This is a genomic window from Prosthecobacter fluviatilis, assembly GCF_042655725.1.
Classification (GTDB): Bacteria; Verrucomicrobiota; Verrucomicrobiia; order Verrucomicrobiales; family Verrucomicrobiaceae; genus Prosthecobacter; species Prosthecobacter fluviatilis.
In genome coordinates, this window is the sequence record NZ_JBHSMQ010000014.1 from 1 (window position 1) to 55349 (window position 55349).

Here is a 55349-nt window from a genome sequence, read left to right on the forward strand (position 1 = left end):
CGTCTACGTCAACGCGGCAAACCTGCGAAGGTCGCCATCACAGCTCTCATGCGCAAAATCCTCTGCGTGCTCAACAAACTCCTCACCCAACCCAACTTCACACTTGCGTCGTAACACAGTTGCTGCCTGTCGGCGAGCGCCCCCACAATCTCCCAGGCTCACCCAACTCCTGCAAACCGAGCGTCGCATGCATCATGCCTGCCGGAGAGCGACACGAAAAGCCAGCTGCAAGTTGCGCGTGTTGGCGCAGCACTGATCGACGGGCCGGAGTGCCCGTCGTATTTCAAGCCAACCCGCACGCCTTCAGCACGGCCTGCGCCACCTCCTCCTGCGAGACCTTCGTCATGCAGTTGTAGTGGCCAAAGGGGCACTCGCGCTCAAAGCAGGGGCTGCATGGGACCTTGTGCTGGATGACGGTGTGGCGCTCGCCAAGAGGGCCGGTCTCGATGGGGCAGGTGGAGCCGAAGATGCTGACGGTGGGGATGCCGAGCGCTGCGGCCAGATGCATGGTGCCGGTGTCATTGGTGAGCAGGAGCTGGCACTGGCGCAGGCGGGCGATGAGCTCGGAGAGGCGCGTTTTTCCCACGAGGTTTTCATGCGGAGCCTGGAGCATGGCGGAGAGCTTTTCGCCCATCTCCTTCTCTCCCGGCGCGCCAAAGAGCTCCCAGCGGAACTGCGGGTGCTGCGCGGAGATCTGGTTCACCACGGCGGCAAAGCGCTCGAGCGGCCAGCGTTTGGCAGGGCCGTACTCGGCCCCGGCGCACACGCCCACGCGGAGGGTACCGTCTGCGGAGGCGGGCGGCGCACCGGCGTCCCACAGGCCGGGCTGGCTGATGTCTGCGCCGATGCCTTGGGCGATGCGCAGGTAGCGGTGCGCATGGTGCTCCTTGCTGCCTTTGGCCGGGCCGCCCTTGATGATCTGATTGAGCAGCTTGGAGCGCAGCGAGCCTTTCACCCCCACGCGGCGCGGGATGCCGGCAAGCCAGATCTCCAGCGTGCTGCGGGTGGAGTTGGTGCAAAAGACAGCGGCGTCAAACTTCACGCCGGTGGCCTTGATGCGCTTTGCCACGGCAAAGAGCCCTTCTTTCGCGGGCTTGCCGATGTAGCGGGAGACCTCGGGCATGGAGAGCCAGAGCTCCTCCAGCTTGTCCGGGCCGAGCACGGTGATCTTGAGGTCCGGCCGGCCGCGCTTGATGGCACGCACCATGGGGAAGGCCATGCAGGCATCGCCGAGCCAGTTGGGGCTGCGGATGAGCAGCTCAAAGGGCTGGAGGCGGTCCATGTCGTAGCCAGCGGGGAAGGCCACGCCACGACGGCTGTCGGCGAGGAGAAAGTGCGGCTTGGGCGTCTTCCAGCGGTTGTGCACCCAGAACCAGGCCTCCGGCTGCGCGCGGATGAGGCCCTCCACGGCGGCATTGATGGCCAGCGTCAGGCTGTCGGCGTCGGTCTTGCCGTCGGCGGCTTTCACCTCCGGTGCGCAGACGAGCCGCCAGCGTGCGGGACCGTCGTTGTACACCATCATGGGCAGCACCATGGCCCCGGTGCGCTTGGCCATGAGGGCGGCGATGGTGGTGGTGGAGGCCAGGCGGTCAAAGAAAGGGCACCACAGGCCGTGGTCTCCCGCATGCTGGTCCACCAGCACGCCAATCTGCCCGCCCTCGCGCATGAACTTCATGGGTCCGGTGAATCCGGCCTGCCGGTCAAAGAGCTCGTAGCCCAGCTTTTTGCGGCGGCGCAGCACCAGGGCGTTGAGCCAGGGATTACGCAGCGGCTGGTAGATTGCGCCTGCCTTGTGCCCGCGCACAAACATAGCCGGCACCTGGGTGAGGATCTCCCAGCAGCTGGCGTGCAGCACCAGGTTCATGAGCGGGCGTTCGTTGTCGTCAAAGGCGTCCTGGGCGCGCTGGGTGCCCTCGGAGCGCACACGTTTGCAGATCTCCGCCTCGGTCATGAGCGGCAGCTTGAAGCCGCAGAGCATGTTGGCAAAGAGGCTCTTGAAGTGCTCGTAAGACAGGCGGCGCAGCTCGGCGCAGCTCTTCTCGCGGCCAAAGGCGATGTGCAGATTGTGCTGCGCCAGACGGCGGTACTTTCCGGCCAGGCAATACGTCACCGCCCCCAGCGCACGGCCCACATACCACACGGCGGTGATGGGCAGCACCCACAGCATGCACTCGATGCACCGGAACAGCGCGTAAACCAGCCACTGCACGGTGCGCTTTGACAAACTGGCGGAATCTTTGGCGCGGCCCATGCGGCTCCTTATGCCTCAGCGCTTCCGGGCACGCAACCGTTCATGCTAGATGCGCGGGCACTGCATCGTTTGGCGCTGGATGCACCGCTTTTTTCTCCTGCTTCTGACCTGCTGCCCGCTGCTGCAGGCCGCCGCTGCTGCCAAGCCGAACATCGTCTTCATCATGGCCGACGATCTTGGCTGGGCGGATGTGGCCTTTCATGGTGGCAATGCACCCACGCCGGTGCTGGACAGGCTGGCCAAGGAGGGCCTGGAGCTGACGCACCACTACTCCGCCCCGGTGTGCAGCCCCACACGCACGGGACTGATGACGGGCCGCTGCTGGAGCCGCTTTGGCGTGACCACGCCGCAGAGCGAACGGGCGCTGCCGTGGGATACGGTGACGCTGCCGCACGCGCTGAAGTCTGCAGGCTATGAAACCTGCCTCACGGGCAAGTGGCACCTCGGCTCCAAGCCCGCGTGGGGGCCGAATCATTTTGGCTTTGACCACAGCTACGGCTCGCTGGGCGGCGGCGTGGGGCCGTGGGATCACCATTACAAGAAGGGCGAATTCACCGAGACGTGGCACCGCGATGAAAAGCTGCTCCAGGAGCCCGGTCATGTGACGGACCTGATCGCGGACGAAGCCTGCGCCTGGCTGGCGGTGCGGAAGCAGGACGCGCCGTTTTTCCTCTACGTGCCGCTGACGGCGGTGCATCTGCCGGTGAAGGAGCCGGCGGAGTGGCTGGCCAAGGTGCCCGCGGGCATCACCGGAGCGGTGGCGCGTGAGTATGCCGCGTGCATCATGCACATGGATGCGGCGGTGGGCCGGATCGTGCAAGCACTGGAAAAGAACGGCCAGCGCGGCAGCACGCTGCTCGTCTTTACCAGCGACAACGGCGGCAGCACCGCCGAAAACAACGGCCAGGCCTACCCGCCGGATGGCTATGCCACCGGCCCGCTGCCGGGAAACAACCTCCCCCTGCGCAATGAAAAGGGGAGCGTCTATGAAGGCGGCACACGCGTGCCCTGCCTGCTGAACTGGCCCGGCACACTCAAACCCGGCACGCATGATGCGCCGGTGCAGATCATCGACTGGATGCCCACCTTCTGCGCCCTGGCGGGCTTCAAGCAGGAGAAGGACCTGAAGTGGGACGGCGTGAACCTCTGGCCGCAGCTGGCCGAGGGCGCGCCACCACCGCCACGCACGTTCTACACCGCCGGGCCGAATTTTAAGTCACGCGCCCTGCGCTGCGACCCTTGGAAGCTCGTGGTGCATGACTCTGCGGGGAAAGAGAAATGCGAGCTCTATGACATCCTCGCTGATCCGAATGAAACCAAGGATGTGGCCGCGCAGCAGCCGGACGCACTGGCGACGATGAAGGAGCGGCTGAGAGTCATGGCGCGGGCGGACCGCGATGCGGTGGCGAAGGACTGAGCGTGTTTTCTGAAAGTAGGCTGGGTGTGTTTGGCGGATGATGATTTCTCCATCACCCAGACGCTGCTTCGCCAAACCGCCCGACTCTGGGAGCGTTCGCAGGCTGCAATGCGTTGCCACACGCTGAGGGACGGGCGGGCTGTCGCCACACCCATCCTACGTCAGAGTATAAAAAAACGGGCGGTGTTTGCACATCGCCCGTTGGCAAGATTGTTGTTGTGAAAAATCCTATTTCTCGACCCAGCGGACAGCTTCCATGAGCAGTTCACGAGCGGAGGCAAGGCCGAGCTTCTGACGGATGTTCGCCTTGTGGGCGTCCACGGTCTTGGCGCTGAGGGCCAGCTTTTCGGCGATGCTGTGGGAGTCGAAGCCACGGCCCACCATCTCGAAGATTTCGAGCTGGCGGTCGCTGAGCATGCGGGCGGGCTCGCCACGGGAGCCGCCACGAGGGCCGCCGCCGGAGACGATGCTGCCAAGCAGCGAGGCGCTGAAGAAGAAGGAACCTGCAGCCACCTGACGCAGGCCCTGCAGCACGCGGGTGCTCGGCTCGCCCTTCATCACGTAGCCCATGGCTCCGGCACGCAGGCAGCGCTCCGCGTACACGTTTTCGTCGTGCATGGAGTACACGAGGATCTGCATGGTCGGATGGCTGGCGCGCAGCTTTTTGATGAGGTCCACACCGCTGCGGTCCTTCAGGGTGATGTCGAGAACGACAACGTCGGGTTTGAGTTTGGCGATTTGCTGCAGCGCGGTGTTTGCATCTTCTGCGCTGCCAATGACCTGCATGTCTTCCTGCTGGTCGATCAGTTTCTTAAGCCCTTCGATAACGATGGGATGGTCGTCGAGTATATAGATTTTGCTTTTCACGGTGAGACTAGAAGACTCATTTTCAAAAGAATGTCAAGCCTACGTTCTTAAGAAAGCTTTAGCAGGCCACGCACTGCATTGCCTTTCAATGGGTGAGAGCATGGTGATTTACCCCAAAAACACCCCGCCAAGCCCCCCTAAAAAGCTTGTTCCTTCATCCTAGCGGCCCACCCCAAGATTCCCCGGTGACAAACGTCATGCCCTCACACGCCATGAAAAATCGCATTCACTCCGACGATGCCACGATGGGTTTTCAGATCGCTCCCATGATCGATGTGGTCTTCGTCATCATGCTGTTCTTCATGGTGATGACGGGCAGTGTGAAGGTGGAGCGCGAGCTTCGCAGCCGGCTGCCCAATCCGGGCGACGCTGCGCAGAGCGTGGCGTTTCCCGCCGAGGAGATCACCCTGGGCATCTTCGAAGACGGCAGCGTGACGATGAACGAGGAGTTTTTTGACACCGCCAAAGACAAAGACCTGCCGCTGCTCACGCGCACGCTGCGCCGGGCCTCTGAGTCTTCCGCAAGGCAGAAGCAGCAGGTGCTGGTGACGATCCAGGCCGAAGAACAGGCGAGCTATGAGCGCATCATGGATCTGCTCAATTCGCTGAACAAAGCGGGGATCCAGAACGTGACCTTCACCGTGGGTGGCGGGCCGTTTTGATCTCCAGCAGACAGGCTGCCGCCGCGGCGTGCGTTCTTTGCGCATGTCACGCTGCTTTCTCTTTCTGCTGCTCGCCGTCACATGCCATGCCCAGATGGCCAACCGCCCGCCGGTGCCGCAGTGGCTGGCGGCACCTGAGGGCGGCACGACCTTTACCCACGCGGTGAAGCACGAGGGCAAGCTGCTCAAGGCCGTGCTGCTGACTGCGAGCGATGCCGCTGTGGAGATCGTGCTCGATGGCAAAACCATCGCCGCTCTGAAAGCCGCCGAGACGGCCACCGGCACGGACCTCACCCAGCAGCTCAGCGATGGGAAGGCGCACGAGCTGGGCCTGCGCGTGCCGGGCAGGGCCAAGGCCGCCGCGCTGCTGGAGCTCAATGGCGATCTCGCGGCGGTGCGCTGGATCGTGAGCGATGACTCCTGGCAAAACGCGGTGGTGGCCGGTGCCACGGATGCGGATGCCACGAAGAACCCCTTCGACTTGAAGAAGACCTTTGATGCCTACAACTCCTGGCAGCTCGCCAAACCGGGCGCGCAGAATCAGGCCACCGATCCCGCCACGCTGACACTGCCGCCGGGTTTCAAGGCGGAGCTGATCCGCTCCGCACAGCCGGGGGAAGACTCATGGGTTTCGATGGCCTTCGATCCGCAGGGACGCATCACGCTGGGCAAAGAGAAGAAGGGTCTGCTGCGCCTGACGCTGAGCGGCAGCGGCGATCAGAAAATGGAAGTGATCGACGACGAGCTGCTGGAGTGTCGCGGCCTGCTGTATGCGCACGGCTCGCTCTTCGCAAATGCCAACAACACCAAGGCACTCTTCCGCCTGACCGACGCGGATGGAGATGGCACCTTTGAAAAACGCCAGGAACTCATTCGCACCGAAGGCGGCGTGGGTCATGGCCGCAATCACATCAAGCTCGGCCCGGATGGCGACATCTACGTGGCCCATGGCAACAACGTGCTGCTGCCGAAGAACCTCGACCCCGACTCACCGCTGCGAAACTACGCGCCTGATCAGCTCATCCCGAACCCGTGGGACGGCAGCATGTTCGACGGCAACGTGGAGCTCCCCGCCGGCCACATCCTGCGCGTGAAGCCGGACGGCAGCAAGATCACGCTGATAGCCGGAGGTTTGCGCAACCCGCTCGACATCGCTTTCAATTCACGCGGCGATCTCTTCACCTTCGATGCGGACATGGAGCGTGACGTGGGCACGCCGTGGTACATGCCGACGCGGGTGCTGCAGATTGTTCCCGGAGGTGATTATGGATGGCGACGCGGCACAGGACGTTATCCTGCGTGGTATGCGGACACGCTGCCGAGTGTGATCGACATTGGTCTGTCTTCGCCCACGGGGATTTATTTTGGGTATGGATCTGACTTTCCGCAGAAGTATCGTGAGGCGCTCTACATTCTCGACTGGAGCTATGGGCGGATCATCGCGGTGCATTTGAAACAGGGCGTGGCCACCTACGCCGCCGAGCAGGAGACTTTCATCTCCGGAAGGCCCCTCAACGTCACAGACGGCTGCATCGGACCCGATGGCGCGATGTGGTTCATCACCGGAGGGCGTGGCACGCAGAGCGGGCTGTATCGTGTGTACTGGGCTGGCACGAAACCATCTCTTGTAGGAATGCGCGACCGCATTTTCCGCCACTCTTCCGGCCCTGAGCAATATGCGGACGCCATACGCGAAAGAAACGTGGATGGGGGATGGACACCAGACCTCTCCTTTACTTTTCGCTGCATGGAGTCACCTGATCGTTTTGTGACCAACGCCGCACGTCTGGACCTGGAAAGGTCCGATCCTGTCCTTTGGAGAGAGCGTGCCTTGGCTGGGAAGAGCATGCATGCCCTTTTGGCTCTCGCACGGACAGGAGATAAAAACGATCTGCCCTCCATTCTCGATGCGGTGATGAAAGCCGCGCCTTCGCCCACGCTGGATGCGCTGCGTGTCATCGCTGTTGCCATCGCGCGGCACGGCGCACCGGATGAAGCGCATCATCAGAAGCTCATGGAATGGGCGGTGTATCCGCGTGATGACGTTTTTCTCAACCGCGAACTCTGCCGCCTGCTTGTTTACCTTCACTCTCCGAAGGTCATCGAGAAAACGATGCCTCTCCTCCAAGCGGCTACCACCTCCGAAGACCTGCTCTACTACCCCTTCATGCTGCGCTATCTCAAAGACGGCTGGACGCTGGAGCAGCGGAAGATCGCGTTTGAGGCGCTGAACAAGGCGGAGAAAATGAACGGGGCCTCCACCTTCTTCAAAGCGATCAGCGACACGCGCAGCGAGCTGGCCGCCGCGCTGAAGCCGGAGGAGGCCACGCAGCTCGCGGCGGTGATCTCGCCGGCGAAGCCTGCGGTGCTTTCCGCGCATGCGCTGCCCGGACACTCCTTCAAGAACTGGACGCTGGAGGACCTGACGCCGCTGCTGGCGAAGATGGATGCCAAGACGCGCAGCCGCGAGAGCGCGAAGGATGCGCTCATCCGTGCGCAGTGCGTGTTCTGCCACAAGGTGAGCAATGACCCCGCACTGCCCGCAGGCGTCTTCGGCCCGGACCTGGTGCAGGTGTCCGCACGCTTCAACCGCCGCGACCTGCTGGACCACATCTTGAACCCTTCCAAGTTCATCGACGAAAAATTCCGCTACGTGACGGTGAAGACCAGCGATGGCAAAACGATCACCGGCAGCCTGGAGAGCGAGGACGATGAGCGCGTGGTGCTGAGGCCCAATCCGCTCGCGCCCGAGAAGAGCGAGATCGCGAAGGCCATGATCAAGGAGCGCAGCGTGTCGGAGATTTCGCCGATGCCGCAGGGACTGCTCAATGCGCTGAAGGCGGAGCAGATCCTGGACCTGCTGGCGTGGTTTGAGACGCTGCGGTGAGCGAAGAGGGCAGGGGGGCCTCCGTAAAACGGAACGCGGCGGACCGGCCCTGAAGCCACGGGCTTACAGCCCCAGCTCCTCGCGCACCTGGGCGTCATTGATCAGCTTGTCATACGCGGCCTTGGTGGCGGCAGCGGCCTTGTTGGCCTTGCTGACGAGGTCCACGTAGCGGGCGCCGGAGCGCACGGGATTGAGCAGCGCTCCGCGGATGACCTCGCCGTAGGCCACCATGCCGTCCACGTAGGGCCACACGCGTGCATCCAGGCTGGGGCGGAGCTGGCGAAGCTTGTTGAGGCTGCTGCCCAGCTCGTCTCCCTTGAGGCTGGAGACATTGGAGTCCACGTCATGGTCGATGGAGGAGACGAGCGAGTCGGCGCTGCTCTGCGCGGCCTCGATGGAGCCACCGATGGAGAGCGTGCGCGGCGCACGACCCTGCAGGTAGAGCAGCAGGTACTTGGCGGAGTAGCAGTTCGGTGCGGCCGTCAGCAGCGCCTGCAGCCGCTGGGCGGCATGCGGGGTGCGCAGCAGCGGCAGGATCTGGCGCGGATCCCGCATCATCACCGCGCGCATGTTGTCAAAGTCCGTCAGCGCATTTTGCAGCGCCTGCGGCCGCTCCGTGCCGGCCAGCAGCATGGCGTCGTCAAAGGTCTTGATGCCAAAGACGGTGATGCCCACCAGTGGGGCGGGCCCTTCCAGCACCAGGATGTCCGCCACCGACTTTTCATTCTTCACCGGCACGCCCACGATCTTGCACGCGCCCTTGGTGGCGCCGCGGATCTTGGCCTGCACACCGCCGATGGGCTGCACACTGCCGTCCGCGTTCATGTCTCCCGTCACAGCAAAGGCAGGGTCCCATTTCCTGCCGGTGATGGCAGCCTCCAGCAGCAGGGCGCAGGCCACGGCGGCGGAGGGGCCGTCCTTGCCGATGTATTTGTCCTCAAAGCCGATCTCCAGCGAATGCCCCAGCGGCCAGCCACCATGGCGGAGCTGGGAGAATTTGCTCACCTCGTTGAGCGCCTTGCCCATGCTGTCTCCCACTTCCTGGTTGAACTTGAGCGTGGAGGGGGACTCTCCCAGCGAAGGCAGCGCGGTCAGGCTCATGCGCGTGACCTGCCCGGCCTCTCCGCCCGAGGAGAGCTGGGAGATCAGCAGCCCGTTCACCTGGTTGATGCGGGACTTGAAGGCCATCCCCTCAGCGCCTGGAGCACCCGTGGTGGACTGCGCCCTGCAAGAGATCACGAGGCAAAAGAACAGATAAATACCTCCGCAAATACGTGTTTTCATTGAAAGCAATGTGCGAAAAATTCTTGGAAAACGCAACCTCAACCAAATCTGCCCGCAGAAAAACATTCGCCGCCTTACAGTCGCCCCTTGTCTTCCACGGTCCTCAATTCTAAATCGCCCCATGTCCATCGAGCAAGACCGCGAAGAACTCCGCCAGATCCTCAAAGCCAAGTCCGTCAAGACAGGCAAATTCACCCTCGCCTCCGGCCAGGAGAGCGATCTCTACGTGGACTGCCGCGTGACCACCCTGGACGCACGCGGTGCCGTGCTGGTGGGCCGGGTGCTGCATGACCTGCTGCGCAAAGAGGAAGCCAGGCGCGGTCTGAGCATCGGCTCCCTCGGCGGCCTCACCATGGGCGCGGACCCGCTCACCCTCGCAGTGGCCATGAGCTCCAGCATCGCTGGCGACACGCCGCCGGTGCAGGCCTTTGTGGTGCGCAAGGAGGCCAAGGGCCACGGCCGCGGCAAGCGCATCGAGGGCAATTTCATCACCGAGCAGCCCGTGGTCGTCGTCGATGACGTCATCACCACCGGCGGCTCCACGCTCAAGGCCATCGAAGCCATCGAAGCCGAAGGCGGCAAGGTGGCCTTTGCCCTGATCCTGGTGGACCGCTCCGAAGGCGGCCGTGCCGCCATCGAGGAAAAAGGCTACCCCGTGGTCGCCGCGTTCACGCGCGCGGATCTGGTGTAGTACGACAGGCACTCCTGCCTGTCGGTCAGCGCCTTCGGTGCCCCCTGAGTCCCCGAGTCATGGACCGTGTGCTGCTCCTCCTCACCACCTCCTGCCTCCACCGGAGCAAAGTGGTCTTTGAGCACGACACCTCACGGGCCGCGATACCATGACCTACCGTGGAAAGGCCATCTCCCCGGAGGAGCTCTTTGAGCTGGGGGAAAAGACGGACTTTGGCAAAACCGACCTCATCCTGAAAACAGACGGCACCACACAGAAGCTCGACTTCAAAGCCTGGCACACCGGCATGCGGCTGATCCCGGCGGTGATGCAGGGAGAGGCGGTGGAGTGAGCCGCCTTTGGCGAGAGCCGCTTTCCCCCCTTGCACTCCGTGCACGCTGGCGCAGCATCTCCTACACGCCATGCACGACTTCGCATCCATCGACATCCCGCCGCATGGCAGGTCAGTTTTATGCGTGGAACCATGAAGCGACGCATAAGCATCCTCGCAGGTCTCACGCTGCTCACGGTGTTCACCGACTATGTCAGCGGGCGCTGGGCTATCCTCTTCCTCATACCGCCGATGCTCTTTCCGGCCTTCCTGACTTTGCTGGCCGCAGTGTGGGTGCTGCTGCCCTGCCGGGATGGCGGGCCTTTCTGGAAGCGATGGGCGCTGCGCATCGCCGCCATGGCCGCGTGCTGGGGGCTCCTGCGCCTGCCCTCGTACCTCGAGGAGGATGACGACTACTTCAAAATGGGCCGCCGTGCGCACATCCGCTCCACGTTCACTCCCATGGTGATTGCGGAGCTGCGCGCCGCAGCGGCAAAACTGACCGCGAGACAGGGCAAGATCGGCGGAGTGGAGCTCTCGGAATCGGATCTCCCTCCGGCGGTCGGTGGCACCCTTTGGGGAATGCCCGGATATGCAGCCTGCAGCTTCAGCAAGGAGGGCAGGCTTTCCTCCGTGCGGCTGGTCTGGGGCGGGTCGCTCATCGGCCGTCACGGGCTGGTCATTTCGGATGAAGAGATTCCGTTCCGTGGAGACGGCTTCCATGGCGGTGGCAAAGATGGCCATGAGGAAGTGTACTACCCGGAGCGCTACTACCCGCTCTACCCAGGGGCTTACATTTACCTCGACGAAAATTGAGCCGCCCCCTTATCTTCCACCCCCACCTGCCATGACCTACCCCGAATTCAAAGCCGCCATCCAGCAGCATCTGCGGCGCAGCCGTGCTGGCGCCACCTGGGTGGAGCTGCGGGATAAACTCGGCCTGCCCTACGAGCGCGCCTGCCCGGAGTGGACACGGCGGCTGGATGAAGACATCGGCCTGGTGCGGCGCAAGGGCTCGGGACGTGCCCTGGTGTGGGGTCTGGAGAGGCGCTGAGGGCTGCCGTGCCTTCATTCCCTGCCCGTGCGGATTTGGCGCTGGACTCCGCCGCCAGCAGGCCTCAGCATCGGGCCATGATGACAGGGCTGTTTTTACTTCTGGTGGGCATCACGCCCTTCGTGCTGGCAGTTTATGGCAGGCGCTTGCTGGGAAACCAGACACACCCCGCCGCGCTCTTCATCCTGGCATGGATGGCGGCCGCCTTTTTGCTCGGTGCCACCGAGGTGACTCACCTGCCCGTGGGAGCGGTGTCCTTTGCGTGGGTGCTCATCTGCTTTGGGCTGGTGGCGCTGGTGCGCAAGCTCAGAGCCGGAGCGGGCAAGGCCTGAGCCCCCGTCCTGCTCTCAGTTCATCCAGGCATGCAAGGCGAAGGACGCCTTTTCCATAGAGCCTGGTGCTCCATCGGGTTTTTCATGTCACGGATGTTCGAGGGGGCTGTTCTACGATTTCCTCGGGTCTGAGGAACTGGTGGCGCATGAGGACGGCGAGCTCCCAGCTCCTGCTTCAGAAACTCATGTGAGCCGATGATCTCCTGCCCGAAGCCATGGAAGCCGCATGGTCTGAAGACTGGTGCATGGCAGGCCTGCCTGCTCCTCCGGCACGGCCTCTCCCGCGCCCCTTGAGGGCGCGCTGGAGAAGAGGGGCGTGTGTGTGGAGACCCAGGGCTTGTCGCTGCGCGAGGGCACCCTGGGCCGACTCCTCCGCACCTTTGGTGCGGCCTGGGTCTCTGGCTTGGCTGTAAGCTGGCCGCGTCTGACAGGCAGGGCAGCCCACGCTCTTCATCGAATTCCTCCTCTCCGCGCTTTTGCAGGCTCTACGAGAAACCCGACCGGCCAAGTCAAAGCCTTGCCCAGGTGTCTGGGAACGAAGCCCACCAGCGCACTGGAGTGCATGAAAAAGCTGGGGCGTTCCCACCGGCGCAGCGGCGCGTAAGGGCTCAGGATGATCCCTCTCCTGCCGGAGAGGCTCGGCTGTTTTTGCAGATCGTGGGCACCAAGGGCGGCTGGCTGAGGACAGCAAGCCCTGCCTAGGGCTGGGATGCCGCTCTCCGCTACTTCACCTTAACCTGCGCGTAGTAGATCGCGGCCTTGCCTTCGTGGCTGGAGTAGTAGGTCACGTGCAGGAGGTCGTCGTGCCAGTAGAGGCCGGGATAGGAGCAGTCGCCGCCGCTGGGGAGCTCGAGCAGGGGCGTCATGCCGGTGGCGGTCATGGCAAAGAGCACCATGTGCGGGCCGGGGGTGGCGCCAAAGCCGCGTGAGCCAGCGATGAGCTTGCCGTCAGGGAGCTCGATGAAGTTCGGTCCGCCGAGGGGCAGGCCGGTGGCGGCCCAGGTCCATTCGCGGTAAGGGGGTTGGGCTCTGCCGATGACGCCTTTGCGGTCCGCACCCTGACGGGAGACGAGAGCGAGGGCGCTGCCGTCTTTGAGAAAGCGCAGGGTGGTCTCTCCGGGCTGGCCGGGCACCTGCATGATGGAGGAGAGCTGCCAGACGCTGCCGTCCACGCTGGTGTAGGTCTTGAGCGAGAATTCCTTTTCCGGGGCGGGGCCGCCGGAGCTGGGGTGGATGTTGAAGCTGGCGCCGTAAAAGCGTTTGTCTGCGGGGTTGATGGTGGCGCGCCAGAGCCAGTCGCCTTTGGCGAGCAGCTTTTGCAGCGGGGTCCAGACTTTGCCGTCCATGGTGGTGGCGTAGCGGGGCTGGCGGCCCTGCGTGGGGGAAACGCCTTCACAGAGGAGGTAGAGGCGTTTTTCGTCCGGGGTGACGATGATCTTGGGGTCGCGCAGGTCGGTGCCGGGCTCGCTGACGGTGGTCTGCTCCACCCAGGTCTTGCCGTTGGCGGAGACGAGGAGGCGGATGGTGCCGTCTCCTTTGGTGGCGGACTCAGCCTCGCGGAAGCAGCAGTAGAAGAGGTTCTGATAGCGCGTGATGTCCGTGGCGCTGCTGTGCGGGGCCTGGTCCCAGATCTTGGCCACGGAGACGAGCTCGGCCGCTGGGGCCTGCGCACGCAGGAGGCTGGTGCTGGCAAAGAGGAGGAGCAGGCTGGCGGCTGGGGCGGTGAGCTGGCGTGGGATCATGGCGCAGTAAACGTGCGGGGCCGGGCGGGTCTATGCTATTTGGTCATCTCTGCCTGCATGATCTGCATGATCTGCGGCATGAGCACCTTCATCTTGTCCTGTGCCAGCTTGAACATGTCTCCGGCCATGACGAGCTGCTTGTCAAAGATGAGCTGGCCGGTGGGGGTGTCCATGAGCTTCACGATGTCCTGCGCCTGGGCTTCGGTGAAGTTTTTGCCGTAGATGGCGATGATCTCGGGCTTGAGCTTTTCCCAGCCCATCTGCTCCATCATGGCGGCCTTCACCTTTTCCATGCCGCTGGCAAATTTCTGCTGCTGCTCCTGGGGCATGGACTTGATCTGGTCCGAGTTCGCGCCCATGCCGGTCTCAAAGCCAAGGGTGAGGTTGTTTTCAAACTGCTTCTGCACCTTCATGACGACGAGCAGCTTTTCGATGGCTGCCTGATGGGAGGGGGTTAGGTCTGCGTGTGCGGTGCTGAGGCAGAGAGCGAACGTGGCGAGGATCAGGATATTTTTCATGGCTATGAGTCCCGTTTTTAACCCATCACCCGAAAAAGGTGAAGGCTAAAAACGGGCTTGTTTTATAATTCACCGTTTCTTTGGCCGGGTGGCAAAGAAGAGCGCCACCCCGAGGCAGGCGACGAGGAAGATGCCAAAGGTCACCACGGTGAGCACGAGGTCGCGCGTGTCCTTGTCCGGGATGAAGCCGAGCTTGTGGAAATTGGTGAACACGGTGGCCTCAAACTGCCGCTGCCTGTCGGTGTGGCGCGTGACGCTGCCGGTGGTGGTGGAGACGTACACGCGGGTGTCCAGCGCGTCGCCGGCATCAAAGCGGTACACCGGGAGGATGCGGAAGATGTTGATGTACTCGGTGTTGAAGGCGGTGAGAAAGTCCGTCTTTTTCACGGCGGCTCCGGCGAGGAATTTGGTCGCGATCTCGGCGGCGTAGGCCTCATCCATGGCAGGGTCCACGCGGCCGTCCACGGCGCTGACGTACTGCGGCGCGCGGGAGGTGGTGGTGTAGATCTGGTACCAGGGCTGGCCGCCGATGCCGCGCAGGTTCACGGCCTGCACTTCGGGCTTGTCGCCACCCAGTTTCCCCACGGCCTCCGCCACGCTGAGCCGGATGGCGGCCACATCCATGCCGCCGCCGGAGGGCTTCGCCTGGGGCGGAGGAGCCTGCGTACGGGTCATGACGTTGTGCAGCACGCCGCTGCCGGAGGCGAGCAGGACGGAGACGCTGAAGACGAGGCCGAGCCAGCGGTGGAGTTTGCGGATGAGGCGTGAGTTCATGGGGGGAGAGAGGACTGGGAGGGATGTTGGGATGCTTGGTCGTAGGTTGGGTGTGTTTGGCGGATGGTGCTTTCTTAATCATCGGAAGGCTGCTCCGCCAAACCGCCCGACTCTGGGAGGTGTTCGCAGGCCGGCGTGCTTGCCACGCGCTGAGAGACGGGCGGGCTTTCGCCACACCAGTCCTACGATTCGGAAAGGCGCTTACCACTTCCACTCGATGCCGCCGTAGAAGCTGCGGCCGTCGCCAGGGAGAAAGACAGCGGGGGAAGTGGTGGCGTTGGTGACGACGTTCACGGTGGGGCTGTAGATCTCGTTGGTCAGGTTGCGCGCCTCAAAGAAGAAGGAGAAGCCCTTCTTGGTTCGGTAGCCGAATTTCATGCCCAGCAGCGCATACGGATCGGCAAAGGTGGTGCGTGCCAGGTCGGCGGCATAGCTGAAGGGGGACCACTCCAGCGTGGGCCCCACGTAAAAGCCGCAGGGGTGCTCATAGAGCAGCTGCGCACGGTAGTACACCGGGGAGTAGCCCGGCAGCAGGCGGCTGCCGTAGGCGGCGCTCTTGTCAAAGCTGAAGTTGTTCCAGAGGAAGTTCTGGTTCAGCACCAGGCGGTCGGAGGAGATCGCCAGATTGCGCAGCACGTCCACATTCAGGCCGAATTCGACGCCCTGGTGGATCGTCTTGCCGGCATTCACGGTGGTGGTGGGGGTCAGGATGGGGGAGCCCAGGCCGAGGAGCTCGCGCTCCACCCACGCGTAGTAGTAGCTGAAGTCCCAGCTCACGCGGTCGCGCTGGCCGCGGGTACCGATCTCCAGCGTGGTGGCGGTCTGCGGCTTGAGCTGCAGCAGGCCGGTGCCTGCGGGCGTGGCCTCTCCCAGGGTGGGGGGCTCAAAGCTGCGGCTGGCGTTGAAGTAGATCTGCGTCTTGGGGTCCACCTCATACAGCAGGCCCAGCTTGGGGCTGAAGCCCCAGGCCTCCAGGCGGTCGCTGTTGTTCAGGGTGTTGGGCAGGCCGGTGAACTGGCCGGGAGGGTTCACGCCGGGAAAGGCCTGCAGCTCGTCCAGCTCGCGGGAGGCATAGGCCACCTGCGCGCCGGCGATGAAGGAGAGCTTCTCCGTGAGCTGGAGCTTGTCCTGAAAGTAGAGGTTGAAGTTCGTGGCCTGCAGGCGGTAGGCGGCCACCTGCGCGCCGCGTGTGCCGTTGATGTTGAAGAAGCGGTTGTCATTCGTGCCGCCCCACATGAAGCCCGTGCCCACGGTGAAGGTGTTTTCACGCCCCAGCACGCTGCCTTTGTGCTCGTAGCGCAGGTCAAAGCCCAGGTCGTTGCTCAGCTGGTCGATCACCTGGAAGATCGGGTGGTTCAGGTCCTTCCAGCTCCAGAAGGCGCTGAAGGTGATCGTGTTGTCCCCGCCGTCCGTGTAGGTGGTCTTGTTGGCCAGGCGGAAGAGGCGGTAGTTGCGCTCCTGGTAGCCTGCGCCTCCCGCCACGGTGGGCCGAAAGGAGCCCGGCGCGGCCTGCTGCGGATTGTTGTTCATCTGCGCCTTGGTCAGGTTTCCGGGGAGCTGGGAGTTGCTGTCCACGTAGGTGATGTAGAAGCGGTTCTCCAGGTTCGGGCTGATCTTGGTGCCGATGTTTGCAAACACGCGGAAGCTCTCCTGCTTGCTCCAGTCGCGGAAGCCGTCGGTATGGGAGGCGGTGATGCTCACATACATGTCCGTGTTTCCACTCACAAAGCCGGAGGAGATCTGCGCGCGGTACGTGTTGAAGCTGCCCACCTCCACGCGTGCCTGCGCGGGGGGTGCGGTGTAGCCCGTGTTGGAGATGAAGTTCACCGCGCCGCCCAGCGTGGCGGAACCGTGCTGCAGCGCGTTCGCCCCGCGAAAGACCTCGATGTAGCTGGCCGCCAGCGGCTCGATGGCCTGCATGTCAAAGCCGCCGTCCGCCAGGTTCAGCGGCATGCCATCCTGCATCATCCAGATGCCGCGCCCGTGGAAGGTGCGCTGCAAGCCGGAGCCGCGGATGGCGATGCGCGACTCCTCCGCGCCGAAGCGCGACTGGATCAGCACACCGGGCGCAAAGTCCAGTGCGTCCTTCAGCGTGGAGGCACGGCCGCGCTTGTAGAATTCGGCGTCCACCAGGCCGGCGCCGCCGGGCACAGATGCGGCGATCTGTTCCTGGCGCAGCTCCAGGCTGGGTACCGTGAGGGAAGGGGAGTCTTTCCTGGCGGTGATGACGACTTCCTGAAGTTCGGTCGTCGGAGAGGGGGCCGGCTGCGCCAAGGCAGCGCCGGTCAGAGAGAGTACAAAGAGGTAGGAGAAAGGTTTCATGTCAAGGGATGCGGGAGAGGGGCAGCCGCACAGAAGGCGGCATGCGCATGAGGGTGGGCCGGACTTCCAGGTCCGGCGTGTGGTGGAGGGCAGACGGTTTGGGGAAACCGCCCGGCTTGGTTCAGACCTGCCCGCTTCGTGGCGGTGGTGGCTCCGGCATTCCTTTTCGGCTGATCAGCACTTCGCACAGCGGTGCGAATGACAGCAGTTCTCCTGCGGGGGGCAGCAGCGTGGCGGTGCTCACCAGCACGGCATGCAGCCCGCCCTTGGCGGCGTCATCCTGCGGGGCGCTCTGCCTGCCGTCTTCAGAGTCCTGCGCTCCCTCCTTCACCTTCTTGCACAGCTCGCAGGGGTGCTGCCCGTCGAAGGTCTTTTCCACCGCCTCAATCACCGAGCCCTCGCTCGCAAAGCTGAGGAGCATGCCCGTCCAGGCGATGCCCTGCAGCAGCGCCCAGTGCAGGCCCAGCGCCAGGCACAGCACCAGCACGACCCCGCGCTGCGCGGGGCGCAGTGACAACGAACGGCGGGCAGCGGAAAGCATGGCGGGCGATTATTGAGAGGTGGCTGGGCAGCCGCAAGACATGTGTCAGACTATTTTCCCCGCACCAGCTTCAGGCTGCGGATGTCGTACATCTTGGCGTCGTCTCCCAGCGCCTTGACGGCGTCTTCGCGGGTGAGCTTCGCATTGGCGGCGACGATCTCCAGCTTGGGCAGCCCGCCTTTCTCATCGCGCGTGATTTTGACGCTCTGCACGTCGGGCAGCTTCTTCATCGCGGCTTCGACTTTGTTCGTGCAGTGAATGCACATGATGCCCGCGACCTCGCCCTCATAGACGAAGGTCACCGGCTCGTCGGCGGTGCAGGAGGTGGAAAGGAGGAGCAGGCCGAGGAGGAGTGTGAGGAGGTGTTTCATAGGGGTGGATGGGGTGGAGTTTTATTCTGCGGGGTTGTCGAGCAAGCGCCGCACGTCGCGATCAAGCTTTTCGACCATGAGCGCGGCGATCTCTGACTGAGGGTGAAAGACCGAGTAGTAGCCGCGCACGCGGCCCTGGCGGTCGAGGAGCACGAGGCGCAGGTCGTGCTCGTAGAGGTCCAGCGGGTTGATGCGCTTTTCCTCCGGGATGGGTGCCGGTGCCTGGAGCTGCAGGCCATGGGTCATGTAGTCCCAGATGGCCTGCTGCCCGCCGGTGACGAACCACCACGGGTCCTCCCGCTTTGCGCCCACGCCTTCCGCGTAGGCTTTCAGGAAGTCCGTGGTGTCGCGCTCCGGCGCCACCGCCAGTGAGACCAGGTGGAAATCCGGCCGCGTGCGGTAGGCTGCATTGAGCTTCTGCATCTCTGCCACCACTGCGGCGCAGCCGTGCGGGCACACGGTGTAGAGGCAGGCCATGACGGTGACCTTTCCGCGCAGCGCGGAGAGTTTCACCGTCTGCCCGCTGCGCTCGGTGGCCTCCAGGTCGCCCTGGACCTGGGCCACGATGGGCAGCGGCGGCGGTGGGAGCGCGTGCCGGGCATAGCGTCCCAGCACCAGCACGCCCGCCAAGGCCATGCCGATGCCCAGCGTCATGCGCAGCCAGGAGCCGGTGCTGACGCGGAAGTCAGCCCCGGCGGAGTCGTAGCGCACGCCCGGCGGTGGCGGCACCGGTGAGTCTGGAGGTGGGTGGTCCGTCATGGCATTACTCCACCGGGATTTTGAGAATCTCCGCCTCCGTCCACATCGCGCTGCGCGCCTTCTCAGCCTCACGGATGGCCTTCACCTGCTCCGGCGTCACAGCGGCGGCCTTGTTGCCAAAGCTGCTGCGCACATACGTCAGCACATCGGCGATCTGCGTGTCGCTCAGCGCCGCGCCCTGCGGCGGCATGAGCGGCGCAGGAGAGGTGAAGGGCTTGCCATTGAGCGTGATGGGGCCGGTGAAACCATGCAGCACCATGCGGATGAGGCGGTCCGGCTTTGCCGCCGCCACCCAGTCCGAGCCCGCCAGCGGCGGAAACATGCCCGGCAGGCCCAGGCCCGTGGGCTGGTGACAGGCAAAGCAGACCTGCATGTAAACCGCCTGCCCGCGTGAGAGGGAGTCCTGGGCGTGAATGATGGCAGTGAAAGGCAGCACACACGCGGCTGCCAGGAGGGGGAGTTTTGAAAAAAGAGACATGAAAAAAGGAATGAGGAGGGACGCATGAACTGGGGACCTCACACGCCACGGGCGTCCCTTCAGGGCATGGCGGTGCGGATGGGGTAGGGGTGCAGACACGCGGCCAATCAGACGCCTGCGAGTACAGACGGCCTATGCGTGCATGGGGCTCAGCTCAGGGAGCGGAGGCTGCTGCCACGCCGTGGCGGTGGCGTCTCCGGCAGTTCGGTGCGGCTGACCGGCCTTTCGTGCAGTGGCACGAATGAAAAAGTGTCTCCCGCAGGGGCGACCAGGGTCGTCATCTCCACCAGCACGGCGTTGATCTTCTGCATGGACTGCCCCGCCTGCTGCGGCTGCTTGCGGTTGGTGCTGCTGCCTTCCTTCACTTTTTTACAAAGCGGGCAGCCATGCTGACCATCGAAGGTTTTCTGCACCGCCTCCATCACTGTTCCCTCGCTGGCAAAGGATACCAGCATGCCTGCCCACGCGACACCTTGCAGCAAGGCCCAGTGCGCACCGAGTGAGAGACAGACCGCCCCCACAACCACCAGCCGCGCGATTCGCGGCAGCAGCGATGCTTGGGTGCAGAAGGACATGGAGCAAAGTAGGCGTGGGTGGTGCGCAGTGTCAACTGCGCTGCGTCATAGCACCCTCAAGCACCAAAGCTCGTGCCCCGGAGCCTCAGAGGCCGGCCGGCCTCACCAGATCCGTGGTATCACTCCGCCACAGGCTCATCGCCCTCAGCTTCAGCCTCTGAATCAGAATCAACCTCTGCCTCGTCAGCTTCCGGCTCGCTCTCCGTTGCAGAGTCTGTCTCAGGCTCCGCCTCCTCAGCAGCGGGCTCGGCTGCGGCATCAGCCGCAGGTGCGCTCTCCGCAGGTTCGGCAGGCGCAGCGGCGTCCGCCTCGGGCGGCGCAGCTTGCGCATCTGGCGCAGGCACCACGCCGTCCACCGTCAGGGTCACACCCACGGCCTTGGCGGCCGCGGCCGCAGGACCGCCAAAGGCGAGGAGCGTGGCCACCTCGTCCTGCATGTCCGCGATCTCGTCCAGGCGCAGCTCAGGGTCGCGCACGATGAAGATCTCACCGGTCTTCTTGTTTTCGTAAAAGAGCATCTTCGCACCGTCCACCTCCTTCTCCGCCGTCTGCGAGAGCTGGCGTTTGCGCTCCAGCATCAGCGCCAGGATGTAGCGCGCGTTTTCGGTGCGCGGGTCGCCTTCCTCAATGAAGCGCTGCAGCAGCGCCTGCGCACTCTCCTTGGGGGCGATCTCCGGCTTCGCCTCGGCGATGACCTTGCTGTAGATGGTCTTCCATGAGGCCACCGGCTTGCGCAGCTCCTGCTCCTGCGCCCAGGCCTCGGAGCACACGTCGCGCCGCACATAGCCGTTTTCCTCGGGGTCAAAATAGATCGTGGTATGGAAGCTCTCGCCATCCTCAAACGGACGACCGGTGACGGCGCAGGTGTGCGCACGGCTGCGAATGGACCAGTTTTGCTGCATCAGCGATGTTTAAGTTTCAGGATCAGAATTTCAAGCCGCAGGGGCGCTGGGCAGCGGGGCACGGCGGTTGCGCGGGCGCGCGATCTGGGGCTTGGGCTTGGAGAGGCGGAATTTGAAGCTGGGCAGGTCGCGGTTCTGCGAGCGGTAGTGGAACAGGATGAGTCCCAGAGAGCCAAACAGCAGGTGCGGCAGCCACACGGTGAGCCATGGCGGCAGGTGCCCGCCCTTGCCGAGGTTCAGGCACAGATTGTTCATGAACATGTAGATGAAGAAGATGAACACGCTGCCCGCGATGCCCCCCACCGAGCCACGGCGGGAGTACGCCACCCCCAGCGGCGCCGCCACCAGCACCAGCGCCATGGCCTGCCACGGCAGCGCAAAGCGGTGCCACAGGTGCGAGCGGAAAGGAGCCAGCTTGTCGTCTGCCGCCTTCGGGTGTGCCTGCAGGTAGGAGATCAGCTCCGGCACGCTCATGAAATCCGGCCGCAGCGCATAACTCACCAGGCTCCAAGGCGTTTCCTCGATCCCGCCCACCGTCAGCATGCTCTGCCCGTCCGCCCCTTTGGCGAAAGGCCGGATGGAGGCGAGCTTGCCGTCCTGATAGACCATCTCCTTGCCATTGTAGAAACGCCAGCCCGAACGCGGTGACCAGCCCACATCCGGGGCGATGATGGTGCGCAGCGGCCGCCCCTGCTCATCCTCCTCGCGGATCTGCACGCCGTGCATGCGCTCATTACCGCTGCGCATGGAGAAGGGGAAGGTGCCCACGTACCAGGTACGGCGCGTCTGCTCATTGTGAAACATGATGTGGGAGGCCATGATCGAGTCCGCCGCATGCTGGCTCATGCCCCGAAACGCGGCCTCGCGGTTCCCCTCCGCACGTGGCGCCCAGTGGTAGTTGGCCGCCATGTCCAGCGCGCACGCATACACGCTGCACACAAAGATGGGGCGCAGCACCCGGAACAGGCTCCAGCCCGTGCCCAGCATGGAGATGAGCTCGTTCGCCTTCGACATGCGCGTGAGCGCATACAGCACCGCCAGCAGCAGGGCCACCGGCAGCACCTGCGTGTAAACAAACGGGATCATCCCCAGGTAAAAGGTCACCACCCGCACAACGCCAAACTTCGACTCCTGAAAGTCCTTCAGGTTGTCCAGCAGGTCCATGATGATCCACAGCGTGAAGAAGGACACAAAGCAGAACACCAGCGGATGCAGAAAGGTGCGCAGCGTGTAGCGCTCCAGGAGGCCGATGCGCCGGTAGTACTGCAGGGCAAAGGGCACCGAGAGAAACGCCAGCGCCATGAACACGAGCTTGAACGCAAAGGCCAGCGGCACGGGCGGCTCGCCGATCTCCGTCATGTGCGAATGCGCGATGTAGTCCACCAGATCGCTCGCGATGGACCACACGGCCATGGACACGGAGGCGATGCTGGTCGGCAGCATCAGACGGCGCAGGTCTCCCCAGCGCCGCCAGATCACGATCAGCAGCACCGGCACGCCAAGCCTGACCCACAGGTTCAGGTACGGCAGCACCTTGGACAGGATCAGGATGCCCTGCGGCACGTCCACCTGCGCCACCTGGGCCTGCTGCAGCGCGGCATCCACCGCATCATCCGGATGCGTGCGGTGCCACCCCGTCAGCATGGAGATGATCAGGAGAAGGATGGCCACGGCAAAGGAACTCCGCCCCAGATAGGGGAGTTCACGCGCCTTTTGCCAGGCCTGGATCACACGGTTCAGCCACTTCATGCCAGAGAAAGCTTTGAGAGTCGGTTAAAGCCCCCGATGCGTCAAGGCTGCACGGTCTCAGGACCAAAAGAAGAAGCCCGCAGGGGTGACCTGCGGGCTTCGAAAAAACCGGCTCCGGAAGGGCGGGCCGGGCTCAGTTCACGTCCAGGCACACGCCTTCGGTCGTGCTGCGGGCAAAGATCTTGCCATTGGCCAGGATGGGGTAGCTCCACACCTTGCCGTCCAGCACGTCCTTGCGCGCCACTTCCTTGTACTTATCAGGGCTGGCCTCGACGACGACGATCTCTCCCTTGTCGCTGGTGGCGATGATCTTGTCTCCGGCAAGAATGACCTGGCCAGGGCCAAAGCCCTTCTCAGCCCACTTGTCCTCGCCGGTGTGGATGTCCACACAGGCCAGCGGGCCCGCGCCGTATTCCTTGAAGCTGAACATGCCGTAGAGGTAGCCGTCCTTCACCACCGGGGTGCTCCAGTGGTTGAAGCACTGGTTTTCACGGCGCCAGATCTGCGTGGCCTCCAGCTTGCTGCCGCTCTTGGTGATCTTGAACGCACCCGCGCCCACGCCGTAGCCGGCGGAGCAGTACACGATGTCCTGATACACCACCGGAGAGGCGGCCGTGCTCACCTTGTAGGGGAAGGGCGCGCGCCAGAGCACGCTGCCTTTTTGCGGATCGACGGCCACAAGGCCTGTCTGCGTGAAGAAGATGGCCTGGTGCACGCCCAGGATGTCTGCCAGCACGGGGGTGGCGTGGGTCATCTTGTCGTCCTCGCCCTTCCACACCACCTTGCCGGTGTTTTTGTCCAGGCCCAGCAGCGCCTCGCCCGCACCGCCGCCGGCCAGCAGCAGCACATCGCCATCGATCACCGGAGACGCGGCGTTTTCCCATTTGATCTGCACGCCGGCGTTTTCCTTCATCACGTCGTGCTTCCACACTTCCTTGCCCGTGGCTGCGTCAAAGCAGAACACGCCCAGCATGGAGTCGATGGCATAGACTTTGCCGCCATTCACCACCGGCGTGGAGCGCGAGCCGTCTCCGCCTTTGTTGTCCGGCGTGCCGGAGTCACCGCCACCGGTGTATTTGGGCACAATGCTCAGCGGCTTGCTCCACAGCTCCTTGCCAGTCTTTTCATCCAGGCAGGCCAGCATTTCGCCGCTGTTGCCATCGCTCTCGCCAGTGACGAGCGTGTACACCTTGCCCCCCGCCACGGCGAAGGAGCTGAAGCCGAGATTGGTAGGAGACTTCCAGACCTGCTTGAGGCTCCATTTGGCGTTGGCCAGGGCGGGGACGATGCCGTTGCCCGAAGGCCCGCGGAAGGTGCCCCAGTCGGTGGAATCAGCGGAGAAGACGGTCGTGGCCATGGCCAGACCAAGTACGGTGGTGATGTGGGTGCGTGTCATGCGAGGGAAAAATGAACGGGTGAGGTGGTGCGGCTCTATCGCACAGCATCGTCACAGGGATGAACGCGGCTGCGGAAGATTTTGCATTAAACCGCGAACGCGCGGGAATGTCCACGATGGAAAGGAGCGCAGCGCAGCGCATGTCCGGTCGTAGGGCGGGTGTGGCGGCAGCCCGCCCGTCCATGAGCGTACCCGCAAACACTGAAGCCTCGCGAAAGTCATCGCAGTCGGGCGGTTTGGCGAAGAAAGAACTGGAGCATGTGAGAACGCAACGCGCCAAACACACCCAACCTACGTCCTGCAGCCGGGCTATTCCACCGGCCTGCGGGAGCGCGGCTCGCGCGTCTGCGTATCTCCCTCGCCTGCCGTGGTCACAAAGGGGCCGTCCGCCATCGGGGCCACCTTGGTAAAGCCCACATCGGGCATGTCGCTGGGCTTGCCTTCGAGGGGGAAGTCTTTGCGCAGCGGGAAGAAGGGATAGCCCTCCCACATCAGGATGCGGCGCAGGTCCGGGTGCCCGCTGAACTTGATGCCCATCATGTCATACACCTCGCGCTCGTGCCAGTCGGCCGTGGCCCAGAGGTCGCTCACCGTGGGGACTTCCACGTCTTCCGCCACAGCGGCACGCACACGCAGGTACTGCAGGTGGCCGTAGCCGTAGAGCTCATACACCATCTCAAAGCGCGGCTCCCGGCCCATGTAGTCCAGGCTGGAGACGTCGATGAGGTAGTCAAAGTTCAGCTCATCGCGGCAGTATTTCAGCAGCGGCTTGGCGCTGGCCAGGGTGACGACGAGCGTGTGCTCTCCACGAAACTCCTTCGTTTCCAGCACGGCATCGCCAAACTTCTGCTTCAGGGCTTCGACCATCTCAGGGGCTTTCATGGCGGTGCAAAAAATTAGGCGGTGAGTTCGGCCAGCAGTTCTTTCTTCTGCTCCACAAAGGAGTGCTCGGTCTCGATCTTGTGCTGCAGGCGCATCAGGCCCTCCAGCAGCGCCTCAGGGCGCGGAGGGCAGCCGGAAATGTAAACGTCCACCGGGATGAGCTGGTCGATGCCCTGGAGCACCGCGTAGCTGCGGTACATGCCGCCCGAGGAGGCGCAGGCACCCATGGCGATGCACCACTTCGGCTCCGGCATCTGGTCCCACACGCGCTTCACGGCGAGGGCCATCTTGTAAGTCACTGTACCCGCCACAATCATGACGTCGGCCTGGCGGGGGGAAAAGCGCATCACTTCCGCACCGAAGCGGCTCAAGTCGTAGCGGCTGCAGGCAGCGGCCATCATTTCGATGGCGCAGCAGGCGAGGCCCATCGGCATCGGCCACATGGAGTTCTTGCGCATCCAGTTGATGGCGGCGTCCATCTTGGTGAAGATGATATTGCCTTCGACTTTGGAGTCGTAAGCAGCAACGGTGGAATCAGCAGGGGCGACCATGGGAGTCAGGGGAAAGTTTGGGACCCTGAGAATTACGCCCCCTGCGCAGGGGCGGCAATCGGATTGTGAAACTTTTCACAAGCGCCGTCAGGGATCAGGGCGAGGACGGTCCCGTCTGCTTCCTGGCTTCCTCCGCTGTTTTTTCCAAAACACCTTTCCCAAACCGCCGCTCAATCTCCGCCTCCATGATTTGATTGTACGCTCTGGCGTGACCACTCACGCGATCGCTCACAATGCACCCGGCCACCCAGGAGTACGTGATGCCGTGCCGTTCCTTGAGCAGCTTTTCATAGGTCCTCTCCCACGGTGCCGGTGGTGGCCCCATGGTCTCAAGGATGAGTTTGCCAGCCTTCAGATCCTTCTGCGCATCCGCCCGCCCGTCGACCTCGCCGCGCCACGAGTTGAATGCCGAGCAGGAACTGAGGAGCGAGAAAAGCCCCAGACAGAGCGCAAGCAGGCCGACGCCCACGGCCATTTTCTTCATAAGGGACATGCCGCACACGATGCCAAAGGCTGTCTGGATTGCCACCTGAAGAAGACAAGACCACGAGACGTCGGCCCCAATTGTGCCAAGTGACACCCCAATTGTGCCACATTTTGGCACTTTGGCACAATTTTTGGCTCATGGCTCATTGTGCCATGATCTTATTAGTTAACTCACAATCAGTGAATTACATTTCTAAAGACCCACTTGGCACGCGTCTAGCCAAGAAGGAACCACCAAAACCCTCAGTTCCACCTTTCCCCCCCCAACCCCAAAACCATGAGCAAAATCCTCGGCATTGACCTCGGCACCACCAACTCCTGCATGGCCGTCCTCGAAGGCGGCAAAGCAACGGTGCTCGAAAACAGCGAAGGCGCACGCACCACTCCTTCCGTCGTCGCCTTCACCAAGAGCGGCGAACGTGTCGTCGGTCAGGCCGCCAAGCGCCAGGCCGTCACCAACCCCCGCAACACCGTCTTCTCCGTGAAGCGCCTGATGGGCCGCAAGTTCGCCGAGCTCACCGAAGCCGACAAGCGCATGCCCTACAAGATCGTGGCTGCCTCCAATGGCGACGCCCACGTACAGGTGGAAGTCGGCGGCGAAACCAAGACCTACTCCCCCCAGGAAGTCAGCGCCATGATCCTCTCCAAGCTGAAGGCCGACGCTGAAGCCAAGCTGGGCGAAACCATCACCGACGCCGTCATCACCGTCCCCGCCTACTTCAACGACTCCCAGCGCAACGCCACCAAGGCCGCTGGCGAAATCGCCGGCCTGAACGTGCGCCGCATCATCAACGAGCCGACCGCCGCCTCCCTGGCCTACGGTCTGGAAAGCAAGTCCGACGAAAAGATCGCCGTGTATGACCTCGGTGGTGGTACCTTCGACATCTCCGTCCTCGAAATCGGCGACGGCGTCTTTGAAGTGCTGGCCACGGACGGCGACACCCACCTGGGCGGTGACGACTGGGACAACACCCTCATCACCTGGATCGTCAACGAGTTCAAAGCCGACAGCGGCATCGACCTCAGCGGCCAGCCAGACGCCCTCCAGCGCATCAAGGAAGAAGCGGAGAAGGCCAAGATTGCCCTCAGCTCCAGCCAGAGCTACGACCTGAACCTGCCCTTCATCACCGCCGACGCCACCGGGCCGAAGCACATCATGAAGACCCTGAGCCGCGCCAAGATGGAGCAGCTCTGCGACAGCCTCTTTGAGCGCACCATGAAACCCGTGCGTGACTGCCTGGCCGCCGCCAAGCTGGACGCCAGCAAGATCGACGAACTCGTGCTGGTGGGTGGTATGACCCGCATGCCCAAGGTGGTGGAAACCGCCCGCAAGCTTGCCGGCAAAGACCCGCACCAAGGTGTGAACCCGGACGAAGTCGTGGCCATCGGCGCTGCCATCCAAGGCGGTGTGCTCAAGGGCGACGTGAAGGACGTGCTCCTGCTCGACGTGACCCCGCTGACCCTCGCCATCGAGACCGCCGGCGGCGTGGCCACCCCGATGATCCCGCGCAACACCACCATCCCGAAGAAGCACAGCCAGACCTTCTCCACCTACGCTGACCAGCAGCCCGGTGTGGAAATCGTGGTCCTGCAGGGCGAGCGCCCGATGTCCCGCGACAACAAGACCCTCGGCACCTTCAAGCTCGACGGCATCCCGCCGATGCCCCGTGGCGTGCCGCAGATCGAAGTGACCTTTGACATCGACGCCAACGGCATCCTGCACGTCTCCGCCAAGGAAAAGACCACTGGCAAGGAACAGCGCATCTCCATCCAGGGCAGCTCCGGCCTCACCCAGGACGAGATCGAGAAAGCCAAGCGCGACGCTGAAGAGCACGCCGAGGAAGACCGCAAGCGCAAGGAAGGCGTGGAAGTGAAGAACAAGGCCGACAGCCTGAGCTACGAGATCGAGAAGACGCTGAAGGAGTGGGGAGACAAAGTCCCTGCCGAGCAGACCAAGCCGATCACCGACAAGCTCGCCGACCTGAAGTCCGCCATCGAAGCGAACGACATCGACAAAATGAAGTCGCAGACGGAGGAGATCGAGAAGCTCTTTGCCGCCGCCTACCAGGCCGCAGCCGCCGCAGGAGCCGGAGCCCCCGGCGCCGAAGGTGGCATGCCCGACATGAGCGGCATGGGTGGCCAGCCCTCCGGCGGTGCCGCCGAAGCCAAGTCCCAGGACAAGGGCAAGGTGGTGGATGCCGACTTCGAAGTCGTGGACAAGGACAAGTAAGTTCTTCTCTGACGCGAACTCAGCCAAGCTGAACTGATGTTGTCTCCACTGACCAGAACGATTCCCAGCCTGACGGCGAGCCCCACCGGTTCGCCGTCAGGCATCGTTCTGGAAAGACGCGAGTGGCCTTCGCCCGTAACCCTCGTTTCCAAACGATGAGTCTCGAAGCCCTCAAAGAACTGTCCGCGCTCGATGGAGAGGTGAAACGCCTCCTCCAGCGATATGAGGATCTGCTGCTGGACCGGCGGCGGCGCTACCTCTCGCAGATCGTGGAGTGCTTTGCCGGGCTCACGGAGGCAGAGGGCTTCCGCACCAAGCGCGATCCCATGGGCGTCAGCGCCCGCCTCTCAGACACGGAGCTGGCCATCAGCGGCACGGACCCCAGCCACATCCTCGTCGAAGCTCAGGCCAAGTACATCATCACCTGCTCCCTGGCGCAGAACCGCGCCTACGGCATCCTGCTCTGCCGCCAGCCGCTGCAGGAATTCACCAACCAGAGCTCCGACACCAACGACCAGATCACCAACAAGAAGCTGGAGATCGAGTATCTCAAATCCCTCATCGAAAATCAGGGAAACGACCAGTGGTACGTCATCGGTCGTCTGGAGGCCATGGGGGACAACCTCAGCATGTCCGGAGTGCAGCCGCAGTACGAGTCGTTCCAGACCTTTGACCAGGCTGTGAAAACTGCGCTGCGGGAAATCTCCAACGCCGCCATCGCACCACGCGTATCATGAAGACAAACACGCTCATCCTCATGACCGCACTGGGGCTCGTCTCCTGCGGAAAATCGCCCGGGACCGCCAAGGCACCGGAAAAAGCCGCTGCGCCCAAGACCGCCGCCGCCTCGGATGCCAAGATCGAGGCAGAAATCTCCAGCGCGCTGACGACTAAGCAGGAAAAGCCAGCCGCACCTGCGGAAAACGCCCTCAAGAACGAAGCTGACGACATCATCTCCCGCTACCCCGGCAAGACCGCCACCGAGCTGCTGAACACCCCTGAGGTGAAGGACAAGCTGGCGGCTGCCATGAAAAAACTCAGCGCCGACCCCGTGCTGCTGAAGCGCGTGAACTCCACCGTGGACCTGGCTGCGCAGATCAAGGGCCTCGAAGGCTCCGCCAAGCTGGACCTGGACATGAAAGGCTACGATCAGGCCCGCACTTCGCGCATGCTGCAGTCCGTGCTCTCCGAGGAGCCGCAGCGCATCGTGGATTTTCTCGTCAGCGAGATCGGCGAGGCCACTCCGGACCTCAGCTATGGCGGGCTGGAACGCGCCCCCAACGGAGTCGCCATCGTCCCCAACACCCTTCCCGCGCCAGCCGCTGCGGCACCGCCCACCGACCCCGAATGAATTTCCGCCCGGCCAGCCGGCACACCAACCCGTGTGACAGCAGGCCGGGCAGACAACCCGAACCAAACCGAACTAGAACCAGAAACCCTAAAAGCACAAACCAGACCAACTATGGCAACCTCCATCACACCCCTCGGACGCCGCGTCCTCGTCAAGCGCTCCACCAGCGAAGAAAAGACCGCCGGCGGCATCTTCCTTCCCGACACCGCCAAAGAAAAGCCACAGGAAGCTGAAGTGCTCGCCCTTGGCACCGGCAAGGACGACGAAGGCAAAGACGTGTCCACCCTCTTCACTGTGAAGAAGGGCGACAAGGTCCTCATCTCCAAGTACGGCGGCACCGAAGTGAAGCTCAACGGCGACGACGTCCTCATCATCAACGAAACCGACATCCTCGGCATCATCGGCTAATCCCCCCTCAAACCCACCCCCAAACTCACTACTTATACTGTTATGGCTAAACAACTTCATTTCGACGAACACGCTCGCCAGGCCCTTCTCCGCGGCGTCACCAAGCTCGCCAAGGCCGTGAAGGCAACGCTCGGCCCCTCCGGCCGCAACGTCATCCTGGAAAAGAAATTCGGCTCCCCCACCATCACCAAGGACGGTGTGACCGTGGCCAAGGAAATCGAGCTTCCGGACCCCTATGAAAACATGGGCGCCCAGCTCATCAAGGAAGTCTCCTCCAAGACCTCCGACACCGCTGGCGACGGCACCACCACCGCCACCGTGCTGGCTGAAGCCATCTACTCCGAAGGTCTCCGCAACGTGACCGCCGGCGCCAACCCCACCTCCCTGCAGCGCGGCATCCTGAAGGCCACCGAGGCCATCGTGGCCAAGCTCAAGGAAATCTCCACCCCCGTGAAGGACAGCAAGGAAGTGGCCCAGGTCGCAACCGTGTCCGCCAACTGGGACGCCAGCATCGGCAACATCATCGCCGAAGCCATGGACAAAGTGGGCAAGGAAGGCACCATCACCGTGGAAGAAGCCAAGAGCATCGAAACCACTCTGGAAGTGGTGGAAGGCATGCAGTTCGACAAGGGCTACCTCTCCCCCTACTTCGTGACCAATCCGGAAACGATGGAGTGCAACCTCGAGAACGCCTACATCCTCATCAACGAGAAGAAGGTCAGCAACCTCAAGGACATGCTGCCTCTGCTTGAGAAGGTCGCCCGCTCCGGCAAGCCCCTCCTCATCATCGCTGAAGACGTCGAAGGCGAAGCCCTTGCCACCCTCGTGGTGAACAAGCTGCGCGGCACCCTCAACATCGTGGCCGTCAAGGCTCCTGGCTTCGGCGACCGCCGCAAGGCCATGCTCGAAGACATCGCCATCCTCACCGGTGGCCGCTGCATCACCGAAGACCTCGGCATCAAGCTTGAGAACATCGAGCTTTCCGACCTCGGCCGCGCCAAGCGCATCACCATCGGCAAGGAAAACACCGTCATCGTTGAAGGTGAAGGCTCCTCCGAAGCGATCGCGGGCCGCGTGACCCAGATCAAGAACCAGATCGCCGAAACCACCAGCGACTACGACCGCGAGAAGCTCCAGGAGCGCCTTGCCAAGCTCGCCGGCGGCGTGGCCGTCATCAACGTCGGTGCTGCCACCGAAACCGAGATGAAGGAAAAGAAAGCCCGTGTCGAAGACGCCCTGCACGCCACCCGTGCAGCCGTTGAGGAAGGCATCGTCCCTGGCGGTGGTGTGGCCCTCATCCGTGCTCAGGCCGCCATCGGCGACCTCAAGCTCGTCGGCGACGAAAAGACCGGCGCTGAAATCATCGCCCGCGCCATCGAAGCTCCCCTCCGCCAGCTGGCTGCCAACGCCGGTCTGGAAGGCGCGCTCATCGTTGCCGAAGTCAAGAAGGGCAAAGGCAACAGCGGCTACAACGTCGCCACTGGCGAATACGTGGACCTCATCAAGGCTGGCGTCGTTGACCCTGCCAAGGTGACCCGCAGCGCTCTCCAGAACGCCGCCTCCATCTCCGGCCTGCTCCTCACCACCGAGTGCCTCATCGCAGACATTCCCAAGGAAGAGAAGGCTGACGCCGGTCACAGCCACGACCACGGCGGCATGATGTAATCTTCGTCGGGGCATCCCTGTCCCGTCATCCCCTTTTGATCCGCCGTGTGACCCAACCCGCACGGCGGCTCAGAAAACCCAAAACCCCCACCCGCGGCCCGGAAGCAATTCCGGGCCGCATTTTTTTGCCCCTGTTGAGCGCACCGGCAGGCGGATACCACAAGATGCTGCAAGGCGGCAGCTCCGCGCTCCGGATGCCCTCCTTCCGCAGGCGCTCGGCCTATGCCTCTTGCTTGATGCCCCCTGCACAGAACAGCGGACTCAGATTGAATTGCGCTCAGAGTTAAGGCATCTTGCCACGTCCGCCTCACTCCACGCCCATCACCTCATGAACATGCCCCAGATCCTCCGCCGTCTTTCCATCATCGCTGCTGCGCTGGCACTCTCGAGCTGCGCCACCAGCACTCCGCGCGCCACTTACGTCACCCCTCTCACGGCGGTCGTCAGCCAGGGGGACCGGGTCAGCACCGTGGTGAACACCACCGACGCCCGGATGTCTGCCGAAGAACGCGCGATGCTTGCCGACAGGATCACCCAGAACGTACAAGCTCTGGCCCAGGCGAACGGCGGATCTCGCCACAGCTACGAGATCGTGGTCAACATCACCCGCTACACCAAGGGCAACGGCGTGGTGCGCACCGCCATGCCAGGGATGGGACAGATGCACGTGGACGGCGTGGTGACGCTTTACCAGATGCCCAAGCGGGTGCCCGTGGGCGAGTTCATCGTGCGCAAAGCCTTTGCCATCGGCGGCCTGTATGGCCTGACCGTCAACATGAACACCATCAGCAGCGCCTTTGCTGACGGAGTGGCCAAGACCGTCTGCCAGGTGCGCTGATCCGCAGGCCAGCAACATTGCCGCGATGGCGTCGTTCCCATGATGCCATGATCCGACCCATCGTCCTGCTCCTTTCCCTCTGCCTTCTCTCCGCTGCCACCGCAGGCCAGCCCAACATCATCTTCATCCTCAGCGATGATCTGGCCCAGGGAGACCTGGGCTGCTACGGGCAGAAGCTGATCCAGACACCTCACCTGGACCGCATGGCCCGGGAAGGCACCCGCTACCTGCAGGGCTACAGCGGCACCAGCGTCTGCGCCCCTTCGCGCTCCTGCCTGATGACGGGACTGCACACCGGCCACTGCCCCATCCGCGCGAACCGCGAGATCGGCAAAGAGGGCCAGAAGCCGCTGCCTGCTGGCACGATCACCGTGGCGCAGATTTTGCACGACGCCGGCTATGCCACCGCCTGCATGGGCAAGTGGGGCATGGGCATGTTCGACACCACCGGCAGCCCGCTGAAGCTCGGCTTTGACCACTTCTACGGCTACAACTGCCAGCGCCACGCCCACAGCTACTTTCCCACCTACCTCTACAACGACGACCAGCGCTTTGACCTGCCCGGAAACACCGGCAAAGGCGTGGGCAAAACCTACGCGCAGCAGCTCATCTCCGACGAAGTGGTGCGCTGGGTCCGCGAGCACAGGTCCGGCCCCTTCTTCCTCTATTACTCCATCACGCTGCCGCACGGAGACTTTGAGATCAACGACCAGGGCCTCTACAAGGACAAGCCCTGGACTGAGAAGCAGAAGAACTACGCCGCCATGGTCACCCGCCTGGACAGCGATGTGGGCCGGCTGCTGGACACACTCAAGGAATGCGGCATCGACGACAAGACGCTCGTCATGACCGCCGGGGACAACGGCTCCTCCTTTGATCCCGGGTCGGAAATGGGCAGGCTCTTTGAGCAGGCCGCCAACGGCCTGCGTGGTTACAAGCGCGGCCTGTATGATGGTGCGCTGCGGCAGGCCGCGCTGGCACGCTGGCCCGGCCAGGTGCCCGCAGGGCGTGTGACGGATGAACCCTGGGCTTTTTGGGATTTCCTGCCCACGGCTGCAGAACTCGCCGGCGCAAAGATTCCCGCTGCCTGCAAGACGGACGGCCTCTCGCTGGTCTCCTTTCTCAAAGGCGGCCCCGCACCGCAGCGCGATCACTTCTACTGGGAGCTGCATGAAGCAGCCTCCCTGCAGGCCGTGCGTTTCGATGACTGGAAGGCTGTGCGCAACGGCCCGGAGCGCCCCATCGAGCTCTATGATCTCAAGTCAGATCCGGCAGAAGCGCATGATCTTTCCCAGGAGAAGCCAGAACTCGTGGCCAAAGCCGCCGCCCTGATGCAGTCCTCCCGCACACCTGACCCCGACTGGCCGCTGGTGCAGAAGCGCGCAGGGCAGGGGAAGAAAATGAAGAAGCCGTAAACGCGTGGAGAAGGCGCGCCGCGCTGTGCTGGAGCTGGCGGCCTGATGATATCAGAACCAGGCAGGCGACATGCAATGCACGTTGATTTATGGTTATTCCTGAAGTTATATTCAATCGGCATTTAATCCTAAAAAATTTAAGCTGTGAAAAGCATGATATTTTGAAATTCCATGGAATTAAGAGTGAAGAGAGCTTGATTGTTTATGGAAATTTTAATAGATTTGGTGCCGCATGAGTCTCCCATCGACCAACGCCACTTTGCCCTCTCCGGGACTGCCTGCTCATTCAGGAGATCTCTTAGCCCATGAACTGGCTTCTCTGGTGCAAGACATTCAGCGCACCCGTGAGTGGTTTAACAACCAGCTCGATGCCCAGCTCGCCAGCCTACGGCAGCTCTGTGCAGCCACACCTGCCAAAGAACCCGCCAGGAACACGGTTTCCACCTCAACGCTTTATCAGGCCCCTCGCGCTGTGATGGTGGCCCCTGTGGCCGCGCCTCTGCACGCCGCCGCTGATGCACCGCCTGCCGTGCTGCCGCCAGAAGCAGCCGCAAGGCCAGCCCCGCCCACACATCCGGCGATCATTCTGCCACCGACCCTGACGGCAACGCTCGACCCCGAGCTGGAGCAGGCCACGCTGCACGAGCTGAACAACGCACTGACACGTGCGTTTGCGGAAATCTCCGCGCGTGGCGGCATGCTTGACCAAGGCGCCCGCTGAGAGCAGAAGAGGAATACAACAAAGAGTCGCAAGATTCTTTGGCAAACTCTGCCCGCGAGGCAACGTACAAAAGTGCTCCACATGAATACCATTATCACTGATCCTTCAGCTGCATCCCGCCGCGAATTTCTCAAGACCACCACCAAGACCGCCGCCGGCCTGTCTGTTCTCTCCGGCATCAGCCTGCCCCACGTGCATGCCGCTGGCAGCGATGAAATCCGCACCGCCCTGATCGGCTGCGGTGGCCGTGGCACTGGCGCCGCCAGCAATGCGATGGGCATCCAGCAGCGTGTGACCCGCCTCGTGGCCATGGCGGACGTGTCTGAAAAACGCCTCAAGGGCAGCTTTGAAGCGCTGACCGCCAAGCACCCTGACCGCATGTCCGTCTCCGAAGACTCCAAGTTCATCGGCTTCGACGCCTACAAGCACGCCATCGACTCCCTGCGCAAAGGGGACGTGGCCATCTTCACCACTCCCGTGGCCTTCCGCTGGGTGCATTTCAAATACGCCATCGAAAAAGGCGTGAACGTCTTCATGGAAAAGCCGATCTGCACCGACGGCCCCACCGCACGCCGCCTCCTGGCGCTGAATGAAGAGGCCAAGAAGAAAAACCTCAAGGTGGGCGTGGGCCTCATGTGCCGCCACTGCCGCGTCCGTGGCGAGCTCTTCAACCGCATCCAGGACGGTGAGATCGGCGACCTGCTGATGATGCGCGCCTACCGCATGCAGGGCCCCATCGGCTCCGCCTTCACCCTGCCACGCGACCCCAAGGTGGACACCAACGAGCTGCAGTGGCAGATCCAGCGCTTCCACAGCTTCCTGTGGGCCAGCGGCGGCGGCTTCAGCGACTTCAACATTCATAACATCGACGAAGCCTGCTGGATGAAAAACGACTGGCCGGTGGAAGTGCAGGCCAGCGGCGGCCGCAGCGACCGCGGTGACTACATCGACCAGAACTTCGACCACTACAGCTGCGAGTACACCTTCAAGGACGGCGCCAAGCTCTTCCTGGAAGGCCGCACTGCCATCGGCACCCACAACCAGTTTGCCACCCAGGTGCACGGCACCAAGGGCAGCGCCATCGTCTCCACCGCCGGTCACTTCCCCTCCAAGGCCATGACCTTCAACAGCCAGAAGATGCAGCGCTCCAACATCATCTGGCGCGGCAAGCAGCCTGAGCCGAATCCGTATGACCTCGAGTGGCAGGACCTCATCGCCGCCATCGTGGCTGACAAGCCCTACAACGAAGTGGAACGTGGTGTGAAATCCAGCGTCACCACCGCCATGGGCCGCGCCGCCGCCCACACCGGCCAGGTCATCCGCTACGACGACTACATCAACAGCCCCTTCGAGTTCTCCCCCGGCGTGGACAAGCTCACGATGGACGGCCCTGCGCCGATCATCGCGGATGCCAATGGCAAATATCCCGTGCCACAGCCTGGTATCCTCAAGGACCGCGAGTACGCCATGGAGCCGCAGGCCAATCCTTTCCCGCTCATCCCCATGGCACCCGCCCCGGTAGAAGAGCCCCTCTCCCCGCCAGAGCGACAGAAGCCTGCTGCGAAGAAGAAAGAGGCCAAGAAAGCCTGAGGCTGAACAAGCCGCTGACTGCCCGGCCGCCGCTCCTCACAGGGCGGCGGCTTTTTTGTGCCTCGCCACGGGCCTGCGTCACTCCGTCAGCGCATGCAGGTACTCCTCCAGATTCGTGTAGCCATCCTGATCCGCGTCCGCACTGCCATCGGCGGGGTTTCGGGCATCAAGGCCATGCGCCTGCTCCCAGGCATCGGGCATGCCGTCGTGATCCGAGTCGGCAGGAGCGGCACCACCCGCGAGGTGGGGGTGCCCGCCCACTTGTGAAGGCGCGTTGATCATCGAACCCGTGCCGTTTTTCACCTCGCTGACGACGCGTGCATCCACAGCATCGCGCTTCGGGTGTGTGGCGCCAGCATGTGCCAGCACTCCGGCATAAGCGGCCTCGGCATCCGTGGTGGTGACCGGCCAGGTGGCAAACCGCCGGGCGGCACGGTACTGCTCAGGCGCGGTTTTCTGGTCAAACTTGTAGCTCACCAGCGACCACTCATCGCCCTCGGCCTGCGGACGGTGCGGACCGCGGTTGCCCTCAACGTAGATCTTAGGCACGCCGCTGGAGTTCACGATGATCTCGTACAAGCCGGACTCGGTGGAACGGCCCGGCTTGAAGACATTGCCCACAAAATTCACGAAGGAGTTCGAGTCCGTGTCGAAAACCTCTCCCGCAAGGTTGCCGAAGTCATAGATGACGTTGTTGATGATGTCATGCGTGCCCCCGGCGGAGATGAGGGGATTGCGGAAGCCATTGTGCGCCATGAGCGTGTGATGCACCGTGACGTGGTCGCAGCCGTCTCCGATCAGCAGCCCCGCGCTATGACGTCCTTTGTGGTGGCGGCTTTGATCCAGCGCCTCGCTGACAATGCACCAGCTGAAGGTGATGTCATGCGCGCCGAACCAGGTGTTCACAGCCTCGTCCTCGCTCCAGCTTGCGGAGACGTGGTCGATCACGATGTGGTGTGCACCGTCGGCGATTTTGCCATGCGTGCCTAGCAGAGTCAGGGCGTCATTGTCGTCGGGCTCGATCCGGCCTTCGCTGCCGGGCCGTATGCGCAGGTGCTGGATAAGCACATCATGCGTGGCGACGGTCAGCCCCGTGTTTTTGAGGCAAATACCATCTCCTGGTGCCGTCTGGCCTGCAACGGTGAGAAAAGGTTCGGTGACAATGAGCGGGCTTTCAAGCTCGATGGTGCCTGCCACGCGAAACACGATGATACGCGGCCCCCTCTCTGCCAGAGCCGCGCGCAACGTGCCGGGCCCGTGGTCTGCCAGAGAGGTGACTTCGAGCACCTTGCCACCGCGACCTGCCGGAGTGCGGGTGCCGAAACCTTCCGCGCCAGGAAAAACCGGCAGCCCTGTCAGCGGCGGGAGGCTGCTCGGCTGGCCGGGGTTTTTGGCAGTCCTGGGGGCCGTCCATTTTTTCACCAGCGGAATGCCTGGGTAGATGAGGAAGGCCACAAACAGAAGGCTGCCGCCCAGGAGCGCCACCCGCGCCAGCCGCCGCGAAGTGTTTTGCCTCAGCATGCGCCAGCCCAGCCACGCGGCCGCCAGCGGACAGAGCGTCATCACCCCAAACACCACGTACGGAGTCAGGTGCTTGACAAGCCAGTTGAAGCCCGTGGAAAGCAGCAGCACGAAAAGCCAGAGCAGCAGGGGCAGCGTGAACAGGAACCAAAGAGACCTGCTCTTTTGCGCGGTGGATGTGGTGTTCATCGGATGAGTTCAACCGGCCGACCTCCCGCAAGTTGCTGCAGAAAGCCTCATGGGCCGAGCCTGATTCCGTACCCACCCCCTGCTAAATCACTGAATGCAATTCGATTAATTTTCTTAAGCCTCTAAGGTAGATCTGACAGTATTCTGAATGGCTATTTAGAAGATAATTTCAGACTCTTCCTATACCTTTCCTGCGTGGACCACCAAGAGGATGACACCCCCATACCAGAATCTCTGAGTGACACGCCCGAAGCCGAATGTGTGCGGCAGCTGTTCGGGCGCAGGCGCTGGATGAAACTGGGTATGTGGGGTGCCCTGGGCACGATTGGAGGAGGTATGGGCTACTACATGGCGCCTCCTGCAATCGTGCCACTCTACTTCAACGGCCTCTACGCCTACGCGCACCAGAGCCACCCCCTCGTGATCCATCAGCTGGTGGCGGCAGCCAATGACCTGGTGGGCAAACCCTACAAGCTGGGAGGAGGCCACCGGTTTCTCTACGACAACGGCTTCGACTGCTCCGGCTCCATCTCGCATGTGCTCTATCGTGCCAGGCTGCTGGACAGGCCGCTCAGCTCCACGGCTTTTGCGAATTACGCGTGGCCCGGGCTTGGTAGCTACATCACGCTCTACGTCAAACCTGGCCACCACGTTTTCATGCAGGTCTGCGGCCTGCGTTTTGACACGTCTGGCTCACGCCCTGGAGAGGGCCCGCGCTGGCGGCTGAGCAGCCGTTCCTACGAGGGCTTTCGCGCACGGCACCCTGCGTGGCTCTGAAGGATGAACTGCGGCTGGCTGGGCCAAATGGAAGCCTCCCCTTCCTTCGTTCAAACACAAGATAGGGCTTATGCTGATTGACAGCGCCGGCGCTTTTCGCGCAGACTGCGCGCCTGATATGAAGACTCCGTGCCCGGCCATCTTGAGCATCTTTCAACGCTGGCAGGCCTGGTTGCTGCAGGCGATGGTGCTGACTGCACTGGCAGCGTGCTCGCTGCCTGCGGGCCACGGCGGGCTTTCGGCAGCCCCCGCCCCCTATGTGCAGGGCATCTACCAGGGATCTTACACTTATGGCAGTGCCTACCATAAGCTGGCCGGAAAGACGGTCCCCTTTGAGATCTCCCTGAAGCAGGCGCGCGGCTCCAGCAGGATCAGGGGAGTCGTCAGGGAAAGCTACACCGGCTTCGGCACGCTGCAGGACGGCTTTGTGTGGGCGGACATCACCGGCACCTGCGAGAGTGATGCCGGCTTTACCCGCCTGAAGTTCACCAAAACCTACCGTCAGTCCAAGGAGCCGCCGGTGAACTACAGCGGCTCGCTGCCGCCGGGTTCCAGCCTGCTCTCTGGCACCTGGTATTTCCCCAGCAAGCCTAGTGACAGCGGGATGTTTCAAATCAGCAACATGCATGTGCCATGAAGACCCTACGCAAACTGCTTTTGCTCGCGGCATTCTGCCTGCCGGGCCACCCTCTCCGGGCACAGACACCGGACATCCTGGTCAGCGGTTTTGAGGCTTTCGGCGGCCGCAGTGAAAACGCCTCCTGGGTGCTGGCTCAGGAACTCGCCAAGGCCTTTCCGCAGGATGTGCGCAGCCTGAAGGTGCCTGTGCTCTGGGGGGCACCGCTGGAATCCATCAATGGCGTGAGCCCTCAGCCCAACGTATGGATCGCCTTCGGTGAAGGCACGCCGGAGTTTCAGATCGAGATCGTGGCGCACAACCTCCGCGGCCGGTACCCCGACAACCATGGCATGAAGCCCATGACTCCGGAGATCGTCAAAGATGCCGAACCGGAGCTGCGCCAGCAGGCCCGGCTGGACGGTCTGGCCGAAGCCCTGACTCAGGCAGGATTCCCCACCCACGTGTCAGAAAACGCCGGGCGCTACTTGTGCGAGGAGATGCTCTACTCCCTGCTGCATGCGCAGAAACAGCACCCCGAAGCGCTGAAGCTGGTGATCTTCATTCATGTGCCGCCCCTGGGGCAGACCGTGAAGCTGCCTGCCTCCACCCGCAAGGTGGACGCGGCCTGGCTGCAGGCTTTTGGCAAACAACTTTTTGCCTCCATGCGCAAACTGGATCTGCTGCCTGCGGCGGCGCATTGAGCGCCCCAAGCAGGAAGTCCCTCCAAGTGCCGGACCTGCATCACCGATGGTGCCCGCCTCCGTGATGACCACCACCGCTGTGCCCGATGTGCACACCGCCGCCGTGATGCATCGGAGGGCTCACATGGCCGCCAAAATGCGGTGTCACGTACGCAGGCGCACGGTAGGAGTAGCTGGGGTAGCGGTAGCCACCGTAAACGTGACCACCGCAGTAAGGCCTCACATAGGTGCTGGTGGGCAGGGTGACCCACTGGTAAATCGGGTAGCCCATGGCGTCATACCCGATCGCCTGATACACCGCCCACACCGGTGTGCCATTGGTCAGGTAGCTCACGATGCGGCGCTCACCGGGGCAGGGCTGCACTCCCATGGGGAGAACGGGCGGAATGGCCTGCGCAGAAAGAGGAACCACGGCACCCAGCACACTGGCCGCAGCGATGAGACTGAGAAGTGCTTTCATGATGTAAACGGAGTGTTGCTCCATGGAGTTGAACGTCCTTCCGTCCTTTTTATTCATCCAGGCCGCTTACGGCTGCGCATTCAGAAACGCCAGCGCAGCGGACCGCTGCGGATGCTCTGAGAGTTCCTGGCGCAGCGCCTGAAGCTTCTCCAGCAGCTCGGCACCGAGCCGCTCCTGAAGCTGTGCCAGCTGCATGGCATTGAGCTCCTGCTGCCTCACGGCCTTCTGCCACGGTGCCGTGAAGATCAGGTGGATGGATTTTTGCAGGTGCCCGCCGCACAGCGCCTCCCACTCACCACCGTCCAGCCAGATGCCGCCCGTATGCGAGCGCTCCACACGAAACGGCTGCCCGTGGCCCACGCGATAGCGCGTCATCACCGTGCCAGACTCCGGGCAGAGTTTGACCACATCATCAAACTCGCTCACGGGCACCGCCTCCGCTGCCGGGCTTTCCTCGGCTACCTCCGTCGCAGGCAGCTTGCTGCGCCAGCGCCAGTAGCTTTCCGCCGGGATCCAGTGCCCGCCGGTTTCAGGACAGCGGAATGCGGTCAGACCGGGTTCCAGTTCGACGCGTTCCAGACGTTTGTGATGAGCAAGAGGACTTAGCATGGCGCACGCGATCATGCGCCGCACCCACTCCGTCGCCATGACATTTCCCAGCCATTTATGGAAGCAGCCATCACTCCTCCGCATGCGCCACCTCGACAAGGCACGCGCGCTGCGCATCCTCCACACTCATGGCCACCCGTGGAAAATCCGTCGCCTTCGCCCGCATCCGTGCGGAGGTCATTCGTCTGGTCGCCTTGATCCCCGCTGGCAAGTTCACCACCTATGGCAGCATCGCCATCCACATGAACGTCATCGCCCGCCATGTGGCCACGGTGCTGAGCCGCCTCACACCCGAGGAATCCGCCACGCTGCCCTGGCACCGCGTGGTGGCGGCGAATGCGCGCATCAGCCCGAACATGCCTCCTGAGTCGTCACTCAAACAACGACACCAGCTCAAAGCCGAAGGCCTGCGCATCGACAAAGAAGGCTATATCCAGGATGCCGACAGTCATTTTCACAATGTGGGCGTGCGGCGGAACATCCGTTGGAGCGAGGGGTGAGCGCAGGCTCAGTCATCCGTCTCTGGAGAGACAGCCGTCGTCTGAGGGGCCGGCAAAACTTCCTGCGACAGGGCAGGGGATGGGTCGAGCTCCTTGAGCAGGTTTTCGATTTTTTGCAGCCTGTAGGCCACCAAGGCGGGCTGCCATTGAGGCTGGCTCTGGCTGATCTTTTGAATGAGCGCCTGAGCCGCTCTCAGCTTGCCCACAGCCACATCAGGATGACCTGCCTGCACTTCCTTCAGGCCGGCATCGCAGAGCGCATGAGCGCGCTGGTAGCTTTCCCCGGGATCTGCCGCAGGTGACACTGCAGCAAAGCCAAGCAGAGCTGCCGTGACCAGAAGCGGAGTGCGTGTGACGAATTTCATGACGGCTGATTTCCTTTTTCGTGACTTGCGTGTCGCTATTTTGCAAAAAATCAGCCGTCTTGTCAGCACTTTTTCCGTGCGAACAACCAATGACAAAACTCATCGGTTTTCATTCGCAGCGGCCTGATGATCCTTTCGCGATCATGCTCGTGCCGCAGGCTGCTTACTGCCCATAGACATCGATCCACTGCAGACCGCTCTTGGAACCGGGCGGCGTGAAGTAGCGGCGGCCGAGATAGGTGCCGCCTTTCACCTCACGCATCGAACCGCCTGAAGGGTGGCTGGCGCGAGTGAGCACCGGCTTGCCGTTGTAGGTGCCGTTTGCATCCGGCACAGTGCCGCAGGAAACAGACAGCAGCGTGCAAATACCAAGAACGATGGAGGCGGGGTTGGTGCGCTTCATGGCTCTCAATCAACATTTGAGTCAGGATGATGCAACCCTTACATCGCATTGCGATACTCTTTCCTCTGTTTTGTAATGCGGTCCCCCCCCTGGCTGCGGGCTTGCCTTCCACCGCACATCCCGCTTTGATTCAGCCTGCGACACTCGCCATGCACCGATCTCTTCTCCTCCTTCACTGGCTGGCTGCTGTGGCCGCCGCAGTTGGCATTCACACCATGGCGGCACCCGCCGAAGTGCCCAACACTCTCTCACCTCAGGAGCAGTCAGCAGGATGGAAGCTCCTCTTTGACGGGCATAGCACCGCAGGCTGGCATACCTATGGCAAGAAGTCAGTGACCGCCGGGTCCTGGAAAATTCAAAACGGCTGCCTGCTACTGCCTGCGGGCAACGGTCGCCCAAACGGCCATGGCGGCGATCTCGTGACGAACGCGATGTTCACAAACTTCGAATTTGAATTCGAGTGGCGCGTGGGTCCTGCGGGCAACAGCGGTGTGGAGTACCTTTTCACCGAAGGCGAAAAACGCACGGCCAGCTTTTATCCCGGAGACACCGGCGACAGCCCGGTGGGCTTTGAGTATCAGGTGCTGGATGATGCCCCGCATGCGAACAACGCGGCCGACCGGCTCGCCGCCTCCATCTACTCGCTGGTCACGCCAGCAGGCAAAACGCTGCGCCCTGTGGGCGAGTTCAATCAAGGCCGCATCGTGGTGAATGGCAATCATGTGAAGCACTGGCTCAATGGCCGCAAAGTCGCGGAGTGCGAGCTAGGCAGCCCCGAGCTGCAGCGCATCATCGCCAGCAGCAAGTACAAGTACTACCCCGGCGTGGGCGTGAAGCGCGCCACCGCCATCGCCCTGCAGGATCACGGCGCGGAGGTAGCCTACCGAAACCTCAAGATCCGCGAGCTGAGCCCCTCTGCGGCCAGCGCTCCGGCCGCAGCAGTGCCGCCGCCCTCCGCCCCTGCGGCAGCAGCAGCACCCATGACGGCCCGCAAAATCCCCATGCAGGCCGCCGACTGGCGGGTCTGGTGCTGGTCCAAAGCCGAGAACCGCTGGGTGGAGCACCCGCTGAGCAAGATGACCGTGCAGATCCAGGACGGTGTGCTCAGCGCCACCAATACCACCAACGACGGCTGGCCCCGCGCCATCCTCGTCTATCGCGGCACGCTGCTGGACGGCGACTTCACCCTCTCAGCCGAGTACCGGGGGCAGCTCGAATCCTTCGACCTCCAGGCCGCCGACGGTGCCAACCAGCGACTCACCTGCCTGAACCCGCCGCAGGACAACCAGTGGCACACCGTCCTCCTCGGCCGCAGGGACGGCCAGTACACCGCCCGCATCGAGGAAGCCTCCGCCCAGATGCAGAACAGCAAAGCCTCTTCCGACATGAAGGGCTGTTTCTGCTTCAAGCTCCGCCCCGGCGAGCAGGTGGAGGTGCGCGGCCTGGTGCTGCAGGCGGGAAGGTAGAACTCGGGCCGAGACTTCTGAGCATGGCCCGGATGAGCAAGCCGCGCTGGTCTTAAAACACCGAGATGATATCACGAAGCACCATATCATGGTATTAGGCGTTGAAAACCCACGCCGGCACCTGCTTCCAAAGGGTGGCGAAATGGATCTGAGAAACCTTGCGGAAGAACGCTCTATTGCTGACTTCGGAGATCATGCAGGCCGCTTGTCAGCAAAGTGTCCCTGCCATCTCATGCGCCGCGCATATCACATGACCAATCCGGCACAGCATTGGCCAACGGCTGCGGAGCAGGGGAGGGATCTTGCCACGATAGTAGCTCCACTATGAAGACCATGCTGGCCAACGTGTTTCACGGCATCAATGACATCCGTGTTGAGTCCGTGCCCAAGCCCACGGTGGGGCCGGGCGAAGCGCTGCTGCGCATCACAGCGACCACCATCTGCGGTACCGACCTGCACATTGTGCGTGGCGAGTACCCGGTGAAGCCTGGGCTGATCATCGGCCATGAGCCCGTCGGAGTGATCGAGGAACTTGGTGCTGGCGTCACAGGCTACAACATCGGCGACCGCGTGCTGGTGGGTGCCATCACACCCTGCGGGCAGTGCCGCGCTTGCCTTTCTGGCAAACCCTCGCAGTGCGGCCATGGTCACGGCTGTCAGGCGATGGGCGGCTGGCGTTTTGGCAACACCATCAACGGCGCTCAGGCAGAGTACCTGCTGGTGCCCTACGCCCAGGCGAATTTGGCGAAGATTCCCGACGAGGTGACGGACGAGCAGGTGGTACTGCTGGCAGACATCGCCTCGACAGGCTTTGGCGGCGCGGAAAGTGGCAATATCAAGATAGGCGATGCCGTGGTGGTGTTCGCACAGGGCCCCATCGGCCTCTGCGCCACCGTGGGTGCCAAACTGATGGGAGCGACGATGATCATCGCCGTGGATGGCGACGAGAACCGGCTCAAAATGTCCCGTCAAATGGGAGCGGATGTGACCCTGAACTTCCGCGAATGCAATGTGGTGGAAGAAGTTCTGAAACTGACTGGCGGCGGGGTGGACGTAGCCATTGAGGCACTCGGCACGCAGGAGACGTTTGAGGCCTGCCTGCGTTGCCTGCGGCCGGGCGGCACGCTCTCCAGTCTTGGCGTCTATTCCGGCAAGCTGCAGATCCCGTATGAAGCCTACGCCGCAGGGCTGGGGGACCACCGCATCGTCACCACGCTCTGTCCGGGCGGGAAGGAGCGCATGCGTCGGCTGATCAATGTGGTGCAGTCCGGTCGGTTTGACCCAGCCATGCTCGTCACGCACCGCTTCTCACTCGCGGATATCAAACAGGGTTACGAAGTCTTTGGCAGTCGTAGTGAAGGTGTGCTGAAGGTTTTGATCACACCATGAATTCAGTTCAAACGAAGAGGGCCCAAGGCCGGTTTCACCTGCTGGTTTCACCCGGGGAAAACCAAGGTTAAGCTTTCAAGTCGCTTCCTTCCGTCTCCAAACTGCCCCGCTTCAGCATCACCGCCAGCAGGGCGATGTCGGCGGGATTCACACCTTGGGCTCGCGCGGCCTGGCCGAGGGTGGCAGGGCGGAGGGCCGTAAGGCGGTGTTTGGCTTCGGTTTTGAGGCCGGGGATGGCGTGGTAGTCGAAGTCGGCGGGGATCATCTTTTCCTCCATGCGGGAGGTCTTGGCCACCATGTCCTCCTGCCGGGTGATGTAGCCGGCGTATTTGACGTCGTTTTCCACCAGGCTCCAGACCTCGGGGGTGAAGCGGGAATACATCTCGGCGGGGAGCTGGGCAGGCGTGCTTTCGGGGCGGCGCAGCCATTTTTCCAGGGTCACGTCGCCCATGCGGACCTCCTGTAGCAGGGTGCGGGCGGCGACGATGGCGGCAATTTTTTCCTCGGTGTGGTGGATGCGGAAGGGTGAGACGAGACCCACCTGCGCGGCCAGCGGGGTGAGGCGGAGGTCGCAATTGTCCTGGCGGAGGAGGAGGCGATACTCAGCGCGGGAGGTGAAGAGTCGGTAGGGCTCGGTGGTGCCCTTGGTCACAAGGTCGTCGATCATCACCGCGAGATAGGCCTGGCTGCGCTGTAGCAGGAAAGGAGGGCGGCCCTGGGCCTTGAGCGCGGCATTGGCTCCGGCGATGAGGCCCTGACCGGCAGCCTCCTCGTAGCCGGAGGTGCCATTGATCTGCCCGGCGAAGTAGAGCCCCGAAACACGCTTCGTTTCCAGGGTGGGATGGAGCTGGGTCGGGGGGCAGTAGTCGTACTCAACCGCGTAGCCAGGGCGGATGATCTCCGCCTTTTCCAGTCCCGGGATGGAACGGATGAAGTCATACTGCACCTCGAAGGGCAGGGAGGTGGAGACCCCGTTCACGTAGAATTCGCGAGTGTGGCGACCCTCGGGTTCGAGGAAGATCTGGTGCCGTTCCTTCTCCGCAAAGCGCACGACCTTGTCCTCCACAGAGGGGCAGTAGCGGGGTCCGACGCCTTCGATCTTGCCGGAATACATGGCAGACTTGTGGATGTTGGCCCGGATGATGTCGTGAGTTTGGGGGGTCGTGTAGGTGATCCAGCAGGGAATTTGTTCCACGTGGAACTTTTCCGAGGTCCAGGAGTTGAGGGTAAACTGGTTAGGACCGGTGCCTGGAAGGGGGGTAGCGGCCTCGGTTTGGGCTTCTGGCTCGTCCTCGGGGAGGGTGCCGGAGAGGTAGCTGAAGCGGGGCGCGGGCTCGTCCCCGGGCTGCAGCTCGCACTTGGAGAAGTCGATGCTGCGGCTATTCAGGCGGCAGGGGGTGCCGGTTTTGAAGCGCTGGACATCAAACCCGAGAGCCCGGAGGCTGTCGGAGAGGGTCGAAATGCTGTCCCCCATACGCCCTCCAGCCTGGTTCTGCTGCCCCACATGGAGGAGCCCACGCATGAAAGTGCCCGAGGAAATGACGACCGCCTTGGCCCGATAGACCATGCCGAGGCTGGTGCGCACGCCAACGACGGCATCGTTTTCCACCAGGATCTCCGCAGCATTGCCCTGGTGCATGTCCAGATTGGGCTGGTTTTCGATCAGCCACTTCATCCGAAACTGGTAGGCCTTCTTGTCGCATTGGGCACGGGGAGCCTGCACGCTGGGCCCCTTGCGGGCATTCAGCATGCGGAACTGGATGCCCGTGGCGTCTGTGTTTCGGCCCATCACACCCCCGAGGGCATCAATCTCCCGCACCACGTGACCCTTAGCCAGACCACCGATAGCGGGGTTGCAGGACATCTGGGAAATGGTATCGAGGTTCTGGGTGAGGATGGCCGTCTGGCAACCCAGGCGGGCAGCCGCCATCGCCGCCTCCACCCCGGCATGACCGGCGCCGCAGACAATGACATCATAGTGCTTGGGGAAGGTAAAAAGGCTGGTGGACATGGGGGTGAGGAGAGTAGCACAAGCCGCAAAAATGTTCCATGTGGAACAAACTGGAATCGCACAGAGTGTTTCACAGAGGCGGGGAAGGGGAGTTTAAAGGGCGGAGAAGTGACTGCCAAAGCAGTTTGGAGGGGGGGAGGGGAGCGCACCCAAGGCAGGGTAGGGAGGCTGCTCCCAAGCCTCCACCGGGCGCCTTGGTGCTCCCGTTTCGCACCCCTTCAAGGTAGCCCAGCACCTTCTAACACCCTCCTTCTGCCTGCAAATCACGGGCTCCGAGGGCGCCGGATTGGGCCAGTCCTCTCCCCCCCGCACTGACTAGGAGAGCACCCAGAGCAGGCGCGGAGTGGGTCTTTCTACCGCCACAGGACATCTCGGTGCCTCCCTTTCGCGCCTCACTTCAAGGTAGCCCAGCACCTTTCTACGCCTCCTTCTGCCCGCCGATCATGGGCTCCGTGACGGGAGAACTGGGACAGGAGGGCACCCAAGCAGGGATAAGGAAGCGGGTTGCCAGCCTCCAATATGCGCCTCGCATCCTTATTCTAAACCCGTCCCCCCCAAGCTCATACTGTGCAGCCCGGCAACCTGCCAAACCGACATTGAGAGGGAAGGGGACCAGCGCCAGATCTTATGAAGCGGGAGGAAGAAAACGAAGCAACCATGAAGCCCGCCTCTGCCCCTCTGCGGCCAAAACACGCGTCTCCATTCATTGCCACCAGCTGCCCGTCTGCCATGCGGCACCCCCATCGCAAGGGACCCGGCACATCCCATTCCGCAGCCTAAACACCCCGCTTGCTTCCGGCATGCATCCAGCTAGTATCGAACCCATCACATGGCCACCGCAACCGCCCCCTCAAACGCCCTGGCAAAACACGCCTCCGATCCCATCAATCAAAAGCTCACCGCCGCCGACAAGGTGGAGCTCTACCGCAAGATGGTCCGCATCCGCCGCTTCGAGCAGGTCTCCCTGCAGCACTATCAGGCAGGTCGCATGGGCGGTTTCCTCCACCTCTACATCGGCCAGGAATCCGTGGCCGTCGGCACCGTCTCCGTGATGGGCGAAAACGATCACGTCATCACCGCCTACCGTGACCATGGCCACGCTCTCGCCGTCGGCATGGGCATGAACGAGTGCATGGCCGAGCTCTTCGGCAAAGCCACCGGCTGCTCCCGCGGCAAGGGTGGTTCGATGCACTACTTCGCCCCCGACAAAAACTACTGGGGTGGCCACGGCATCGTGGCCGGCCAGACCCCGCTGGGTCTCGGCCTCGCCTACGGCCTGAAGTATCGTGGCATCAAAGGTGCCGCCCTCTGCTTCCTCGGCGATGGCGCTGTGAACCAGGGTGCCTTCCATGAGTCCCTCAACCTCGCCGAACTCTGGGATCTGCCGGTGATCTACGTCATCGAAAACAACGGCTACTCCATGGGCACCAGCCAGCAGCGCTCCTCCGCCTATCAGGACTTCCTGGCCAAGCGCGCCGAAGGCTACGGCATGGCCTGGGAGCAGTTCAACGGCGAAGACATCTACGAAGTCCGCGCTGGCGTGGGCAAGGCCATCGCTCGCGCCCACAACGAGTCCAAGCCGAGCATCCTCGAAATCGCCACCTACCGCTGGGAAGGCCACTCCGTCGCCGACGCCAACAAGTTCAAATACCGCACCAAGGAGGAAGTGGAGAAGTTTCAGAACGATCATGACCCGATCCAGGTGTGGAAGCGCAACCTCCTCAGCGAAGGCGTCGCCACTGAAGAAGAACTGAAGAAGATCGACAAGGAAGCGCAAAAGGAAGCGGAGGACTCAGCCGAGTTCGCAAAGTCCAGCCCGTATCCCGAACCGGAAACCATCTTCGAAGACGTGTACTGGGAAGTGGACAACAAGACCGAAGCCGGCCAGACCGGACGCCACTTCTTCAACGACTGACCGTCGGTTCCAAAGCCAAAAGCACTCTCAGAGCCGGAGCTTGTCGCACAAGCCTCCGGCTTTGTTTTTATGTGCTCTTTGAGAATGCACCTTCGCGGAGCGCATGGCTTAAGAGGCATTTCAGCCCGCTCATCCCGCCCTGACCGCATCGCCCTAGTTTTCAGATCTGTGAAAGATGGACATCTGGCTCCTCAAGGCCACGCCAATGCCTGCTCTCAGCAAGCCCGGAGCGATTCACTAGTGATAAAGCCAATAATTCATTCATCCACAATAAAATAAAACACCTCTGCTGCCTTTTGAGCCACAGAGGTGGGGTGATTCAGTTCTGAGATGGAGCCAGATGAATTTAGGCTGGCTACTTCGTCTCCACCGCAGAGGTCAGTGTGTCGGCCTGGCTGGTCAGAATGACCGCATGCTTGTCATAGGTGGCCTTGGCTTCGACGAGTTGCGTCACGTAGTTCAGCGCTTCGTCCAGGGGGACGTTGGCAAGCGAGAGGCTGAGCTTGCGCTTCGCCAGCTCCTCGCCCTTCACGATCACGTTTGGCGAGACCTTGCCCCCGCTGGCATTTTTGGACAGGGCACGCAGCCCTTCGATGGCCTCGGTCAGAGTCACATCATTCATTTCCACCTTGGGCAGGGTGACAGCGGCATACTGGTTCTTCAGCGATTGGTCCTTTGGCTGATAGTTGGCGCGGATGTACGCCAGCATGTTTGCCGTCTCTGCATGCTTGGGGTTTGCCGCAGCCACGCGGGAGAGCAGACGGTACGCTGTGTCTAGATCTCCTTTGTAGTAGGCGGTACGTCCCTGCTGAAACACGGCGTTCAAATCCTCCGCCTTGGCTGAAAATCCCGCAGCAGACATGAACAAGGCAGTGGTGAAAAGCACGACCGCCGTCGAAACCCTGAACCCAGTCAAAGATGTTTTCATAAAGGTTGGCTTGATTTGAAAGGATTTCATCAAATCGCCGTGCGCATGTCAAGACCGCATGCGCCCTGAGGCTTGATGCCATGCGCTTCCTGCTCCATCGGTGAAGCATGCCGCCACCGAAAAAAACCGCCGCCAGCCAGGTGAATGTCTTCATTGGCAGTGATGAAGCGCGCGTCAAAGAAGCCGCGCTCATGCTCGTGCGCCGCCTCACTCCGCCAGATGCCGGAGATTTCGGCAATGACGTCATCGACGGCACGGCCGACAATTCTGAGCATGCAGGCAACATCTGCGGCAACGTCTGCATGGCGCTGCAGACGTTGCCCTTTTTCGGCGGCTCCAAGGTGGTCTGGCTCAAAAACGCCAACTTCCTCGGGGAATCCGGCGCCGGTCGTGGGCAGGATGCGGTGAACGGCTTCGAGCGCATCCTGGATGTGATCGAACGCGGCCTCGGCTCCGACGTGAGCTTTGTCATCAGCGCCACAGGCATCGACAAACGCCGCAGCGCCTACAAGCGCATCACCAAGATTGCCAACATCGAGGTCTTCGACAAACCCGACACCTCACGCGCGGGGTGGGAGGGGCCGGTGCTCGCCATGGCCTCGCAGAAAGCCAAGGAGCTTGGCATCACCTTTGAAAGCGGCGCGCTGGAGCTGCTGGTGCAGATGGCCGGCGATGACACGCGCCAGATGGAAAACGAGCTGGAAAAGATCGACCTCTACCTCGGCGAGCGCCGCCGCGCCGGACTCAAGACCGTGCAAAACATGGTCTCCATGAGCCGCGCCGGCGTGCTGTGGGACCTGGGCAACGCCATCGGCAAGCGCGATCTCCCGCGTGCGCTGGAGCTGCTCGGCACGCTCATGTACCAGGGGCAGAACGCCATCGGGCTGCTGCTTGCCGCCATCGTGCCTCGTGTGCGCAGCCTGCTCCTCATCAAAGATCTCGGCTCACGCCACAAGCTCAACAAGTTCAACTACACCGGCTTCTGTTCTTCACTGGAGTCCCTGCCTTCCACAGCCACCTCCCATCTGCCGCGTAAAAAAGACGGCACCGGCTTCAATGCCTACCCGATGTTTCTCGCCCTCCCGGAGGCCGGCAACTTCACGCTCGAAGAGCTTCATGCCGGCTTCAAAGCCTGCCTAGCCGCCAATTCCAAGCTCGTCACCTCATCCCTTGATCCCAAGCTCGTGCTCGAGCGTCTGCTCGTCGGCCTGCTCGCAAGACAATCCCGCTGATCCATGATGCCCACCACCACCGTCCTTACCTGTCTCGCCATCGGCATCCTCAGCGGCGTCGTGGCCGCGCTTTGCGGCGTGGGCGGCGGCGTGGTCATGGTGCCTGCGTTTGTGACCTTTCTCAAACTGCCGCACAAGACCGCTGTCGCAACGTCGCTCGCCATCATCATCCCCACAGCGCTGATGGCCACCACTCAGAATGCCAGACATGGCTACGTGGAATGGAAAGTCGCCATCATCACGGCCGTCTCCGCATCCATCTTCGCCTACTTTGGCGCAGGCTGGCTGAAGACGATGAGCAACGAGACACTCACCCGCATCTTTGGCGTCATCCTGGTTGTCTTCGGTCTGCGCATGCTGCTGCAGGGCAAGGCCTGATGGCCCCGCCTACCACACCAGCGCATCGAGAAAGAAAGTGGCCACCATTCCAAGGGCCACGATGAGGCGCAGCACGAGGCCAACGCCGGTGCCAAGCAGCGAACCCCACGCAGACTTGGCCGCCGGATGCAGCTGCTTTTTGGCAAAGATCAGCTCAAAGGAAACACCCCCGATCAACGGCCCCAGCACAAGGCCAAAGGGAATGAAAAACATGCCGGCGATGCCGCCAATGAACACGCCGGTGATGCCCCATTTGCTCGCACCAAACCAGCGCGCGCCCATCGCACCACTGGCGAAGTCAACGACATAGGAAAGCACCAGCCCCAGTGACAAAATAACAATGCCCCAGGTGCTCATGCCGGACTCAGGTCGCAGCACCGTATGGAGGATGCCTGCCGCAAAGATCAGCATCGGCCCCGGCAGAAACGGCACCACCGAGCCCACGATGCCGACGGCGAGCAGGCAGATCGTCAGCGTCCACACGCTCCACATCTCCCACGGCATGGCGGTGAAAAAATGCGTCACCGCATTCCAGGAATGGGTCAGCCACTCAGTCATCGCGCCACACGGTTTTGGTTTCCACCGGCTGGCGCACACTGCGCGGCCAGTTCAGTCCGGCACGCGGCCAGCCAAGATAGATGAGGCCCACACACTTGTCCTCTGCACCGATGCCGAGCCAGTCGGCAAAGTCACGCGTGCAGAGCAGGGGAGGGGAGGACCAGTAGCAGCCCAGACCCGCCGCTGTGGCGGAGAGCTGCAGGTTTTGCAGCGCGCAGGCCACGGCCTCGATCTCCTCGATCTCAGGGATCTTCGCCCCGCCGCGCCGCTCCATCACACAGGCGATCACCACCGGAGCCAGCAGCGGGTTCTCGCTCATCTTCTTCATCTTGTCCTCGCGGAACTCATGCGCAGGCGTGGTGTCGCGATACACACGCTGCATGGCCTCCGCCAGCTGCTGCCGCGCCGTACCCTGATGCACGATGAACTTCCAAGGCTCCGTCAGTCCATGAGTCGGCGCCCAGGTGGCGTCTTCCAAAATCTGCGTCAGCAGCCCCCGCTCCACCTCACGCGCAGCATCCAGATCCACCGGCTTGATGGAGCGACGATGACGGATGAGTGCGCTGATTTGTTCGTGCGATGCGATGCCAGTCATGCGTGCGAGTCATGCGGCCTGCTGCACGCGCTGTCAACTCACCGCACAATGCATCATACCAGTGAAAGCCGACGACTGAGAAGTTGCCATCCTGGTCTTAGGAGCTAAAACACCGGCAGCAAGCGACAAGACCGTTGCCGGCAAAATCAACGTTGGATTAACAACACACCAAAAAATGAGCGCCATATACGACAAAGCCAGGTTGTTTTTTGATGCCTGTGACAGCGGTAAAGGCTGGCAGGTTTGCAAAGAGTACTGCCATCCAGATGCCACGTTTTCGGCACAAGGTCCGGCGCTCGCTGGCGTCAGTACCTTGGAAGGTTACACCGACTGGATGAAAGGCTTTTTCACGCCGGTGCCGGACGGACGCTACGAGCTGAAATTCTTCGCAGAAGACCAGGAGCGCCAATGCGTGGCGGGTTATGGCGTCTATTACGGCACGCATACCGGACCAGGAGGACCCGTTGAGCCTACCGGCAAGACCCTGTCGGCTGATTATGCCTATGTGATGCAGTTTGAAGACGGTCGCATTCGGCACATGACCAAGATTTGGAATGACGCCTTCGGCCTTCGGCAGTTAGGGTGGGCATAGCCTTCATTCAGAGGCCAAGTGCTGAGCCGGACATGCAGCAAATGATGTCGGCTCAATGAAAGTGTGATGATCCCTAAGTCCATGATGTGGGCTTGGGGATCATCTGTGTGAAGCCCGGCTTTCGAGTCCGGCAGGCGCAAGGGTTGAAGGAGGCATCTGATTCGCAACACGGCATGCCACATTGAACTGCCGCACATCGTCGTGCCCAGTCAAAGAGCCCTGGCCTATGGCATCGGCACCAGCTTGCTCAGGAGCAGCTCATCCGCAGTTTAAATCTGTTTGACGACCCATCAGACAGCTTGTTAAAAAGTCAGCGCAGGGCACTATCCTTGGTATTCTCAGGCGACTCGAACCTCTTTCTTCTCATCATGCCTCTCTTCTGCTGCGGTCAGTGCGGACAATCGATTGATGCAGACGACTCACTCGCGGGCACCGAGGTCGGCTGTCCCGGCTGCGGGACCACCATCCTGGTGCCAGTCTGCGCCCGCAACCCGTCTTACCAGCCCTATCAGGCACCAGCTTACATTCAGACGCGTGGCAGCACACCGGCCGGCCAGTCATCGTCCGCATCTGACGAATGGCTTCGCCGTGCTCCGCTGCTGGGCACGGGAGTGGCATTCGTGCTGTGCTTCATCAAAAAGCTTGTCGAGCCCGTCTCGGCCTTGGACTCCGCGCTGGGCAATGTGGGGCTCGTCAGCAGTTTCGCAGGTGCCATCGGCTACACCATCGCCGCCGGCCTCTTCGCACTCATCGCAGCTCTGGTCATCGCGGGCATCGCCGCAGCACTCCGAAAGAGCTTTGTCTCCGTGCTGGCACGCAGCTACGGCATAACCGTGGTGCTTCTCTCACTATTGATGTTGGCGGGGTCATTCTCGGGATCACGCAACCTCTCCGGACCCGCGCCCGCACCGGCCTCGTCTCCCCAGGTCACTCAAAACATCCATGATGAGCTGAACAAGCTGCAGTCAGAGTTGGAAAAAATGCAGCAGGGCAGCCCGCCTGCGAACGACGCCGCACCGCAGACACCGCCTGCAGAGCCTTCCGATGACCTGGGAAAGATGCTGGTCATCTCAAGACAGTACTTTGCAGAGATCGCCGCTTTGCAAAAAGACTACACGGACGAAATCGCCAAGATCGGCTTCCTGCGGGTGCTGGACGGAGAGCGAATCCTCAAGGATCAAGACTCCAGCGAGTCGTATGATCTGCTCGCTCGCGCGCGAGTGCTGCTGAAGAAATACGGCGTCAAAATGCGCGAAGCGATTGCAAGCTTCCCCGCGAAAGTTCGCGACAGTCATATCAGCCCCGCCGGCAAGGCAGATCACATCCGCAGCGCCGAGACGGGTGTGGAGGCCGCCCTGAAGACCTTTGATGAAACATGGGCCCTCGAAGGGAGCGCCGTGGACGGCATCCAGACCATCATCGACCTGCTGAGCAGGCGGCGTGGTCACTGGCACATGAGCAAAGGCCTCTTCATGTTTGACGACGGTGGGGATCTGACGGCCTTCAATGCGTCCATGGCCAAAATCAACGCGGCTGTCGCCCGTCAGAATGAGATCAAAGAACAAGGGCAGCGGGATACGGGAAAGATGTTTGATGACCTGCGGGCCGTCATCCCAAAGTAGGCGCCACATGCATGAACGCTTAAACTTTTTGTGCGATGAGCGGCATCCCTGCGACCAAGACCACGGGGCCTGAGACGGGCTCCATGCTGAGTGAGATCTTTCGCTTCTTCCGGCGCCACTGGTTCCATCTGCTTCTGTTCCCGCCTGGTGCGCTGCTCGTGACCATCATCCATGAAAGCGCTCATGCCGCCGCAGTGCTGGCGCAGGGTGGCACCATTCTCGAATTCGTTTGGCTGCCCACCGGTGAGCGCTGGGGTTACGTCAGCTATGATCCCCCCGCACTGAGAGGCTTTTCCACATTCGCTGTCTCCATCGCGCCTTACCTCCTTTGGATCTTCCTGGCCGCATTGGCCGTGCTGCTTTCACTCAGACGGCGGCCATACTCATTCCGCGTGGCTTCCTCAGTGTACCTCTGGCTGTTCGTCGTCCCGCTGGCAGACGTGGCAAACGCCGCCTTTCCCTATCTCGACGGCAAGCCCAACGACCTCCTGCACGCCTTC

56 protein-coding genes (1 of these 56 running past the window's edge) are annotated in these 55349 nt (G+C 62.4%); 29 read left to right on the forward strand and 27 right to left on the reverse strand.

Annotated features, from left to right (window positions below; translation table 11 throughout):
• Nucleotides 1-283: 283 nt before the first annotated feature.
• Nucleotides 284-2251: a lipopolysaccharide heptosyltransferase II gene (waaF, locus tag ACFQDI_RS23620; protein ID WP_377171668.1), complete on the reverse strand. Its 1968-nt coding sequence runs from the start codon at nt 2249-2251 to the stop codon at nt 284-286.
• 79 nt (nt 2252-2330) lie between these two features.
• On the opposite strand from waaF, the gene ACFQDI_RS23625 reads away from it, so the two are divergent.
• A complete protein-coding gene (locus tag ACFQDI_RS23625; protein WP_377171670.1) occupies nt 2331-3668 on the forward strand; it encodes a sulfatase-like hydrolase/transferase in 1338 nt (445 codons plus the stop codon).
• A gap of 228 nt (nt 3669-3896) precedes the next feature.
• On the opposite strand, the gene ACFQDI_RS23630 is transcribed toward ACFQDI_RS23625, so the two are convergent.
• Nucleotides 3897-4535 carry a response regulator gene (locus tag ACFQDI_RS23630; protein ID WP_377171672.1) on the reverse strand — a complete coding sequence of 213 codons (639 nt, stop codon included), beginning with the start codon at nt 4533-4535 and terminating at the stop codon, nt 3897-3899.
• A gap of 212 nt (nt 4536-4747) precedes the next feature.
• On the opposite strand from ACFQDI_RS23630, the gene ACFQDI_RS23635 reads away from it, so the two are divergent.
• Nucleotides 4748-5197 carry an ExbD/TolR family protein gene (locus ACFQDI_RS23635; protein ID WP_377171674.1) on the forward strand — a complete coding sequence of 150 codons (450 nt, stop codon included), beginning with the start codon at nt 4748-4750 and terminating at the stop codon, nt 5195-5197.
• 43 nt (nt 5198-5240) lie between these two features.
• Complete coding sequence (locus tag ACFQDI_RS23640) at nt 5241-8084, forward strand: hypothetical protein (RefSeq protein WP_377171676.1); 2844 nt, start codon at nt 5241-5243, stop codon at nt 8082-8084.
• A gap of 63 nt (nt 8085-8147) precedes the next feature.
• Here ACFQDI_RS23640 and ACFQDI_RS23645 read toward each other — a convergent pair whose 3' ends face one another.
• A complete protein-coding gene (locus ACFQDI_RS23645) occupies nt 8148-9368 on the reverse strand; it encodes a S16 family serine protease (protein WP_377171678.1) in 1221 nt (406 codons plus the stop codon).
• Nucleotides 9369-9489: 121 nt separating this feature from the next.
• Between ACFQDI_RS23645 and pyrE the strand changes: the two genes are divergently transcribed.
• From pyrE to ACFQDI_RS23670, 5 genes are all read left to right on the forward strand, one after another.
• Nucleotides 9490-10059 (forward strand): orotate phosphoribosyltransferase, encoded by a 570-nt coding sequence (pyrE, locus tag ACFQDI_RS23650; RefSeq protein WP_377171680.1) that lies wholly within the window; start codon nt 9490-9492, stop codon nt 10057-10059.
• Nucleotides 10060-10207: 148 nt separating this feature from the next.
• On the forward strand, nt 10208-10390 hold the full coding sequence (locus ACFQDI_RS23655) for a hypothetical protein (RefSeq protein WP_377171682.1): 183 nt from the start codon (nt 10208-10210) through the stop codon (nt 10388-10390).
• Nucleotides 10391-10522: 132 nt separating this feature from the next.
• Nucleotides 10523-11185: a hypothetical protein gene (locus ACFQDI_RS23660; RefSeq protein WP_377171684.1), complete on the forward strand. Its 663-nt coding sequence runs from the start codon at nt 10523-10525 to the stop codon at nt 11183-11185.
• Between the two features lie 31 nt (nt 11186-11216).
• The gene (locus ACFQDI_RS23665; RefSeq protein WP_377171686.1) at nt 11217-11423 is read left to right on the forward strand and encodes a hypothetical protein; all 207 of its coding nucleotides are present in this window, start codon (nt 11217-11219) and stop codon (nt 11421-11423) included.
• Between the two features lie 8 nt (nt 11424-11431).
• A complete protein-coding gene (locus tag ACFQDI_RS23670; protein WP_377171688.1) occupies nt 11432-11755 on the forward strand; it encodes a hypothetical protein in 324 nt (107 codons plus the stop codon).
• Nucleotides 11756-12477: 722 nt separating this feature from the next.
• On the opposite strand, the gene ACFQDI_RS23675 is transcribed toward ACFQDI_RS23670, so the two are convergent.
• The 15 genes from ACFQDI_RS23675 to ACFQDI_RS23745 all read right to left on the reverse strand — a co-directional run bounded on the left by ACFQDI_RS23675 (nt 12478) and on the right by ACFQDI_RS23745 (nt 25844).
• Nucleotides 12478-13497, reverse strand: a complete 1020-nt coding sequence (locus tag ACFQDI_RS23675) for a sialidase family protein (protein ID WP_377171690.1) — start codon at nt 13495-13497, stop codon at nt 12478-12480.
• 35 nt (nt 13498-13532) lie between these two features.
• Complete coding sequence (locus ACFQDI_RS23680) at nt 13533-14015, reverse strand: DUF2059 domain-containing protein (RefSeq protein ID WP_377171692.1); 483 nt, start codon at nt 14013-14015, stop codon at nt 13533-13535.
• A gap of 69 nt (nt 14016-14084) precedes the next feature.
• Entirely contained in the window at nt 14085-14789 is a 705-nt protein-coding gene (locus tag ACFQDI_RS23685) for a hypothetical protein (protein ID WP_377171694.1), read from the reverse strand.
• A 201-nt stretch (nt 14790-14990) separates the two neighbouring features.
• Nucleotides 14991-17111, reverse strand: coding sequence for a TonB-dependent receptor family protein (locus ACFQDI_RS23690; protein WP_377171696.1), 2121 nt, complete (start codon nt 17109-17111; stop codon nt 14991-14993).
• Nucleotides 17112-17232: 121 nt separating this feature from the next.
• Nucleotides 17233-17652: a hypothetical protein gene (locus ACFQDI_RS23695; protein ID WP_377171698.1), complete on the reverse strand. Its 420-nt coding sequence runs from the start codon at nt 17650-17652 to the stop codon at nt 17233-17235.
• A 50-nt stretch (nt 17653-17702) separates the two neighbouring features.
• On the reverse strand, nt 17703-18023 hold the full coding sequence (locus tag ACFQDI_RS23700) for a hypothetical protein (RefSeq protein WP_377171700.1): 321 nt from the start codon (nt 18021-18023) through the stop codon (nt 17703-17705).
• Nucleotides 18024-18044: 21 nt separating this feature from the next.
• Nucleotides 18045-18782: an SCO family protein gene (locus ACFQDI_RS23705; protein ID WP_377171702.1), complete on the reverse strand. Its 738-nt coding sequence runs from the start codon at nt 18780-18782 to the stop codon at nt 18045-18047.
• A gap of 4 nt (nt 18783-18786) precedes the next feature.
• Complete coding sequence (locus tag ACFQDI_RS23710) at nt 18787-19260, reverse strand: c-type cytochrome (RefSeq protein ID WP_377171704.1); 474 nt, start codon at nt 19258-19260, stop codon at nt 18787-18789.
• 149 nt (nt 19261-19409) lie between these two features.
• Nucleotides 19410-19835 (reverse strand): hypothetical protein, encoded by a 426-nt coding sequence (locus ACFQDI_RS23715; RefSeq protein ID WP_377171706.1) that lies wholly within the window; start codon nt 19833-19835, stop codon nt 19410-19412.
• A 119-nt stretch (nt 19836-19954) separates the two neighbouring features.
• Nucleotides 19955-20737: a hypothetical protein gene (locus tag ACFQDI_RS23720; protein ID WP_377171708.1), complete on the reverse strand. Its 783-nt coding sequence runs from the start codon at nt 20735-20737 to the stop codon at nt 19955-19957.
• Nucleotides 20738-20767: 30 nt separating this feature from the next.
• On the reverse strand, nt 20768-22486 hold the full coding sequence (locus ACFQDI_RS23725; RefSeq protein WP_377171710.1) for an LptF/LptG family permease: 1719 nt from the start codon (nt 22484-22486) through the stop codon (nt 20768-20770).
• A gap of 133 nt (nt 22487-22619) precedes the next feature.
• Entirely contained in the window at nt 22620-23882 is a 1263-nt protein-coding gene (locus ACFQDI_RS23730) for an outer membrane protein assembly factor BamB family protein (RefSeq protein ID WP_377171712.1), read from the reverse strand.
• Nucleotides 23883-24191: 309 nt separating this feature from the next.
• Entirely contained in the window at nt 24192-24764 is a 573-nt protein-coding gene (locus ACFQDI_RS23735; RefSeq protein WP_377171714.1) for an NADH-quinone oxidoreductase subunit C, read from the reverse strand.
• A 14-nt stretch (nt 24765-24778) separates the two neighbouring features.
• Entirely contained in the window at nt 24779-25315 is a 537-nt protein-coding gene (gene nuoB, locus ACFQDI_RS23740; protein WP_377171716.1) for an NADH-quinone oxidoreductase subunit NuoB, read from the reverse strand.
• A 94-nt stretch (nt 25316-25409) separates the two neighbouring features.
• Nucleotides 25410-25844, reverse strand: a complete 435-nt coding sequence (locus ACFQDI_RS23745) for a hypothetical protein (RefSeq protein WP_377171718.1) — start codon at nt 25842-25844, stop codon at nt 25410-25412.
• Between the two features lie 234 nt (nt 25845-26078).
• On the opposite strand from ACFQDI_RS23745, the gene dnaK reads away from it, so the two are divergent.
• The 9 genes from dnaK (at nt 26079) to ACFQDI_RS23790 (ending at nt 36019) form a co-directional block, all read left to right on the forward strand.
• The gene (dnaK, locus tag ACFQDI_RS23750) at nt 26079-28031 is read left to right on the forward strand and encodes a molecular chaperone DnaK (protein WP_377171720.1); all 1953 of its coding nucleotides are present in this window, start codon (nt 26079-26081) and stop codon (nt 28029-28031) included.
• A 155-nt stretch (nt 28032-28186) separates the two neighbouring features.
• Nucleotides 28187-28768, forward strand: coding sequence for a hypothetical protein (locus ACFQDI_RS23755; RefSeq protein WP_377171722.1), 582 nt, complete (start codon nt 28187-28189; stop codon nt 28766-28768).
• Complete coding sequence (locus ACFQDI_RS23760) at nt 28765-29382, forward strand: hypothetical protein (RefSeq protein ID WP_377171724.1); 618 nt, start codon at nt 28765-28767, stop codon at nt 29380-29382. The genes ACFQDI_RS23755 and ACFQDI_RS23760 overlap by 4 nt, the downstream gene beginning before the upstream one ends.
• Before the next feature lie 111 nt (nt 29383-29493).
• Nucleotides 29494-29790, forward strand: coding sequence for a co-chaperone GroES (locus ACFQDI_RS23765; protein WP_377171726.1), 297 nt, complete (start codon nt 29494-29496; stop codon nt 29788-29790).
• Between the two features lie 42 nt (nt 29791-29832).
• Complete coding sequence (gene groL, locus ACFQDI_RS23770) at nt 29833-31455, forward strand: chaperonin GroEL (protein WP_377171728.1); 1623 nt, start codon at nt 29833-29835, stop codon at nt 31453-31455.
• Between the two features lie 334 nt (nt 31456-31789).
• On the forward strand, nt 31790-32293 hold the full coding sequence (locus ACFQDI_RS23775; RefSeq protein ID WP_377171730.1) for a hypothetical protein: 504 nt from the start codon (nt 31790-31792) through the stop codon (nt 32291-32293).
• A gap of 47 nt (nt 32294-32340) precedes the next feature.
• On the forward strand, nt 32341-33708 hold the full coding sequence (locus tag ACFQDI_RS23780) for an arylsulfatase (protein ID WP_377171732.1): 1368 nt from the start codon (nt 32341-32343) through the stop codon (nt 33706-33708).
• A 232-nt stretch (nt 33709-33940) separates the two neighbouring features.
• On the forward strand, nt 33941-34429 hold the full coding sequence (locus tag ACFQDI_RS23785) for a hypothetical protein (RefSeq protein ID WP_377171734.1): 489 nt from the start codon (nt 33941-33943) through the stop codon (nt 34427-34429).
• Nucleotides 34430-34510: 81 nt separating this feature from the next.
• The gene (locus ACFQDI_RS23790) at nt 34511-36019 is read left to right on the forward strand and encodes a Gfo/Idh/MocA family protein (RefSeq protein ID WP_377171736.1); all 1509 of its coding nucleotides are present in this window, start codon (nt 34511-34513) and stop codon (nt 36017-36019) included.
• 78 nt (nt 36020-36097) lie between these two features.
• Here the strand turns inward: ACFQDI_RS23790 and ACFQDI_RS23795 are convergent, their stop codons facing one another.
• The gene (locus tag ACFQDI_RS23795) at nt 36098-37729 is read right to left on the reverse strand and encodes a pectate lyase (protein WP_377171738.1); all 1632 of its coding nucleotides are present in this window, start codon (nt 37727-37729) and stop codon (nt 36098-36100) included.
• Between the two features lie 195 nt (nt 37730-37924).
• Between ACFQDI_RS23795 and ACFQDI_RS23800 the strand changes: the two genes are divergently transcribed.
• The 3 genes from ACFQDI_RS23800 to ACFQDI_RS23810 all read left to right on the forward strand — a co-directional run bounded on the left by ACFQDI_RS23800 (nt 37925) and on the right by ACFQDI_RS23810 (nt 39826).
• Nucleotides 37925-38506, forward strand: a complete 582-nt coding sequence (locus tag ACFQDI_RS23800) for an NlpC/P60 family protein (RefSeq protein WP_377171740.1) — start codon at nt 37925-37927, stop codon at nt 38504-38506.
• Nucleotides 38507-38624: 118 nt separating this feature from the next.
• Entirely contained in the window at nt 38625-39143 is a 519-nt protein-coding gene (locus ACFQDI_RS23805; protein WP_377171742.1) for a hypothetical protein, read from the forward strand.
• Entirely contained in the window at nt 39140-39826 is a 687-nt protein-coding gene (locus ACFQDI_RS23810) for a pyroglutamyl-peptidase I (RefSeq protein WP_377171744.1), read from the forward strand. Before ACFQDI_RS23805 ends, ACFQDI_RS23810 begins: the two co-directional genes overlap by 4 nt.
• A gap of 40 nt (nt 39827-39866) precedes the next feature.
• Here ACFQDI_RS23810 and ACFQDI_RS23815 read toward each other — a convergent pair whose 3' ends face one another.
• Nucleotides 39867-40286: a hypothetical protein gene (locus tag ACFQDI_RS23815; protein WP_377171746.1), complete on the reverse strand. Its 420-nt coding sequence runs from the start codon at nt 40284-40286 to the stop codon at nt 39867-39869.
• 66 nt (nt 40287-40352) lie between these two features.
• Complete coding sequence (locus ACFQDI_RS23820) at nt 40353-40895, reverse strand: TFIIB-type zinc ribbon-containing protein (RefSeq protein WP_377171748.1); 543 nt, start codon at nt 40893-40895, stop codon at nt 40353-40355.
• Between the two features lie 128 nt (nt 40896-41023).
• Here ACFQDI_RS23820 and ACFQDI_RS23825 point away from each other — a divergent pair, with 128 nt between their 5' ends.
• On the forward strand, nt 41024-41395 hold the full coding sequence (locus tag ACFQDI_RS23825; protein ID WP_377171750.1) for an MGMT family protein: 372 nt from the start codon (nt 41024-41026) through the stop codon (nt 41393-41395).
• A gap of 8 nt (nt 41396-41403) precedes the next feature.
• Here ACFQDI_RS23825 and ACFQDI_RS23830 read toward each other — a convergent pair whose 3' ends face one another.
• Both ACFQDI_RS23830 and ACFQDI_RS23835 read right to left on the reverse strand, forming a co-directional pair.
• The gene (locus tag ACFQDI_RS23830; RefSeq protein WP_377171752.1) at nt 41404-41760 is read right to left on the reverse strand and encodes a hypothetical protein; all 357 of its coding nucleotides are present in this window, start codon (nt 41758-41760) and stop codon (nt 41404-41406) included.
• 163 nt (nt 41761-41923) lie between these two features.
• Nucleotides 41924-42163, reverse strand: coding sequence for a hypothetical protein (locus ACFQDI_RS23835; protein WP_377171754.1), 240 nt, complete (start codon nt 42161-42163; stop codon nt 41924-41926).
• A gap of 149 nt (nt 42164-42312) precedes the next feature.
• On the opposite strand from ACFQDI_RS23835, the gene ACFQDI_RS23840 reads away from it, so the two are divergent.
• Nucleotides 42313-43629 (forward strand): 3-keto-disaccharide hydrolase, encoded by a 1317-nt coding sequence (locus ACFQDI_RS23840; protein ID WP_377171756.1) that lies wholly within the window; start codon nt 42313-42315, stop codon nt 43627-43629.
• Nucleotides 43630-43953: 324 nt separating this feature from the next.
• A complete protein-coding gene (locus tag ACFQDI_RS23845) occupies nt 43954-45018 on the forward strand; it encodes a zinc-binding dehydrogenase (RefSeq protein WP_377171758.1) in 1065 nt (354 codons plus the stop codon).
• Between the two features lie 67 nt (nt 45019-45085).
• On the opposite strand, the gene ACFQDI_RS23850 is transcribed toward ACFQDI_RS23845, so the two are convergent.
• On the reverse strand, nt 45086-47029 hold the full coding sequence (locus tag ACFQDI_RS23850) for a tRNA uridine-5-carboxymethylaminomethyl modification enzyme MnmG/GidA (RefSeq protein ID WP_377171760.1): 1944 nt from the start codon (nt 47027-47029) through the stop codon (nt 45086-45088).
• Between the two features lie 829 nt (nt 47030-47858).
• Here ACFQDI_RS23850 and pdhA point away from each other — a divergent pair.
• Entirely contained in the window at nt 47859-48944 is a 1086-nt protein-coding gene (gene pdhA / locus ACFQDI_RS23855) for a pyruvate dehydrogenase (acetyl-transferring) E1 component subunit alpha (protein ID WP_377171762.1), read from the forward strand.
• A 355-nt stretch (nt 48945-49299) separates the two neighbouring features.
• Here pdhA and ACFQDI_RS23860 read toward each other — a convergent pair whose 3' ends face one another.
• Nucleotides 49300-49872, reverse strand: a complete 573-nt coding sequence (locus ACFQDI_RS23860) for a hypothetical protein (protein WP_377171764.1) — start codon at nt 49870-49872, stop codon at nt 49300-49302.
• A 107-nt stretch (nt 49873-49979) separates the two neighbouring features.
• Here ACFQDI_RS23860 and holA point away from each other — a divergent pair, with 107 nt between their 5' ends.
• Both holA and ACFQDI_RS23870 read left to right on the forward strand, forming a co-directional pair.
• Nucleotides 49980-51104: a DNA polymerase III subunit delta gene (holA, locus tag ACFQDI_RS23865; RefSeq protein WP_377171766.1), complete on the forward strand. Its 1125-nt coding sequence runs from the start codon at nt 49980-49982 to the stop codon at nt 51102-51104.
• Between the two features lie 3 nt (nt 51105-51107).
• Nucleotides 51108-51482 carry a sulfite exporter TauE/SafE family protein gene (locus ACFQDI_RS23870; RefSeq protein ID WP_377171768.1) on the forward strand — a complete coding sequence of 125 codons (375 nt, stop codon included), beginning with the start codon at nt 51108-51110 and terminating at the stop codon, nt 51480-51482.
• A gap of 9 nt (nt 51483-51491) precedes the next feature.
• On the opposite strand, the gene ACFQDI_RS23875 is transcribed toward ACFQDI_RS23870, so the two are convergent.
• Together ACFQDI_RS23875 and ACFQDI_RS23880 are read right to left on the reverse strand one after the other, a co-directional pair.
• A complete protein-coding gene (locus tag ACFQDI_RS23875; RefSeq protein ID WP_377171770.1) occupies nt 51492-52040 on the reverse strand; it encodes a DUF456 domain-containing protein in 549 nt (182 codons plus the stop codon).
• Entirely contained in the window at nt 52033-52635 is a 603-nt protein-coding gene (locus ACFQDI_RS23880) for a nitroreductase family protein (RefSeq protein ID WP_377171772.1), read from the reverse strand. Before ACFQDI_RS23880 ends, ACFQDI_RS23875 begins: the two co-directional genes overlap by 8 nt.
• A gap of 175 nt (nt 52636-52810) precedes the next feature.
• Between ACFQDI_RS23880 and ACFQDI_RS23885 the strand changes: the two genes are divergently transcribed.
• The 3 genes from ACFQDI_RS23885 to ACFQDI_RS23895 form a co-directional block, all read left to right on the forward strand.
• Nucleotides 52811-53227, forward strand: a complete 417-nt coding sequence (locus ACFQDI_RS23885; RefSeq protein ID WP_377171774.1) for an ester cyclase — start codon at nt 52811-52813, stop codon at nt 53225-53227.
• Nucleotides 53228-53595: 368 nt separating this feature from the next.
• Entirely contained in the window at nt 53596-54849 is a 1254-nt protein-coding gene (locus ACFQDI_RS23890; RefSeq protein ID WP_377171776.1) for a hypothetical protein, read from the forward strand.
• Between the two features lie 35 nt (nt 54850-54884).
• Nucleotides 54885-55349: the 5' portion of a hypothetical protein gene (locus tag ACFQDI_RS23895; RefSeq protein ID WP_377171778.1), read on the forward strand. The gene runs 180 nt beyond the window's last position; 465 of the gene's 645 nt are visible here — the first part of the coding sequence; the start codon lies at nt 54885-54887; its stop codon lies beyond the right edge, outside the window.

Bases quoted from the DNA above. Each gene is read 5' to 3' on its own strand.
- ACFQDI_RS23890 (WP_377171776.1), top strand. From the start codon at position 53,596: ATGCCTCTCTTCTGCTGCGGTCAGTGCGGACAATCGATTGATGCAGAC.
- ACFQDI_RS23815 (WP_377171746.1), bottom strand. From the start codon at position 40,286: ATGAAAGCACTTCTCAGTCTCATCGCTGCGGCCAGTGTGCTGGGTGCC.
- ACFQDI_RS23850 (WP_377171760.1), bottom strand. From the start codon at position 47,029: ATGTCCACCAGCCTTTTTACCTTCCCCAAGCACTATGATGTCATTGTC.
- ACFQDI_RS23730 (WP_377171712.1), bottom strand. From the start codon at position 23,882: ATGACACGCACCCACATCACCACCGTACTTGGTCTGGCCATGGCCACG.
- dnaK (WP_377171720.1), top strand. From the start codon at position 26,079: ATGAGCAAAATCCTCGGCATTGACCTCGGCACCACCAACTCCTGCATG.
- ACFQDI_RS23775 (WP_377171730.1), top strand. From the start codon at position 31,790: ATGCCCCAGATCCTCCGCCGTCTTTCCATCATCGCTGCTGCGCTGGCA.
- ACFQDI_RS23880 (WP_377171772.1), bottom strand. From the start codon at position 52,635: ATGACTGGCATCGCATCGCACGAACAAATCAGCGCACTCATCCGTCAT.
- ACFQDI_RS23845 (WP_377171758.1), top strand. From the start codon at position 43,954: ATGAAGACCATGCTGGCCAACGTGTTTCACGGCATCAATGACATCCGT.
- ACFQDI_RS23795 (WP_377171738.1), bottom strand. From the start codon at position 37,729: ATGAACACCACATCCACCGCGCAAAAGAGCAGGTCTCTTTGGTTCCTG.
- ACFQDI_RS23680 (WP_377171692.1), bottom strand. From the start codon at position 14,015: ATGAAAAATATCCTGATCCTCGCCACGTTCGCTCTCTGCCTCAGCACC.
- ACFQDI_RS23765 (WP_377171726.1), top strand. From the start codon at position 29,494: ATGGCAACCTCCATCACACCCCTCGGACGCCGCGTCCTCGTCAAGCGC.
- ACFQDI_RS23860 (WP_377171764.1), bottom strand. From the start codon at position 49,872: ATGAAAACATCTTTGACTGGGTTCAGGGTTTCGACGGCGGTCGTGCTT.
- ACFQDI_RS23735 (WP_377171714.1), bottom strand. From the start codon at position 24,764: ATGAAAGCCCCTGAGATGGTCGAAGCCCTGAAGCAGAAGTTTGGCGAT.
- groL (WP_377171728.1), top strand. From the start codon at position 29,833: ATGGCTAAACAACTTCATTTCGACGAACACGCTCGCCAGGCCCTTCTC.
- ACFQDI_RS23825 (WP_377171750.1), top strand. From the start codon at position 41,024: ATGGCCACCCGTGGAAAATCCGTCGCCTTCGCCCGCATCCGTGCGGAG.
- holA (WP_377171766.1), top strand. From the start codon at position 49,980: ATGCCGCCACCGAAAAAAACCGCCGCCAGCCAGGTGAATGTCTTCATT.
- ACFQDI_RS23810 (WP_377171744.1), top strand. From the start codon at position 39,140: ATGAAGACCCTACGCAAACTGCTTTTGCTCGCGGCATTCTGCCTGCCG.
- ACFQDI_RS23785 (WP_377171734.1), top strand. From the start codon at position 33,941: ATGAGTCTCCCATCGACCAACGCCACTTTGCCCTCTCCGGGACTGCCT.
- ACFQDI_RS23700 (WP_377171700.1), bottom strand. From the start codon at position 18,023: ATGAAACACCTCCTCACACTCCTCCTCGGCCTGCTCCTCCTTTCCACC.
- ACFQDI_RS23760 (WP_377171724.1), top strand. From the start codon at position 28,765: ATGAAGACAAACACGCTCATCCTCATGACCGCACTGGGGCTCGTCTCC.
- ACFQDI_RS23655 (WP_377171682.1), top strand. From the start codon at position 10,208: ATGACCTACCGTGGAAAGGCCATCTCCCCGGAGGAGCTCTTTGAGCTG.
- ACFQDI_RS23640 (WP_377171676.1), top strand. From the start codon at position 5,241: ATGTCACGCTGCTTTCTCTTTCTGCTGCTCGCCGTCACATGCCATGCC.
- ACFQDI_RS23780 (WP_377171732.1), top strand. From the start codon at position 32,341: ATGATCCGACCCATCGTCCTGCTCCTTTCCCTCTGCCTTCTCTCCGCT.
- ACFQDI_RS23755 (WP_377171722.1), top strand. From the start codon at position 28,187: ATGAGTCTCGAAGCCCTCAAAGAACTGTCCGCGCTCGATGGAGAGGTG.
- pyrE (WP_377171680.1), top strand. From the start codon at position 9,490: ATGTCCATCGAGCAAGACCGCGAAGAACTCCGCCAGATCCTCAAAGCC.
- ACFQDI_RS23805 (WP_377171742.1), top strand. From the start codon at position 38,625: ATGAAGACTCCGTGCCCGGCCATCTTGAGCATCTTTCAACGCTGGCAG.
- ACFQDI_RS23675 (WP_377171690.1), bottom strand. From the start codon at position 13,497: ATGATCCCACGCCAGCTCACCGCCCCAGCCGCCAGCCTGCTCCTCCTC.
- ACFQDI_RS23665 (WP_377171686.1), top strand. From the start codon at position 11,217: ATGACCTACCCCGAATTCAAAGCCGCCATCCAGCAGCATCTGCGGCGC.
- ACFQDI_RS23625 (WP_377171670.1), top strand. From the start codon at position 2,331: ATGCACCGCTTTTTTCTCCTGCTTCTGACCTGCTGCCCGCTGCTGCAG.
- ACFQDI_RS23660 (WP_377171684.1), top strand. From the start codon at position 10,523: ATGAAGCGACGCATAAGCATCCTCGCAGGTCTCACGCTGCTCACGGTG.
- ACFQDI_RS23725 (WP_377171710.1), bottom strand. From the start codon at position 22,486: ATGAAGTGGCTGAACCGTGTGATCCAGGCCTGGCAAAAGGCGCGTGAA.
- ACFQDI_RS23705 (WP_377171702.1), bottom strand. From the start codon at position 18,782: ATGACGGACCACCCACCTCCAGACTCACCGGTGCCGCCACCGCCGGGC.
- ACFQDI_RS23820 (WP_377171748.1), bottom strand. From the start codon at position 40,895: ATGCTAAGTCCTCTTGCTCATCACAAACGTCTGGAACGCGTCGAACTG.
- ACFQDI_RS23715 (WP_377171706.1), bottom strand. From the start codon at position 19,835: ATGTCCTTCTGCACCCAAGCATCGCTGCTGCCGCGAATCGCGCGGCTG.
- ACFQDI_RS23695 (WP_377171698.1), bottom strand. From the start codon at position 17,652: ATGCTTTCCGCTGCCCGCCGTTCGTTGTCACTGCGCCCCGCGCAGCGC.
- ACFQDI_RS23645 (WP_377171678.1), bottom strand. From the start codon at position 9,368: ATGAAAACACGTATTTGCGGAGGTATTTATCTGTTCTTTTGCCTCGTG.
- ACFQDI_RS23685 (WP_377171694.1), bottom strand. From the start codon at position 14,789: ATGAACTCACGCCTCATCCGCAAACTCCACCGCTGGCTCGGCCTCGTC.
- ACFQDI_RS23720 (WP_377171708.1), bottom strand. From the start codon at position 20,737: ATGCAGCAAAACTGGTCCATTCGCAGCCGTGCGCACACCTGCGCCGTC.
- ACFQDI_RS23875 (WP_377171770.1), bottom strand. From the start codon at position 52,040: ATGACTGAGTGGCTGACCCATTCCTGGAATGCGGTGACGCATTTTTTC.
- ACFQDI_RS23635 (WP_377171674.1), top strand. From the start codon at position 4,748: ATGAAAAATCGCATTCACTCCGACGATGCCACGATGGGTTTTCAGATC.
- pdhA (WP_377171762.1), top strand. From the start codon at position 47,859: ATGGCCACCGCAACCGCCCCCTCAAACGCCCTGGCAAAACACGCCTCC.
- ACFQDI_RS23885 (WP_377171774.1), top strand. From the start codon at position 52,811: ATGAGCGCCATATACGACAAAGCCAGGTTGTTTTTTGATGCCTGTGAC.
- ACFQDI_RS23790 (WP_377171736.1), top strand. From the start codon at position 34,511: ATGAATACCATTATCACTGATCCTTCAGCTGCATCCCGCCGCGAATTT.
- ACFQDI_RS23840 (WP_377171756.1), top strand. From the start codon at position 42,313: ATGCACCGATCTCTTCTCCTCCTTCACTGGCTGGCTGCTGTGGCCGCC.
- ACFQDI_RS23830 (WP_377171752.1), bottom strand. From the start codon at position 41,760: ATGAAATTCGTCACACGCACTCCGCTTCTGGTCACGGCAGCTCTGCTT.
- ACFQDI_RS23710 (WP_377171704.1), bottom strand. From the start codon at position 19,260: ATGTCTCTTTTTTCAAAACTCCCCCTCCTGGCAGCCGCGTGTGTGCTG.
- waaF (WP_377171668.1), bottom strand. From the start codon at position 2,251: ATGGGCCGCGCCAAAGATTCCGCCAGTTTGTCAAAGCGCACCGTGCAG.
- ACFQDI_RS23690 (WP_377171696.1), bottom strand. From the start codon at position 17,111: ATGAAACCTTTCTCCTACCTCTTTGTACTCTCTCTGACCGGCGCTGCC.
- nuoB (WP_377171716.1), bottom strand. From the start codon at position 25,315: ATGGTCGCCCCTGCTGATTCCACCGTTGCTGCTTACGACTCCAAAGTC.
- ACFQDI_RS23870 (WP_377171768.1), top strand. From the start codon at position 51,108: ATGATGCCCACCACCACCGTCCTTACCTGTCTCGCCATCGGCATCCTC.
- ACFQDI_RS23835 (WP_377171754.1), bottom strand. From the start codon at position 42,163: ATGAAGCGCACCAACCCCGCCTCCATCGTTCTTGGTATTTGCACGCTG.